The 57,671-nt window shown below is 41.9% G+C and carries 37 protein-coding genes (1 of these 37 running past the window's edge); all 37 read left to right on the top strand.

Translation table 11 applies throughout. The annotated features are described in order from the left end of the window. Window positions 1–376, top strand: partial view of a hypothetical protein gene (locus tag I2I33_RS17530; RefSeq protein WP_140402534.1) — the 3' end only. It extends 1,205 nt beyond the left edge of the window; 376 of the gene's 1,581 nt are visible here — the last part of the coding sequence; the start codon falls outside the window, past its left edge; the stop codon is at window positions 374–376. A gap of 62 nt (window positions 377–438) precedes the next feature. Beyond that, window positions 439–1,527, top strand: a complete 1,089-nt coding sequence (locus I2I33_RS17525) for a thioredoxin family protein (RefSeq protein ID WP_087419444.1) — start codon at window positions 439–441, stop codon at window positions 1,525–1,527. Window positions 1,528–1,542: 15 nt separating this feature from the next. Continuing rightward, window positions 1,543–2,451 (top strand): serine protease, encoded by a 909-nt coding sequence (locus tag I2I33_RS17520; RefSeq protein WP_087419445.1) that lies wholly within the window; start codon window positions 1,543–1,545, stop codon window positions 2,449–2,451. Window positions 2,452–2,470: 19 nt separating this feature from the next. Continuing rightward, the gene (locus I2I33_RS20370; protein ID WP_229128365.1) at window positions 2,471–4,282 is read left to right on the top strand and encodes a TlpA family protein disulfide reductase; all 1,812 of its coding nucleotides are present in this window, start codon (window positions 2,471–2,473) and stop codon (window positions 4,280–4,282) included. A 114-nt stretch (window positions 4,283–4,396) separates the two neighbouring features. Next, complete coding sequence (locus tag I2I33_RS17505) at window positions 4,397–5,014, top strand: class II aldolase/adducin family protein (protein ID WP_087419779.1); 618 nt, start codon at window positions 4,397–4,399, stop codon at window positions 5,012–5,014. A gap of 84 nt (window positions 5,015–5,098) precedes the next feature. Beyond that, window positions 5,099–5,665: an RNA polymerase sigma factor gene (locus I2I33_RS17500; RefSeq protein ID WP_087419446.1), complete on the top strand. Its 567-nt coding sequence runs from the start codon at window positions 5,099–5,101 to the stop codon at window positions 5,663–5,665. A gap of 58 nt (window positions 5,666–5,723) precedes the next feature. Beyond that, window positions 5,724–6,290 (top strand): RNA polymerase sigma-70 factor, encoded by a 567-nt coding sequence (locus I2I33_RS17495; protein ID WP_087419447.1) that lies wholly within the window; start codon window positions 5,724–5,726, stop codon window positions 6,288–6,290. Between the two features lie 83 nt (window positions 6,291–6,373). After that, on the top strand, window positions 6,374–7,516 hold the full coding sequence (locus I2I33_RS17490; RefSeq protein WP_087419448.1) for a FecR family protein: 1,143 nt from the start codon (window positions 6,374–6,376) through the stop codon (window positions 7,514–7,516). A gap of 149 nt (window positions 7,517–7,665) precedes the next feature. Then, window positions 7,666–11,247, top strand: coding sequence for a SusC/RagA family TonB-linked outer membrane protein (locus I2I33_RS17485; RefSeq protein ID WP_317193317.1), 3,582 nt, complete (start codon window positions 7,666–7,668; stop codon window positions 11,245–11,247). Between the two features lie 10 nt (window positions 11,248–11,257). Beyond that, window positions 11,258–12,841: a RagB/SusD family nutrient uptake outer membrane protein gene (locus I2I33_RS17480; protein ID WP_087419450.1), complete on the top strand. Its 1,584-nt coding sequence runs from the start codon at window positions 11,258–11,260 to the stop codon at window positions 12,839–12,841. 2 nt (window positions 12,842–12,843) lie between these two features. Continuing rightward, complete coding sequence (locus tag I2I33_RS17475) at window positions 12,844–13,740, top strand: hypothetical protein (protein ID WP_087419451.1); 897 nt, start codon at window positions 12,844–12,846, stop codon at window positions 13,738–13,740. A gap of 127 nt (window positions 13,741–13,867) precedes the next feature. Continuing rightward, entirely contained in the window at window positions 13,868–14,968 is a 1,101-nt protein-coding gene (locus I2I33_RS17470; protein WP_087419452.1) for a thioredoxin family protein, read from the top strand. 24 nt (window positions 14,969–14,992) lie between these two features. Beyond that, on the top strand, window positions 14,993–17,074 hold the full coding sequence (locus I2I33_RS17465) for a thioredoxin family protein (protein WP_087419453.1): 2,082 nt from the start codon (window positions 14,993–14,995) through the stop codon (window positions 17,072–17,074). Window positions 17,075–17,516: 442 nt separating this feature from the next. Then, a complete protein-coding gene (locus I2I33_RS17460; RefSeq protein ID WP_162613689.1) occupies window positions 17,517–18,686 on the top strand; it encodes a FecR family protein in 1,170 nt (389 codons plus the stop codon). A gap of 85 nt (window positions 18,687–18,771) precedes the next feature. After that, window positions 18,772–22,356, top strand: a complete 3,585-nt coding sequence (locus tag I2I33_RS17455) for a SusC/RagA family TonB-linked outer membrane protein (RefSeq protein ID WP_229128364.1) — start codon at window positions 18,772–18,774, stop codon at window positions 22,354–22,356. A gap of 27 nt (window positions 22,357–22,383) precedes the next feature. Further along, complete coding sequence (locus tag I2I33_RS17450) at window positions 22,384–23,823, top strand: RagB/SusD family nutrient uptake outer membrane protein (protein ID WP_162613690.1); 1,440 nt, start codon at window positions 22,384–22,386, stop codon at window positions 23,821–23,823. A gap of 28 nt (window positions 23,824–23,851) precedes the next feature. Next, a complete protein-coding gene (locus tag I2I33_RS17445; protein ID WP_140402535.1) occupies window positions 23,852–24,730 on the top strand; it encodes a hypothetical protein in 879 nt (292 codons plus the stop codon). A gap of 152 nt (window positions 24,731–24,882) precedes the next feature. Beyond that, window positions 24,883–25,821, top strand: a complete 939-nt coding sequence (locus I2I33_RS17440) for an ABC transporter ATP-binding protein (RefSeq protein ID WP_087419457.1) — start codon at window positions 24,883–24,885, stop codon at window positions 25,819–25,821. A gap of 29 nt (window positions 25,822–25,850) precedes the next feature. Then, the gene (locus tag I2I33_RS17435; RefSeq protein WP_087419458.1) at window positions 25,851–28,160 is read left to right on the top strand and encodes a Gldg family protein; all 2,310 of its coding nucleotides are present in this window, start codon (window positions 25,851–25,853) and stop codon (window positions 28,158–28,160) included. 172 nt (window positions 28,161–28,332) lie between these two features. Beyond that, entirely contained in the window at window positions 28,333–28,893 is a 561-nt protein-coding gene (locus tag I2I33_RS17430; protein WP_229128363.1) for an RNA polymerase sigma-70 factor, read from the top strand. Between the two features lie 96 nt (window positions 28,894–28,989). Beyond that, on the top strand, window positions 28,990–30,162 hold the full coding sequence (locus tag I2I33_RS17425; protein WP_087419460.1) for a FecR family protein: 1,173 nt from the start codon (window positions 28,990–28,992) through the stop codon (window positions 30,160–30,162). A gap of 165 nt (window positions 30,163–30,327) precedes the next feature. Next, a complete protein-coding gene (locus I2I33_RS17420; protein WP_229128362.1) occupies window positions 30,328–33,717 on the top strand; it encodes a SusC/RagA family TonB-linked outer membrane protein in 3,390 nt (1,129 codons plus the stop codon). 16 nt (window positions 33,718–33,733) lie between these two features. After that, a complete protein-coding gene (locus tag I2I33_RS17415) occupies window positions 33,734–35,275 on the top strand; it encodes a RagB/SusD family nutrient uptake outer membrane protein (protein WP_087419462.1) in 1,542 nt (513 codons plus the stop codon). A 13-nt stretch (window positions 35,276–35,288) separates the two neighbouring features. Continuing rightward, window positions 35,289–36,011, top strand: a complete 723-nt coding sequence (locus I2I33_RS17410) for a DUF4843 domain-containing protein (RefSeq protein WP_087419463.1) — start codon at window positions 35,289–35,291, stop codon at window positions 36,009–36,011. Window positions 36,012–36,029: 18 nt separating this feature from the next. Continuing rightward, window positions 36,030–37,637: a PKD-like family lipoprotein gene (locus I2I33_RS17405; protein WP_087419464.1), complete on the top strand. Its 1,608-nt coding sequence runs from the start codon at window positions 36,030–36,032 to the stop codon at window positions 37,635–37,637. Between the two features lie 138 nt (window positions 37,638–37,775). Beyond that, window positions 37,776–38,705 (top strand): ABC transporter ATP-binding protein, encoded by a 930-nt coding sequence (locus I2I33_RS17400; protein WP_087419465.1) that lies wholly within the window; start codon window positions 37,776–37,778, stop codon window positions 38,703–38,705. A gap of 7 nt (window positions 38,706–38,712) precedes the next feature. Further along, window positions 38,713–41,028 carry a Gldg family protein gene (locus I2I33_RS17395; RefSeq protein ID WP_087419781.1) on the top strand — a complete coding sequence of 772 codons (2,316 nt, stop codon included), beginning with the start codon at window positions 38,713–38,715 and terminating at the stop codon, window positions 41,026–41,028. Between the two features lie 37 nt (window positions 41,029–41,065). After that, window positions 41,066–41,992: an ABC transporter ATP-binding protein gene (locus tag I2I33_RS17390; RefSeq protein ID WP_087419466.1), complete on the top strand. Its 927-nt coding sequence runs from the start codon at window positions 41,066–41,068 to the stop codon at window positions 41,990–41,992. A 43-nt stretch (window positions 41,993–42,035) separates the two neighbouring features. After that, entirely contained in the window at window positions 42,036–44,333 is a 2,298-nt protein-coding gene (locus tag I2I33_RS17385; RefSeq protein ID WP_087419467.1) for a Gldg family protein, read from the top strand. Between the two features lie 353 nt (window positions 44,334–44,686). After that, window positions 44,687–46,387, top strand: a complete 1,701-nt coding sequence (locus I2I33_RS17380; protein WP_087419468.1) for a TldD/PmbA family protein — start codon at window positions 44,687–44,689, stop codon at window positions 46,385–46,387. Between the two features lie 87 nt (window positions 46,388–46,474). Then, complete coding sequence (locus I2I33_RS17375; protein WP_195666860.1) at window positions 46,475–48,124, top strand: metallopeptidase TldD-related protein; 1,650 nt, start codon at window positions 46,475–46,477, stop codon at window positions 48,122–48,124. Between the two features lie 145 nt (window positions 48,125–48,269). Beyond that, window positions 48,270–48,815, top strand: coding sequence for a sigma-70 family RNA polymerase sigma factor (locus I2I33_RS17370; RefSeq protein WP_087419469.1), 546 nt, complete (start codon window positions 48,270–48,272; stop codon window positions 48,813–48,815). 264 nt (window positions 48,816–49,079) lie between these two features. Then, the gene (locus I2I33_RS17365) at window positions 49,080–50,255 is read left to right on the top strand and encodes a FecR family protein (protein WP_087419470.1); all 1,176 of its coding nucleotides are present in this window, start codon (window positions 49,080–49,082) and stop codon (window positions 50,253–50,255) included. 167 nt (window positions 50,256–50,422) lie between these two features. Further along, window positions 50,423–53,689: a SusC/RagA family TonB-linked outer membrane protein gene (locus I2I33_RS17360; protein WP_229128361.1), complete on the top strand. Its 3,267-nt coding sequence runs from the start codon at window positions 50,423–50,425 to the stop codon at window positions 53,687–53,689. A 17-nt stretch (window positions 53,690–53,706) separates the two neighbouring features. Beyond that, window positions 53,707–55,167 (top strand): RagB/SusD family nutrient uptake outer membrane protein, encoded by a 1,461-nt coding sequence (locus tag I2I33_RS17355; RefSeq protein WP_087419472.1) that lies wholly within the window; start codon window positions 53,707–53,709, stop codon window positions 55,165–55,167. A 13-nt stretch (window positions 55,168–55,180) separates the two neighbouring features. Beyond that, window positions 55,181–55,987, top strand: coding sequence for a DUF4843 domain-containing protein (locus I2I33_RS17350; protein WP_087419473.1), 807 nt, complete (start codon window positions 55,181–55,183; stop codon window positions 55,985–55,987). Window positions 55,988–56,003: 16 nt separating this feature from the next. Continuing rightward, complete coding sequence (locus I2I33_RS17345; protein ID WP_162613691.1) at window positions 56,004–57,563, top strand: PKD-like family lipoprotein; 1,560 nt, start codon at window positions 56,004–56,006, stop codon at window positions 57,561–57,563. Window positions 57,564–57,671: the final 108 nt, after the last annotated feature.

Raw genomic sequence — 57,671 nt, 5'->3', positions numbered from 1 at the left:
GATGCATCAGACTAATAATTTGATTTATTTTATAAAAGATAATCAACTATCTTATTATGATATTGATAATGATGAGTTCGTGGAAAATATTCATACTTTTGAAGGAGAGGTAACTTATTGTAAGTATATAGGTAATGATTATGATTACAATACAGCTACGTGGTTAGGAGAGTTGTATGAAAATAGGTTTGAGAGGCTTGTTGTAGCAACATCTTCCGGAACGAATTATACTGTGCATGTTTTTGATTGGTCGATAAATGAAGGATTGACTCTTTTACCTAATGAGGAAGTGAAGGGGGAAGGAAAAGTACATTTTATGTTATGGTTCCCACGAAATACATCGAATTTCTTTAATAGTATTTATAGATATAGTTAATCATAATCGAGACGGTTCCCTTTGGTGCGTGCGGGAACCGTTTCATTAAAATTTCTACAGGGATGAATAAGGTATTGTATGTTTTTGTAGCATTTTTTATGCTGCAAGTGGGAGCTTTTGCTCAAACGAATTTCGAGGAATTGACGTTGGCTAAGGCGTTGGAGAAAGCAAAGGCTGAAAATAAATTAGTGTTTGTAGACACGTATACATCGTGGTGTATGCCGTGCAAGTACATGGCGAACACGATATTTCCGAAATCGGAGATGGGAGAGTATTTGAATCCCCGTTTTGTTTGCGTGAAGTTTAACACGGAAGAAGGGGAAGGTGCTGAAATTATGAAACGGTATGAGATTTCAGCTTTTCCGACATTTTTGATTTTGAATACAAAGGGGGAGGTACAGCATAGGATTGTAGGAGGGAGTGAGACTGCGGAGGATTTTATCAAACGGGTTGCCGAGGGATTAGATGAGGATAAGGCGATCGGGATTCTTGCGGCGAAATATGAAAAAGGTGATCGGGACGTGAAATTATTAGTGAGATATGCCCGTGCCTTGTTGGCCGTGGATGATCCTTTAACCGTACAAGTTGCGAACGAGTTAATATCTAAATTAAATGATTCGCAACGGGTAGATTCGGCTTACTGGTTTATCTACGAACATCCTGTTCTGACACAAGTCGGATCTCCTAATATGGAGTATTTACTGGCGAATGCTGAACGTTTTCAGAAAAGTATTGGGGCTGAGCGAGTGAACGAGAAAATTGCGACAGCTTTTGATCTTCAATTGACCAACATGATTACCGGTCGTGACCGCCAGAGTGGCATGGAGGCAATAGATAAGGTCGAGAAAGAGATGGAGAAATACGAGTTTCCGAGTAAATCTCGTTTAAAATTGTTTGTTGAGATTGCCCGTGCCCAAAAAAGTGGGGACGTGGAAAAGCTTTTGCAGGTTTGTGAGAAGAATATACCCCAGATTGAACACGAGCATTTATTGGCGATGTTCTTCCCGTTGTCTTTGACAATTAAGCGTAATGGGAATGAAGACCAACAACAAAGAATATTGAAATTAGCGAAAACTTTGCTGGCTGAGACCACAAATGATAAGTTTAAATTCTCGTTAGGGCAATTCATCCCTTATGCTTTAGAGAAGTAATTTTATAAATTTCATATGAGAAAATGTTGTTTTAAAGGATTGTGTGTCGGTTTACTTGCCGTTCTGCTCGGAACGGCAAGTTGCCGTGCGCAAGAAAAAGTTGTTTATCGGGATTATGACCGTTTAGGTTGGACAATTCTCGATTCATTGAAACGTCCGGGTGCAGCCTCTTTATTCAAGGGAATGAACACGTTAAAACTGGCTACTCGTATGCTGGAAGAGAATACGCCCGTGGATGTGGAACCTCGTCCTGCCGGGAAACGAGAATTAAAACCAAGGGCAATAATTGAACAGAGGCGGGAGAGCGTGTTAATGGTTTTTAAATATATGCGGGCAACAGTTCATCCGGAGTACATCATGCCTTGGGCAACGGCTGTCGTTCTATCAGAAGACGGGGTATGCGTGACAAACAGCCATGTGTTGTGGCAATTGATCGATACGTCGGCACGGTTGGATTTACGGGATAGTCTTCTTTTCGTGGCAACGGAGGCAGGAAAAATATATTCAATTTCTTCGGTACTCAGTTATAACCGGAGTGGTGATTTGGCTTTTTTTAAAATAGATACTCGGGGCGAACGTCTGGTTCCGATGCCACTCGGGGAGGACCTTGCTGTTGGATCAAATGTTCACGCTTTGACCCATCCGGCAGGCTACCCTTATGTTTACACAAGTGGGGTGGTATCTCGTACGTTTATCAAAGAATCCGGTAATCCTTTTGGTAACCGGGTGGAAATCACGGCTGATTTTGCCAAGGGGTCTAGTGGGGGGCCGATTATGGACGACCGGGGAAATATGGTTGCAATGGTGTCTTGTCTGCACCCGATATATTATGTCGATCAGCCTCCTTCTGATCGGCAAATGGGAATAAAGGAGTGTATACCGGTAAGTTCAATCGTACGATTGATGAGAAAATTGGAGAAATGACTATATATAATTTCAAAAAATGAGAATTCAAGAATTTTTATGGATAGTATGTTTCCTGCTGATGTCTTTATTTGTCCACGGGATTCCGGTGGATACGATGGAACTGAAAGTCGGGGATAGATGCCCTGCTTTTACTTTTGAAGATATGGAGGGACAGTCCAGATCTTTGGATGAATTTAAAGGGAAATATGTTTTTATTGACGTGTGGGCATCGTGGTGTTATCCTTGTCGAAAGGAATATCCTTACTTGCAAGAATTGGAAAAGAAATTTGAAGGACAAAATGTCGTGTTTGTGGGCATTTCCAGTGATCATGTCGTGTGGCGATGGAAAGGGGCCGTGGAAAACGGGAAAATGTCGGGAGAGCAGTGGTGGGTTGGAAATGATACTTCTTTCATAACGGCTTTTCGAGTAGACCGGATTCCTCGTTTTATCCTGTTGGATCGGAAAGGGCGGGTGTTGCGTTTAGAGATGACACGTCCTTCTGATCCTCGAACGGAAACAATGTTACGGCAATTGAAAGGAATAAAAAATGGCCCGTCTGCCCCACGAAAAGCAAAGAAGACGGTTGACTTGCGGGAGACCGCCTTCGAGTTTCAAATGCCGGAGAATGACACCCGGGAAGTCGCGTTGGAAACTTGCGATGGGGGGAGAATGAAATTGGAATTTGATGGTTCAAATAAGGCCGTTTGGAAAATGGCCCTGTCGGAAGGTGAATACGGGTGCCTTTGGGTAGGGGATAAGAAGTATACGGTATGGGTGGAACCCGGTAAATCTTGGCAAGCTAAATCTGTATTTAATGAATTGCATTTTGAAGGAGAGGGTGCGAGCATTAATAATTATTTGAATAGAAAACTTTATCGGGATATTCAATGGCGGGAATACGAACTGGAGGAAGAACCTTTCCGGGTTAGATTGCAAGAGATGACGGAAGAACGGGAGAATGCATTATTGGCAGCCGGGTTAGATGTGAATTTCACAAAACGAGAGAGAGAACGTATTCTCCATGAGCGAAATTACCAGTTGGCTTTTTGGGTAATTATGGGGCATGGTGGGAAACAGGTGTCGGAAAAATCCCGCTCGGAATTAAGGCGTGTGGTCGTTGAGAAAAAAGAAGCTTGGGGAATCTTCGAGTATCCGGAATCCATTAGAAGAGCTTTATTTGCTTTCCACAATCTGGATGGACAAACGGGGGATGCTTATATCTTGCTAATGGAGGTGTTGAAAGAGGCGGAAAAGTACAGGGATAAGCGGTTGGTGGAAAATTTAGTGGTGAAGAGTGTCATGGAATATGTGAGAATATACGGTATGGAGAATATGGAAGAGATGGATCGAATTTTTCGGAAGAGGGTTCATCGACCGGATTATATTGTAGCATATCAGCGAGTGTATGATGAGAATAAGGTTTTATTCAAGGGACAACCTGCTGTACCATTTACTTTTAAGGATATAACCGGAAAAGAGGTAAGTTTGTCGGATTTGAAAGGAAAATACGTGTATATTGATGTATGGGCCACGTGGTGTGGACCATGTAATGCGGAAATACCTCATTTGAAAAAGTTGGAAGAGGAATTTGAGGGGCGAAACATCTGTTTTGTCAGTATTTCTTGTGATGATAGTCGGAAAGCATGGGAAAAATTTGTTCAGGCGAAACAATTGGGAGGAATCCAGTTACACATGGGGGGAGATAAGAGTTTTATGGAGGCGATCCGTTGTAAGGGGATTCCTCGGTTCATGTTAATTGACCGGGATGGCAAATTTTTAAATGCAAATATGCCGAGACCTTCTGACCAGAAAACATGGGAGATCTTGAATGTTTTACCCGGATTGTAAAAATAGTAGCGTGTGCTTTGTGAACCCGGATTTCCTTGCGTGTAGGAATTCCGGGTTTTGTTTGCACGGGAACTCTTTTTCTTATACTTTTGAATAAAGTCTTATAACATGGTTATGATCACGAAGGAACAGATTGATATTTTTGTGGCTCAAGCCCATCGGTATGGGGATGCCAAATTGATGCTTTGCAGTAGTGGTAATTTATCTTGGCGAGTGGGAGACAAAATGCTGGTTTCCGGAACAGGTTCGTGGTTACCAGTTTTGCCTCCAGAGAAGGTCGCCGTGTGTGATATTATGTCAGGGCAAGTGGAAAACGGGGTGCGTCCTTCTATGGAAAGTGTTTTTCATTTGGGTATATTGCGGGAGCGTCCGGAAGTGAACGTGGTGTTACATTTCCAATCGGAATACGCCACTGTGGTGGCTTGTATGAAAAATAAGCCGTCAGATTTTAACGTGACCTTGGAAGTTCCTTATCATGTGGGCGAAGTCGCTGTTGTTCCTTATTATCGTCCCGGTTCTCTTGAATTGGCGAATGCCGTGATAGAGGCGATGAAGGGGCACGATGCTGTTTTGTTAAGTAATCACGGGCAAGTGGTATGCGGTCGTGACTTTGATGAAGTGCTTGAACGGGCTCTTTTCTTCGAGATGGCTTGTCGGATTATCGTCCAAAGCCGGATGGATTATACTGTGCTTGGTGCGAAAGATGTGGAAGATTTAAGGAAACATCTTTAGAGAAAGGTTGATGAATTTGTAGTTATAAAGTTTTATTTGCATCTTTGTATTGAGTGATGTTCAAAACGGGAGGTGCATAACTTTATGGATACAGACCGATTCATCGAAAGTGTTAACAAAAAGCGTGAAAGTGCATGGCGGGAAATGTACCGGAAATACTATCCTGCGATGTGTAATTATGCATCGAAAATTGTGAAAGATGATGCTTCCGCCGAAGATATTGTTCAAGATTGTTTTATTAAGATATGGGATTCCGGTACGCAATTTCCTGATGTGCCTTCGCTGGTCGGTTATCTGTACCGGACAATTTACACACGAGCATTGAATTCCATTCGGGATAAGGGAATTGCACAAGCTTTATATGAAAAATGGGGAGATGCCGTTTTAGATGGGCAAGATGATGAAGTGATTCTGGAACTTGCCGTTGAAGAGGATGTTGTGAATAAATTCTACGAGGCGATAGATAAATTGTCGGAACAGCAACGGCAAGTATTGTTTATGAGCATGGAGGGGGCCAAAGTGAAGGATATTGCGGAGCGACTTGGGATTAGCGAGAATTCCGTGAAAACCCAGAAAAAACGGGCCTATGCGTTTGTTCGCAATGAATTAGGAGAGAGTTTGGCGATGTTGATTTTCATTTTATTCTCGTGAGTGAACGTGATTATTCGATTTTCTTACATAAATTTGTCCATACAATTTAGATGTACTCATGGATGCAGAAGAGGATTTGATTTTAGCTCGTATAAAAAAACGCGATAAAGAGGCGTTTCGATACCTCTATGAGTATTATTTTGCCAAAATGGTTCTATTTGCCGAGAGTTATTTATATGATGAAGAAGAGGCAAGGGATTTAGTGCAGGATCTATTTTTCCACTTATGGAATCATGCCGGGACATTACAAGTGGCAACCTCCGTGAAAGCTTATTTGTTCACTTCGGTACGAAATCGTTGTTTGAATGCGATTCGGGATCGGAAGATCAGGGATGAGCATAATAATAAATTGTTTGAGGCTCAGCTTTTCTCCGGAACAGAGGATATGGTTATTGATGAGGAAGTGCATCGACGCCTTCAAGAAGCATTGGATTCGCTACCTGATAAATGCCGGGAGATTATTTTGTTAAAAGTGGTGGAGGGAAAGAAAAATAAAGAGATTGCCGAACAATTAAATATCGCCGAGACAACGGTGAAAACTCAGGTTCAGCGAGCGTATCGCATGTTGCGTGAGAGGTTGGTTCCCATTTTCCTACTTATTGAATATTTACAACAGGGTTTCTAAAGATTTTTAAAGAAAATCATATTTCTTGTACTCCGTTTTTCAAATGGATGTGTCTTATACATGAATGATTAATTGAAAGTATCATGACAGATGATAGAAGGCACATAAATTGGGATATGATCGTGAGGCATCTCATGGATGTTGCTACAGACGAAGAAAGGGAAGAGGTCGAGAGATGGCTGGCAGAAGATGAGGGTAACCGGGAATATTACCGTAAGGCAAAACGATATTTTGAGACCTATTACACGGGGGAAGAAACTCGTGTGGTGGATACCAGAGGGGCATGGGATGAATTTGTTGTTTATGCAGATAAATCCCGGAAAGCACATATCTGGAGAATGATTGTCAAATATGCGGCAATTCTGTTGTTGCCTCTATGCGTGGGACTTGGTTACTGGTTTCTGGGAAATGATACCCCCCAAACGACCTTCGTCTCGGGGGGCATATCCATTGAGCCGGGAACGACAAAGGCCGTGTTGGTCTTTAATTCCGGTCAACAGGTAAAATTAACGGATTCTATTGCCTTTGAACAAGCGATAGAAAAATTTAAACCTAGTGGTCAGGTTGAACAAGCGATAGAATATAACAAAATTATCGTACCTAGAGGTGGTGAGTATAATTTGGTGTTGGCGGATGGTACGAGTGTGATGATAAACTCCGATTCAAAATTAAGTGTTCCGGATCGTTTCGAGGGGAAAGAACGACGTGTCCGTTTGGAAGGAGAGGCATTGTTTCACGTGGCTCAAGATGTGGAACATCCTTTTATTGTTGAAACGGATGGCGGTGATGTTACGGTTTTGGGAACCGTATTTAATGTAAATGCTTATTCGGGTGAAGATTATGTACAAACCACCTTGGTTGAAGGGAGGGTCGCTTTTCAGGGAAAAGGGATGACTGATGCCAGGACAATAGCTCCTGGCGAACAGATTACCTATGATGTCCAGACAAATAGCGTGAACGTGGAAAAAGTGGATACTAGGGTATACACGGCGTGGACCGAAGGAAAGTGGATAATAGAGGGTGAGTGTTTGGAGGAAATCATGAAACAGTTGGCTCGATGGTATGATGTTACTGTATTTTATCAAAATGCGGAGGCTAAAGATCTTGTGTTCACCGGGGATTTGGAGAAGTATAGTAATTGTAATGTTATTCTGGATATTATATCTATGACTACGAATGTTGAATTTGAATTAAAGGATAGAGTGATTATTGTGAAAATGAAATAAGAAAAACCGGTAGGTGTTGGTACCACCTATCCGGTTGCTGTGTCAATTAAATTTAGTAATCTTTACATTAACAAGACAAATGTATGAAAAAAAAACGAGATGATGGCATCCCTGTTAGGGAGGCGTGTGTAAAAAAATGGTTTCTGGTTATGAGATTAATATGTGTTTTTACGCTGTTTCTATTGTTGAAGGTTTCCGGGAATGGATTCTCCCAAAAGAAGATAAACTTGGATCTTGAGCGGGTGAGCATGTTGGAGATTATTCAAGAATTGAGACAACAAACGGGTTACAAGTTTTTTTTCAATCACAATGAATTGAAAAAAGTGAAAGACGTGTCTGCGAAATTTGTTGATGAAGATTTGGAACGGGTGTTGGATGCGGTTTTGAGCAAGGTGAATTTATCTTATCGGATAGAGCAAGGAGTTATTATTATTGTTCCGGGAGCGGTGAAAGAGGGGGAAAAAGAGGTTCGCATTGTGGGGAGCGTGACGGATGAGAAAAAACATCCTTTGCCCGGGGTCACGGTTATCGTGAAAGGTTTAACCTTGGGAACGTCAACAGATGTAAAGGGAAGGTTTTCGTTGACACTGCCTAAGATGCAGAACGTGTCGTTACTTTTCTCATTTATAGGAATGGAAACGCAAGAGGTGCGGTACACCGGGCAGGATTCGATTCACGTGGTTCTGAAAGAGTCTGCAGAACAATTGGAAGAAGTGATCGTGAGAACCGGATATCAAAATATTGATAAGCGGAAATTGACAAGTGCCGTGCAAACAATTAAAATGGACGATATAAAAGTGTCGGGGGTAAACACGATTGACCAGATGTTGGAAGGACGTATACCCGGTATGATTTTTATGCAGAACTCCGGACAGGTTGGTGCCGCTCCGAAATTAAGAATACGAGGAACTTCAACCGTTTTGGGTAATCGTGAACCGCTATGGGTATTAGATGGGGTGGTTTTGACCGATCCGGTGAATGTTGACCCTGCCCAGATTAACGATTTAGACTTCGTGAACTTGCTGGGTAATGCGATTTCGGGTTTGAATCCGGATGACATCGAACAGATTGACGTGTTGAAAGATGCTTCTGCAACAGCTCTTTATGGGGCAAAAGCGGGTAATGGAGTTATCGTGATCACGACGAAAAAAGGGAAGGCCGGTCCGCCTAGTGTCACTTATTCTGGGACAGCTTCCTACACGAGAAGGCCTCGTTACAGCGATCGAGCCATTTACTTGATGAATTCGAAAGAGCGGGTGGATGTTTCCCGGGAGTTAGTAGAACGGGGAGTTTATTACAATAATGTTGATAGTTGGACCGGATACGAGGTAGCGATACAGGATTATTACAATGGGGCTATCGACTATAAAGAGTTCAATCGTTTGGTCGGATATTACGAAACATTGAACACGGACTGGTTTGATATTGTTTGTCAGGATGTGTTTTCACATAACCATACGTTGAGCTTGTCTGGAGGTTCTGCCAATATCCGCTATTATGCCTCTCTCGGAATGAGTGATGAGAAAGGTGCGATAAAAGGTGAGAGCAACAGGCGATATTCGACAACTTTGAATTTATCAGCGAATTATGAACGTTTTGCTGCACGTTTCCAGCTTCAGGGGAATGTATCGAATCGCGATTACAATCCCTCGGAATTAGGCGTGTTGGATTATGCCTATAATATGAACCGTGCCATTCCGGCTTTTAATCCTGATGGATCTCGTTACCTCTATCAACGGGCGTCAAGTGGTTCGATGCCGATGTATGCTTTTAACGTGTTGAACGAAATGGATAATTCCGGGGATGAAACCAACGGAAGCGCAATTAATATGCAGGCGCATGTTAGTTACAATGTCATAGATGATTTGAAATTGGAAGGGACGTTATCTTATGCGGTAAGCAACACGAATCAAGAGATTTATTTTACGGAAGATACCTATTACGTACATCAGTTGCGTGCTGATCAATCGGAGCGTAATGACTTGTGTCCTATCGGGGGAGAATTACGGGAGAGTAATGTGCGCAATACCAATTGGATGGCACGTGTGCAAGCAAATTATATGAAGAGTTTGGGAAGCGAGGGAAAGCACAATGTGAATGGTTCGGCGGGGTTGGAATTGAATTCTCAAAAATACGATGGTTTTAGTATTACACGTCGGGGGTATTATCGGGATCGAGGTAAATTGTTTACTTCTATTCCACAAAAATATACGGGATATTATGATCGGTTTATGGCAACGGCAAATGCGTTGGGGACTATAACGGAAAATTTGACTAATTCAGTGGCATGGTATGCGATGGCCGGGTACGATTATGACAATCGCTATATGTTGAATCTGCATATTCGAGGGGAGGCTTCCAACTTGTTCGGATCACGGGCGAATGATCGAATGATGCCGATTTGGGCTTTGTCCGGTCGTTGGAATGTAAAGCGGGATATTTTGGAATCTGTTGATTGGGTGGATGATTTGGCATTAAGGGGATCTTTTGGTTATCAGGGGAATATGCTGAGCAACCAGACTCCTAATATGATTATCACGCAAGGGGTTGATTACACCGGGAAATATGGTGAATTTAATTCGAAAGTTGCTCATTACCCGAATCCTGACTTAAGGTGGGAAAAGACGGCATCCACGAATGTGACCTTGGATTTCTCGTTTTTAAAGAATAAAATTAACGGCTCGTTTTCTTGGTATTATAAAAAGACTCGGGATGCATTTCTGACAAAGACTATTTCCGAGATTAACGGGATCAAGCAATATGTTGTTAATAGCGGGACACTTGTAAACAAGGGAATCGAGGTGAGTTTAAATTTCACACCGATCAATCGTGTCGGTCTTGATGGCGGGAAGAGAGGATTTGTTTGGCGGATTGACCCCCAATTGGGACAAGTGTTGAACGAGTTGGTGAACAGTGCGATAAATAACCGGAATAATGTTCTGCGGGATGAGATCGAATATGACGATATGTTGACCGGGGACGTGGAGATTGCCGGAGAACCTTTGAATACGTTTTATTCATACCGTTTTAAAGGATTGAGTCCCGTGGACGGTTCTCCCATTTTTTACGGGGCAGAGGATGAATTGCAAGAGGAGCTGGCCGAAAAATACAACGGAATGGAACGCGAAGATGTCTTTTTAGAAGTAATGGAAAGATCGGGACGGCGTGAACCTTATCTTCAAGGAGGAATTTCGAACTACTTAGGGTATCGTAATTTTAGTTTATCGTTTAATTTGACTTATAGTTTGGGTAATAAAATCCGGTTACTGAAATTGTGTACTGAATACGGAACAACCAATCCTAACCCGCATAGTAACTTGCGACGGGAATTTGTGAATCGTTGGAGAAAACCGGGTGATGAGGAACATACCAATATTCCTGGGTTGAATACCGTTGCAGGAACTCACTCCAACCCGTGGTGGACTAGTGGAACGAATGTGACACATCGAATTGCGAATAATATTTACGAGATGTATGACAATTCGGATATTCGGGTGGTGAGTGGAAATTATCTGCGGTTGTCTTCTCTCTCTTTCCGCTACAATGTTGATGAGCGATTCTGTAAGAAGTTAGGTCTCAAGTCGGCTTATATCAACCTGACCGGAACGAACCTGTTTACCATTGCCCATAAGAAGTTACGGGGACAAGATCCTACTCAGTCAGGTTCGTCACCGAATGTCAATCTTTCAGTACGTCCTACTTACTCATGTAATCTTAGTATCACTTTCTAAAATTTGAGCAATGAAAAAAAGAGTTTTAATCTATATTTTAAGTGTATTCTCCCTTGGTTGCGTTTCTTGCGGTGATTTTTTGGATGAGTATTCGCAGAATCAACGTTACGCCGAGACTGCACAGGATTTGGACGAGTTACTTAGAGGGGAGTGTTTTATGGCATTTCAGGGTAGTTACTCTTCAAATACCCAGGAGACGATGAGTTACAGTAGCGGGCTTACGATGAATTATCCCTGGCTGCATGTCATGGATGATGATGCAGAAGAATTTGTATCTGGAGGATTAACGTATACGGCCAATTACCCGCGTAACGTGCTTGGTTCTTTTTATCATTGGGGGGCCGATCCGTTTTTAACGTTGGAGAATGCTCAGTACAAGGATAATGATTGGGAAAAGTTTTATAAGCATATAGGAGTACTAAACTCAATCATTTATATGGCAGATGATTTCCGTTCGAAAGAGGAGGATATTGAGTTATTGAACAGGGTGGAAGGAGAAGCACGTTTTCTCCGGGCAGGTTACTACTTTTTATTGGTGAATATTTATGGTATGCCTTATTGCAAGGCTACTGCATCAAAAGATGCCGGAGTCCCTTTGAAAGTTACAGAGCATATAGAAGATAAATATTTTAACCGTAGCTCGGTAGAGGCGGTATATTTGCAAATTGTCGCAGACCTTCAAAGAGCTGCCGTTTGTTTGAAAGGGATCACCCCTTCTTCAACATTACGGGTAGGAGCAACTGCCGCTAATGCGTTGCTGTCTAGAGTGTATTTGTATATGGAAAACTATGAGGCTTGTATTGCGGCAGCCAATGAAGCCATGGCTGGGACTTACTCGGTGATGGATTTAAATAATTGGACAAGCGGGCAAAATGTGGTCTCTTGGACATCGCCCGAAACAATTTTTACTCAAGGGGGAAATTCTGTTATTTTGACATTCTTGAGTTATTCATCTGGTTGGAGTGGTTCTACTCCGATATCTCAAGCGCTTTCGTTTCAAGCGTCAGAGGATTTACTGCAATGTTATGCTGCAGGGGATTTGCGTAGAACTGCATTCTTTAAGAGTTCTTTACATGCAGCGATACCCGATAAATATAAGACTTGGATAGACTACAGTGATACGGATGAGGTCGGTATGGATTTTCTGATTCGTTTGCCTGAGGTAATTTTAAATAAGGCGGAGGCGTTGGCGATGTTAAATCGGGATGGGGAAGCGAAAACCGAGTTGGAAAAACTTCTTTCTAAACGATTTGCTGTTGCACCGTCGGTGACAGAAACGGGGGAGGCATTGATTGATTTTATCCGTGATGAACGCCGCCGGGAACTTTGTTTCGAGGGGCATCGCTGGTTTGATCTGCGCCGTTATGCTGTAAATAGCATTCGTCCTCTTCCGGAAAATTTCCGTATTCGTCATCAGAATAATGATTACGAGGCGAATTCAATGACTTGGTATGAAAACGGTTACTATGAATTAAATGCTTACACTCAGGATCATGCCGCTTGGATAGTGCCAATTCCAAATTATGCAATTGAATTTAATAGGGGAGAACTTCAGAATGAGATTCGTCCGAATAGAGAACTTATAAGAAATTGAGTATGAAAAAGAATAATTTCCTTTATATATTATTTTTGTCCTTCTTGTTCACGGCTTGTGATAAGGAAGATCATTTGACACCGTCGAATGTTGGTCGAGATTGGTTCACGATAGAGGATTCAAATGATCCGGTAGATCATGCGATTTATCAATTTTACACGGAGACAGGTATTCCCGTGTTTTATAATGATACGATTGGAGAAGAAACCCGTGTTGATCATTGGGGAAATTCTTATACACATTATGAAATCTTGCAATTTGGAAGTTCTTCTCTCGGGGGAACAGAAACACCAAATCCTTTCAGCTCTTATGAGTTGTGTCCGAAAGAGGACGTTGTCGACGGATTAGAATTTTTACGTGAGGAGATCGTGCCTGTTTTACCTGAGAGTATCAAGATTACTAGTTTCCTGTTGCTGAAATCTTTGACTCCTTATAATCCGGCAGTGGTGAGTAATGAAGCTTTTAAAGGGTTGAACACGGTACTTATTTCCCGTGTTTCCGAGTTAAAGAATATGAGTGATGCGGAACGCCTGAATATGAAGGGTACTGTTCTTAATGCCGTTCTTGCCACGCCTGTTTCCGGTTACACGGAAGAATTAACTGCGTTTTATCAGATGACCCGCAGTTGTTATACGGAGAATTTATATGGTTGTGCCGGTTGGTATTTTTACAATAGGTATGGATTCTCTGACCCGAGAGCCGTTGGCTTCTTGAAGGATCCGAATCCTTATGATTATGGTAATATGCCCACGGAAATTCAAGATGTGGGTATGTATATCAAGGCGATGTTTACTCACACGCCGGAAGAATTTGAAGCGTTGTACGGGACGTTTAGTGTCGTGATGACGAAATATGAAATTATGAAAACGGTATTGCGAGATATCGGGGTTTCTATATAGGCTATTAATTTATTTATAGAATATTACTACCCTATGGAAGAGTGTAAAACTCTCTTCCATAGAGGGACGTATCGCCTTATTGGCAGGAAATGGATGTTTTGTATTGTATAATTTAGAATGAACTGAAATGAAAAAATTGTTATTGATTTATGTCGGGATTTTTTGCTCTGTACTGGTTTTCGGACAGACAAATTTCCAGAAATTGACATTAGATGAGGCTTGTACGAAGGCAAAAGCGGAGAAAAAGCTGGTTTTCGTGGATCTTTACACCTCTTGGTGTGCCCCGTGTAAGATGATGGCAGACAAGGTGTTCCCGGATGTAAAACTAGGAGCGTTCATGAACGAACGTTTCGTGTGTGTGAAATATGACACGGGGGCCGATAAGGATGGTTCGGAATTGGCAAAGATGTTTAATGTTCAGGCCTATCCCACGTTTTTGATCTTGAACGTGGATAAGGGATTGGAAAACCAAATTGTTGGGGCAACCCTTGAACCGTTGGATTTCATGAACCAAGTCGAGGCGGCGCTGAAAGCTTCGCTTGCCAGTTTGGGCCAGCAATACGCGAACGGGAATAGAGACGTCTCGTTCCTTACCGATTATTTGAAAGCGTTGTTAACGGCCTCCATGAACGAGAAAGCTAAGGAAGTGTGTGTCTCTCTTTTCAAAGTATTGCCTGATACAGAAAAATCAAATCGGGAGTATTGGTTTATTTTTAAAGATCAGACTTTGTCTCCGATAGGTTCTCCGTTCATGGATTTCCTATTTTCCCATTTTGAGCAATTTACCCGGAGCATGGGAGAAGAAAAAGTGTTGAACCGGATCGCTGAAGCTTTTGAGATTAAATTACGTGATATTATTCGTGGACGTGAACCTATGGATGATTTGGATAAGGTTGCCAAACAGATGGCCCCGCATCATTTTAATTCACGAGAGCGAATGGATACGTATGTTGCTTTGGGGAAAGCTTTGCGTGAGGCCAGAAAGGATAATAGCGAAAAAGGGGTGGAGAAATTACTGGAATTATGCGAGAATGAATTTCCCAAGATTGACGGGGAACATCTGGTGTATTTTTATTTTCCCGTGACAATTTACATTGCCAATGTTGGGACGGAGGTGCAGTATAAACGGGTATGTAAGCTTCACGAGTACGTGTATGAACATACCGAGCATAATCCTTTGAGGATAGGCTTGGGAAATATGCTTTCTGGGACGAAGAAAAACAAATAAGATTAATTTTATAGAAAGAAGGAAATGAAAAAATTATTATCGGTGTTTGTGGGGCTATTGTGCTCCGTCGCTGTTTTTGCTCAAACAGATTTTCAAGAGTTGTCTTTAGAGGAAGCTTGCAAGAAGGCAAAAACGGAAAATAAACCTATATTCTTGGATTGTTACACCTCTTGGTGTGGCCCGTGTAAAATGATGGCAAATGAGGTCTTCACGCTGAAAGAGGCTGGTGATTATTTTAATAAGAATTTTGTCTGTGTGAAAACGGACATGGAAAAAGGAGGCGGACCGGCTATTGGTAAGCAATACGGGGTTGATGCGTATCCGACCTTTTTGGTTATCAATGCGGATGGTAAGTTAATGCATAAAGTGGTTGGAGCGATGCCTCTTGAAAAGTTAATAGAGAGTGTAGAGATTGGTTTAAAAGCCAGCAGTCTTGCTGAATACGAGGCGTTATACCAAGCAGGGAGGTTGGATTTGGCAGAGCAAATGGCGTACTGGAAATTGCTTTCTGTTTCAGGCGATGTTGTCAAGGCTCAAAGTGTAGGTGATAATCTTTGGGGAAAGCTTACGGAGAAAGATAAATTGAGTGCCGCTTATTGGCCTTTGTTACAATCAAGAGCAACCTCTTTGGAGAGTGAGGAACTGAAATTTGTTTGTGCCAACCGGGGGCATTTTGAAAAGGAGATAGGAAAAGAAGAGGTTGGAGATTTGATCTATAATTCTTTCATGTCGGAATTAAACTTGATGATCGTGTACCAATTGCCCGCAAAGAAGTATGATAAGATCCCGGGTATTCGAGATTTACTTGAGAATAACGATGTACCTCGTAAGGATGCACTTTTTAAAATGATAGACTTGGCGGAAGCCCGGAGAAAATATGATGCAACCGGCTTTATGAATGCTCTTGATACAAATTTGGAGGTATTGAATGATTCCGAAAAAAGTTGGGTATTTGAAGGTGCAAATCTGTTTATTTCGATGTTCAAAGATAAAGCACAACTGAAGAGATTGGGAGAAATCGCTATTCGTGAAAAAGAATTGATCAGAGACGAGGTTGCTAAAAACAAGGTTGCTAAAATAGCTTTTAATTTTAGACGTGCGGGAAATGATGGTGTGTACTGGGAGAATTTGAAGACATTAAGAGAGGTGCTGGCACAAGCTGAAGTGGAAGGCAAATATGTATTTTTGGATTGTCATAATAATGGGCAGACCACGAAGACAATCGATGATCAACTCTTTACGCGGAAAGAGGTGGAGGATTTACTGAATAAATTTTTTATAAATTACAGGGTGAATCTTGGGGAAGAAGAAGGGGCCAAGGTTATCAGAAGGTATGGTATAAATATTCCTAATGTAATGCTTGTACTTGATAAGGAAGGGAATGTTCGACACATGATATCTAATGTCATGGATGGTAATTTTATTGAACGAGTGAAAGAGACTTTCGATGATAATAAAGCTTTTGGTGTTCTTGAGGCTAGGTATGTTAGGGGAGATCGTTCTCCGGAGTTTATGGTCCAATATTTAACGGCATTGAGTAAGGTGACTAATAGTTCTAAGATGGCCCTTGTTGCCGTAGAGTTATTTGCCTCGTTAAATGACGAACAGAGAACCTCTCCTGAATTTTGGATGTTGTATAATCCTCAATTTTCTAGGATAAGTTCTGAAATGAAAAATTATTTATTTTCTCATCTTCAAGAATTCAGAGAGAAAATAGGTACAGAAAAGGTGGATCAAACTGTTGTCAATCAAATCTATTCTGATCTTTCCAGTGTTCTTTATACTCAGGAATCAAGATATACTGTTGATGATATTAATAATATCATACAATTTATTAAACGTCATGATATACAGGATTCGCAGCAATTGCTCTGTATTGCAAATATTACTAAGCTATTTAAGAGTAAGGTGCGTAGTGTTAAGGATTATAAGAAAGCATGCAAAGGGTTGAAACCGGAAAATATTCCGTTTGCTGATTTATACGCGAATATTCTTGCCGTGGAGCCGGAAAGAACGGATGAGTGGAACGCATGGGGAAAAGAGATTATAGCGTCTCTTACAGATCCCGGATATATACAATGGTATAAGCAATTTCTTCAACTCTAAAGAATGTGTGTAGTTGTATGTCAAGCGGATTTTATCGGGAGTTCTATAAAGAATTTTGTATTATAACATGATCACTACCTGATTACAACCAGAAGTAACATTCTCGTTAAACTATTAATATACTTTATGAACCTTATTATATATAAGGTTCATATAAGGTTCATATAAGGTTTCTATAAGGTATCTATAAGGTTCATGACGGTAGTGTTCAGGTAGTGATCATGTTATAATTATCTTTTCGGGATAGAATCGGCAATAACTTATGACTTATTATAGAATCAATTACGATTGATCCGGGTAAAAAATGGAATGTAAATATTTATTCTCATCCTAGAGAGCCTTTATAAAGGACAAACGGGATGGGAATAAATATTTATTTATTTTTTTCGAAAATATCTGTCACCCGTTTTTTCGGATCATGTGTTCTATTTATGAAAGACACATGGAAAAGATGAAAAAATGGAGTCAAATATATGAATGGTCCAAAAGAGTCAGGACTTATTTGGAGGAAGATTTTTCCTCTTCGTCTCTTGACGAGGAAGATATTATCGTTCGCCGTGTTACGGAACGATTGTCTGATCCGGATTATCTGCGGGGGAAAGGACAGGAACAAGGGCGTTTCGATGCGGAGACGGCTTTTAGGAAATTACGACGGAGAAATTCACGTCGGGTTATGATTCGAGTGGGAAGTGTTGCCGCTGTTTTGGTATTGATCGTGGGGATAGTTGTTTTATATAAGGGAAATTTTTCTCACGAGAAAAACGTGTCGGAATTGGCACAAGGGGTAATTCCAGCTCTTCTGCCGGGAACAAACAAGGCGATTTTGCATTTGGCGGATGGCCGGGAGCTCGTTTTGAATGATGCTTTACGGGCTAAAATTGAGACAAAAGAGGGCGTGGTGGAAGTGGATTCTATGGGGGTAGTTTATGGAATAAAAGTGGATTCCGTGGCAACGGAAAAGGTGCAGGAATATCACGTTATGACGATACCACGCGGGGGAGAATTTCATTTGACATTGGCCGATGGAACTCAGGTGTGGCTGAATTCAGAGACGGAATTACGTTTCCCGGTTCATTTTGCAGGGGGAGAGCGGAAAGTGTATTTGAAAGGGGAGGCATATTTTGATGTGACCGAGGATGCCGCTCGTCCTTTCGTGGTGGAGACTTCGATGGGTGATATCAAAGTGTTGGGGACAGCGTTTAACGTTTCGGTTTACGATGAACGGACAATGGCGGCGACGTTGGAAAAAGGGAGTATATGTTATTTGAAAGATTCCCGAAAGGGGGTGTTGATCAAACCGGGAGAACAGTTGGTTTGTACGGAAGGTTCCGATTTACCCGTGGTTCGAAAGGTGAATACCCGGTTGTACACGGCTTGGAAAGATAATCTTTTCTGTTTCGAGGAACAGTATTTGGATCAGATCATGTTGACGTTGGCCCGTTGGTACGATTTCCAAGTGAAATTTGAATCCGAGGAATTGAAAAAACTGGAGTTATCGGGAACATTGGATAAATATTCGGATATACAGCCTTTATTGCGGTTATTCGAATTGGGTACGGATGTGAAATTTGAAATTCAAAATAAAGTTATTTATGTGCGGAAAGTAAAATAAAAGGATTCGATTCGCCAGCGACCAAACTATAGAATCAAATCCTTTGTATTTAGAGTTTATAAACCCTTTAAACTGAAACAAAGTTATGAAAAAAAATCCACCTAACGTGTGGGTACGACCACATTGTGTCAAAAAAATGTTACAAGTCATGAAACTAGCTTTACTTTTTGTGGTGTTGTTTTTCACCTCAGCGAGTGCGTTTACCCAACGGGTGAGCCTTTCGGTGAAAGCGGAAACGACGTTGAACGAGGTGCTAAAACAAGTGAAGGATCAAACGGGTGTTCGAATTTTGTACGATGCCGGGAAGATGAAACGTGTATCATGTCGGGAGATGAAAATTGCCGATTTAGAGGTTGCGGAGGCATTGAGGCAAATTTTGAAAGATACCCGTTTTGAGTTTTTCGAGGAAGGTGGGGTGTTTATCGTGCGAGAGGCTTTGTCGCAACAGGCGAAAGTGATTCGCCTTGTGGGGATGGTGACGGACGAGAAGAAACAACCGTTACCGGGGGTGACTGTTCAGTTGAAAGGATTTTCAGTTGGAACAGCGACAAACGGGGCAGGGATGTACCAATTATCCATTCCGAATGCCCCGGAGAAGTTTTCTTTAGTTTTTTCTTTTGTCGGGATGGTTTCCCAAGAGATCGTTTACGCAGGGAAAGACACGATCGACGTGGTGATGAAGGAGGACGTGGAGACGTTGGACGACGTGGTTGTCACCGGTTACATGACCTTGGACAAGAGTAAGTACGTGGGAGCGATTAACAAGGTGTATGCGAGGGATATTATGATTCCGGGAGAGAGTACGATCGACCAGATGTTGCAGGGGGTAATCCCGGGAATGGCAGTGCGGATAACTTCCGGTATGGTCGGATCGACTCCTAAGATCAGAATCCGGGGAACATCGACGTTGTTAGGTAGTCAGGACCCGGTGTGGGTGGTGGATGGGGTTATCCAGCGGGACCCGCTTCCGATCAGTGAGACGGATGCCTCTCTTTCCAGTGATTTGGATAATCTGCGGGATATTGCCGCTAATGCGATTTCTTGGTTGAATCCCTCGGATATAGAGTCGTTGACCGTGTTGAAGGATGCGTCGGCAACTGCCATCTACGGTTCGAAGGCGGCGAACGGCGTGATCGTGATCAACACGAAAAAGGCGCAGTCAGGGTCCGCATCCCTTTCCTATTCGGGAAGTTTTAGTATTGGTCAGCGTCCCCGTTACGGTTTGTACAATCAAATGAATTCTAGGGAATTGATGGATTTTTCCAGAGAAATGTACGAAGACCGTGTGCGCTACCCCAGTGCTATATTACCTATCGGGTATGCCGGGTTGGTTCAGAAGCTGACGAACAAGGAGATTACTCACGAACAGTTGGAAACGGAGTATAACAAGATGGCAAACAATAACACGGATTGGTTTGATCTTTTGTTCCGTAATTCTTTTAATCACAAGCATAATTTGAGCATTACCGGGGGATCGGAGAAGATTGCCAGTCGTGCTTCTATCGGTATTACCGAGGAGAAAGGCGAGGCCAAGGGAAATGAAGGGAAGACGTTTACCGGTAGCTCGAACACGGTGTTGCAGTTGATCCCGAATTTGAGGATTAGCTTGAACCTGAACGGTAGTTACCGGGAGATGTTCGGTTTTGCTTACGGTGTGAGCCCGTTTAGTTACGCGTATAACACGGCACGGACGATCCCGTTACGTAATGAGGATGGTACGTTGTACTATCACGAAAAATGGGGTGGTTCGAGTACGGCTATTTCTGGGAAAAGCTGGTACGGGTATAATATTTTGAATGAGATAAATAACACGGGGAACGAGAATCGGTCGAAGATGGTGTCTTCAAGTCTTGATGTTTCGTGGAAGATTTTGCCTTATTTGGAGTATCAAGGGTTGGTTTCTTACACGGTGAATTCGTCGGAGGTGAAGTCGTATGCCACGGAGTATTCCAATTATATTACCTCTCTTCGAGGTTACGAGGTGGGAGAGGTGACAGCGAATAGTAAGGAAGAGAAGATGACGCAGTTGCCTTTTGGTGGGTTGTTGGTGACGGAAAATGCCACGACGAACACGTGGTCGGTCCGGAATAGTTTGGTGTTTAATAAATTGTTTAAGGATGTGCATAGCGTGACGTTACAGGTGGGATTTGAAGTTTCTTCCAACACGGCGACCGGTTCGAGAAATACACGTTACGGTTATTTGCGTTACCGGGGAGAGGCTTTTGCGTCTGTCCCGACGACCTATACCACGGTGTATAATGCCGTGGCACAACAGAATCCTCTTTTGAATACCATGAGGACCGCATCGTCCGTGACGAACCGGGAGAATAATTATGTCAGTGAGTTTCTGACGGCGGTGTATTCTTTTGATAACCGGTATGTCGTGAATTTTAATGCCCGTTTGGATGCCTCCAATCGTTTCGGTCAGGATAAGAACGATCGTTTCGAACCGACTTGGTCTATCGGGGCGAAGTGGAGAGTGGGTAGCGAGTCGTTTGCCCGGAACTGGAATTGGATGGAATCTTTGGATATATCCGGGTCTTACGGTTACCAGGGGAATTCGGTGGAGGAGGTATCTCCTTATTTGATTGCGAGTGACGGGGGATTAAGTCAATTTTATAACCAGTACACGCTGAATATAAAGTATTTGCCTTATGAAAAGCTAGGATGGGAAAAAACGAAATCTTGGAATGCCAGCGTGGATCTTTCTTTTTTGAAGGGGCGGATGAACGTGGTGTTCAATGCTTACGGGAAAAAGAGTGACGTTATTGCTTCCCGGCAGGTTCCGGGAGAGAACGGGATGTTGAATTCCAGAATTTTCGGAACGGAAATGGATAACAAGGGGTACGAGGTGACGGTTAATTTTATTCCAGTTCGCACACAAGATTGGACTTGGTCATTCTCCGTGAACACGGGAAAAGTGACGAATGAGATTTCGGATAATGAACGAGTGAACAAGTTGGAAGATTTCTTGGACGGTTCGGCAGTCTTGAATGGAAAGTCTTATAATTCATTCTATTCTTTCCGGTATAAGGAGTTGAGCCAGGAGAATGGTGAACCTTTGTTCTATAACATGGATATTGAGAAAACGAATGATTTCACGGAGTTTTTGGTGCGTAGCGGGAATTTTGATTCCGATTTCACGGGAGGTTTCAACACGCAGGTAAGATATAAACGCTTGTCGTTTACCATGCAGTTCGCAATGCAGTTCGGCGGGCAGGATCGCTTGCCAGAGTTGTATACCGGCACGTTGAAAGGTGTTCCGGGGCCGCAGGAGAATGTTTCGCGCCAGTTGAAGAAACGTTGGCGGAAGGCGGGAGATCAGACGAATATCCCGGCAGTACCGAATTATAACAGCGCGAGTTCGTTTGGCTATGTTACGTTGCCGGTGTTGTCGGGCACGAGTTCGATGACTCCTTATGCCATGTACAGCCAGTCGGATTTGCGGGTGGCCGACACGGATTTGATCCGTTGCCGTCAAATATCGCTTACGTATAGCGTGGGTGAAAGCATTTTAAAAGCTCTTCACTTGAAGTACGCGAGTATCAGTTGGAGCATGAGTAACCCGTTTATGATTGCTTTTGATAAGGCATGGAAGGGGTTGGACCCGGAGACGAAGGATTGGCCTGCACGGCGGACAACGTCTCTTTCTTTGAACGTGACCTTTTAACGAGTGAAACCGATAAACGATATGAAAATGAAAGAAAGAATTTTATTGATGATATGCGCGTTGGGAATCCTGACAGCGTCTTGTTCCGATTTCTTGGACTCCAAGTCGCAGGATGAGGTGATACCTAAAACGACGAAAGATTTTCGTGAATTGTTGTTGGGATCGGGTTATCCTTCTCCCATTAATTCCCATCCCTTGGCCCTGACCGGATATATGGATGATGATGTTGACACGGATTTGAGAAATAGTATGGCCGGTAGCGATTTGGTTAAAGGAGTTTTTCCGGTTTTCACGTGGCAGAGTGATGCGGAAAGGTACGAGGGTTCGATAATGAGCCCGGAACTGGCGTCAACGCCCTATTATTTGATGTACGAGCGGATCAAGGGGTGTAATGCCGTGTTGGATTATATCGACGAGGCTATCGGGACTCAACAGGAGATCAATCATATAAAGGCGGAGGCTTTGTCGGTGAGAGCGTTGTTTTATTTTTGGTTGGTGAATCTTTATGGCGAGCCTTATACGGAGAACCCTCGGGCGGCAGGTGTTCCCTTGAAACTTTCTTCATCGGTGGAGGAGGTCAGCGTGTCCCGTGCAACGGTGGAACGAGTGTACGAGCGGATTTTGGACGATTTGACGAAAGCGTCCGATTTGTTCGGGGCGGAGAGTCGTGTGACCACGGATTTCAGGATTAACCGACCGACGGTGGAGATACTTCTTTCGCGGGTGTATCTTTACACGGGAAAATGGAAAGAGGCGGTTGAAGCGGCCACGGAAGCAATCCGGATGGGTGGAAAATTGGCTGATTTGACGGCGATTGAGAAGAATGGTGCTTTTGCTTGTGTCAGGTATTCTTCACCGGAGGTAACTTGGATGTATGGTGGAGAGGGGATGGGTTTTTATGTCGAGAATGGCTTGAATATGGCAAAGGAGTTGGAGGAAGGTTATGGTGCTAGCGACCGACGGATGGACCTTTATTATTCGCATGATGAAAACCGGGGGCATTATTATCTTCAAAAGACGGGGACTTCTGCATCGGGGGACCTTGGGGATGCTCCCAAACAGGCGATACGTCTTTCGGAGGCTTACTTGAACCGGGCGGAGGCTTACGTGTTGTGGGATAACAAGGTGACGGAGGCATTGAAGGATTTGAACGAGTTGCGTCGGAATCGTATCGAGGGGTATTCGGATGTATCGATCAGTGATCCCGTATTGTTGTTGGAGGAGATTCGCAAGGAACGTCGTTTGGAATTGGCTAGAGAGGGCCATCGTTGGTTGGATTTGCGTCGTTACGGAATGCCTTCCATTAAGCATACGTGGTTACCGGGAGAAGGGCTGACTTTGCAGACTTTCGTGTTGAAGTCGAAGGATCCTATGTACACGTTGCCGTTGCCAGAGGCTGTATTGGGAGTCAATCCGGCTTTGAGTCAGAATGCTTCGGCCAATACCCCGGAGCGTAAAGCAGAATGATGTATAGGAACGATTAAAAGAATTCATGATGAAAAAAAGATATATAATAGGAATGTTTATCGGGAGTGTCCTCTTTTGTTCGTGTGCCAAGGACTCGGCATTGGGACCGGATGTTTCGCTTGAGCGGGATTACGTGTTACCTCAAGGAAAATCCCCGCAGGCAGATGGTCGGATTGTGGATTTGTACGAGAAGTATGGTTCTTATTTCTTGTATGATTTTACCCTGTTGGATTTGAATTGGAATCAAGTGGCTAATTCGACTAGTTATAAGTTGGCATTGGGTGATCCGGCTTATGCGGGGGATATGCTGGATTTGTTGGATGAGGTGTGGTTGCAGTTTTACCCGGAAGAGTTCCTGAAAAAGAATTTGCCGTACCGGGTTTTTATGGCAGACACGATTTATCAGGTGTTGAGCTATATGGATCGCCCGATGGAATGCGTGAAAACGGGTGATAATTCGTTGGCTTTCGGTTATATGAACGCAGACACGAAGAAGAAGACGGCTGCCGAGAAGTTGGCGTTGAAGAACACGGTGCAAACGCTGTTTTTTGATTTGTTGCAGGTGCGGAAGGTCATATCAATTCCGGAGGAGTTTTACAAGATCAGTGATTATTCGACGAAAGCGAGTGCTGATCCGAATGACGATGATTACGCTCGTAAGCGGGGATTCGTGGCGAATCCTCAATACGGGAATGAATGGTGTACTTACGTTAATTGGCAGACAAAGACGTTGTTACAGTCGGATGATTTGACGTATTTTTTGGCAAGTATTCTTTGCCGGACGTCCACCCAGTGGGCCAGTGATTTAACTTACCCGTTGGTGAAGGAGAAGTACGATATTTTGGTAAGCCATTTCAAGAAGGAATATAATATTGATTTGGTGAAGATAGGTAACAAGACTTACTAGTATCAAGAGTTTATAAAGTCCATAAAGTTTGTAAAGTTTATCAAGTGACGGGAACCCTGTAAACGAGGTTTTGGGAGCTTGTAAACTTTATAAACGGGGGACGTGTTGTCTTTACATTAAGGGAATAGATGTTTGAATTATAAAATTATTGTATGGAAAAATCAGTTGTAAGAGTAGAAAATCTGTCTCATCGTTACAATGTGCAGTGGGCTATTCGGGATATTAATTTCGAGATAGATCAGCGAGGGGTTGTGGGATTGCTGGGATCGAACGGGGCCGGGAAGTCCACTACGATGAATATTATTTGCGGGGTGTTGAAACAAACGCAGGGAGAAGTTTACATTGACGGTATCAATTTCCGGGAGAATCCGGTGGAGGCTAAAAGGAATATCGGTTTTTTGCCCCAGAAGCCTCCTTTATATATGGATTTTACCGTGGACGAGTATCTCACGTATTGTGCGGATTTGCGAATGGTGGATAAGATGGATGTGAAAAAGGCGGTTGACGAGGCGAAGGCTCGGTGTGGGATTACTCATTTCAGTAGTCGCTTGGTTCGGAATTTATCGGGTGGGTATCAACAGCGTGTGGGAATCGCACAGGCGATCGTGCATAACCCGAAGTTTGTAGTACTGGACGAGCCGACGAATGGGCTGGACCCGAACCAGATCGTGGAGGTGCGGCATCTGATTAAAGAAATTGCCGAGGAGCGTTCCGTACTTTTGTCCACACATATTCTCTCGGAGGTACAGGCTACTTGTGAGGAAATTAAGATGATTGAACAGGGGCAGCTGGTCTTTTCGGGGACGTTGGATCAGTTTGATAATTATATACAGCCGAACACGATTATGGTGACGTTGGCAAATCCCCCCGCAGAGGGAAGTCTTGTCTGGGAGGGAGTGAGTAACGTGGAGAGGGTTACGGATCACCGGTTCCGTTTGCGTTATGACGGATGCCGGGAGACGGCGAGAAGGGTGGCGGAGCAGAGCGTGAATCGGGGCTGGGGATTGGAAGAGTTGGTGGTGGAGAAGAGCTCCATGGACGAGGTGTTTGCTAAATTATCCGGTAAGGCGAATGGTGAAGGGAAAAGATAAGATGTTGGTCAAAAGAAATTAAATATATTATGAGAAGAATATTGAAAATAGCGAAAGCAGAGTTGTTTACTTTGTTTTATTCCCCGGTGGCTTGGCTGATCCTTGTGGCCTTTACCGTTCAAGTCGGGTTGAAGTTCACTGGGTTGATGGCGGATTTCGTTTACCGGGAAGATATTGGGTTCGGGAATGGATTTTTGACGGCGAATTTGCTGGGGGGTATGTTCGGGATGTATAACACGGTGCAGCAGTATTTATACCTTTATATGCCTCTATTGACCATGGGGTTGATGAGCCGGGAATTTAGTAGCGGGTCGATCAAGTTGCTGTATTCTTCGCCGGTAACGTCGTCCCAGATTGTCATGGGTAAGTTCTTGGCGATGATGGCTTACGGGTTGGTATTGTTGGGAACGTTAATCCTGTATATCGGTTACGCGGCTTGCGTGGTGGATAACTTTGCTTTTGCCGAGGCGTTGTCCGGTTTGCTGGGGTTGTATTTGTTGTTGTGTGCTTATGCGGCGATCGGGCTTTTTGTTTCGTGTCTGACTTCCTATCAGGTGGTTGCGGCTATTGGGACGTTGATTATTCTGGCCGTGCTGAATTACATGAATCAGGTGTGGCAGGATATAGCGTTTGTCAGGGACATCACGTATTGGTTGTGTCTTTCCGGGCGTACGAACGAGATGATCAGCGGTTTGTTGTGTAGTGAAGATATTTTGTATTTCGTGATCGTGATTTCCATGTTCTTGTTGTTGAGTATTTTGAAATTGCAGTCCACGAGGCAGCGGGTTTCTTTTTCCATGGTTTGGGGAAAGTATCTTGGCGTGGTGGTGGTTGCGATGTTGTTGGGATTCGTGACGTCTCGTCCCGTGATGATGTGCTATTATGATGCGACGGAGACGAAACGGAATACCTTGACACCTAACAGTCAGGAGGTCATGAGCAAGTTGGAAGGAGGAATGACGATTACCACGTATGTCAATTTCTTGGATCGGGATTATTACATCGGGATGCCCAATATGGTAAATTCGGATTTGGAGAGGTTTAAGCAGTATTTGCGGTTTAAGCCGGAGATCAAGATGAAGTACGTGTATTATTACGATTCGGTTTCTAATAATCCTTGGCTGGACGTACGATTCCCGAATACGACGACAAAGGAGAAGGCGGAGCAGTTGGCGGATATGCGTGATTTGAATTTCAAGATGTTCATGGCGCCCGAAGAGTTGAAGAAGCAAGTGGATTTGTCGGACGAGGGGAATCGTTTTGTGCGAATCGTAGAACGGGAGAATGGGCAAAAGGCTTTCCTGCGTCTGTTTGATGATATGATGAAGTTCCCGAGTGAGGCGGAGATGGCCGTGACGTTTAAACGGTTTACCATGAAATTACCGAAAGTCGGGTTCTTGGCCGGACATGGGGAACGTTCGATTGATTCGGACCGGGCGAAGGATTATCTTTTCTTTTCGCAATTGAAGAATTTCCGTTATTCTTTGATTAATCAAGGGTTTGACGTGGAGAATGTCTCTCTTGCCGGAAGTTCGGATATCCCGGATGATATTGAGATCGTGGTGATTGCCGATCTGACAAAGCCTTTGGAGCCGGGGGAACAGGAAAAGTTAGACAGGTATATCGCCCGCGGAGGGAACTTGGTGATTGCCGGAGAGGTGGGCAAACAGGATGTTATGAATCCTCTCGTGGAGCAGTTCGGGGTTCGTTTCTTGCCGGGAGTTTTGGTACAGGTGAAACAGGATATTCAACCGGATTTGATGATCGTGAATGCCACGCCGGAGGCGGGAGAGATGTCTTATTTCTTTCAGGATATGTTGATCGGCCGGAATGCGAAGATCGTGATGAACGGGGCCGCGGGATTGGCCTACACGGAAGATCGGGGATTTAAGGTGACGGAGATTTTGCGGACAGATACGACCGGATGCTGGAACGAGATGGAGACGAGGGATTTCGTGAATGATAGCGTGATTCTTAATGCGGCGGCTGGAGAGGTGGAGGCGATGTACCCGGTGGCTCTGGCTCTTTCCCGGAAGGTGGGAGATCGTGAGCAAAGGATTATGATTCTTGGGGATGCGGATTGTATCAGTAATGAAGAGTTTTCTATCCGGAGGAATTTGCGGGTGATGACGGCCAATTATACTTTGGTTACAGGTACGTTCTATTGGCTCTCTGATGAAGAGGCGCCTATTGATGTCCGTCGCCCTATGGGAACGGATAATAAGATACACTTGAGCCGGAAAGCGATGCCTTATTTGAAGACAGCGTGTATGGGAATTGTACCCGCTATATTGCTGATTTGGGGCGTGGTATTGTGGATGAGGAGAAAGCGAAAATAAGTAGTACGGAATTGTCAAGATGTTGTGTGAACCCCCAAAAATTTGATAAGAGCTTTTGGGGGTGTTTTGTGTTTCTTTGAATTTATGATATATTTTTTGTTTTTTTTTGAATGAAAAATCATAGCTTTGTCATAAAGTAATGTGGGCAAACAATTATTAGAGATACATGGGTATGCAACCAGAAGAGTTTATAGACCAGATAAATAGAAAGCAGATGCCGGCTTTCCGTGAGTTGTTTGGTTCATTCTATCGCTATCTGGTATTATATGCTATGCGTTATGTGAGACAGCAGGAAGTGTCGGAAGATATTGTGCAGGAGGTTTTTATTGCTATTTGGGAGAGTGATAAAAAGTATAATTCATATCATGGATTCCGGGCATTTTTGTATGATTCGGTCAAAAATCGTTGCTTGAATTATTTAAAGCACCAAGAGGTTGAACGGCGGCATGCAGAGATTTTATTGCAGGAGCAGGATGAAGAGGACGAAGATTATCGGTTAATGCGTGAGGAGATGTACCGGGCGTTGCATCAGGCCGTGGATGAATTGCCGGAGCGTTGTCGTCAGGTGTTCAAATTGCATTTGCAGGGCAAGAAAAATGAGGAAATTGCTCAAATGCTGGAACTTTCTGTGGAAACAGTGAAAACACAGAAAAAGAAGGCGATGTATTTTTTGCGTGAGCGATTAGGTAGGTTGTATTATTTGTTAATGATTCTGAATATTATTGATTTATAGTATTTTGTGTATTTTGTCTGATTTTTTTTGAAAAAAAAGATGAATTAGGATACCCCGTTTTTGTATCATGGTTGTATATGATGCAAAAATTATCAGATGGAGAATCAATATCCCGATAGAATTGTTCACTTGCTGCAACTATACTTGCTTGGAGATATTACCAAGGAGGAACGGCAGGAATTAGAGGTATGGTGTGAAGAGAAAGTACGGAATAGGCAATTGTTTGAACAAATTTGCCAAGAGGATTTGTTTTCAAAAGAACGATTTGTTTATGAAAAGATAGATGATACAAAGGCATTACGTACTTTTGAAAAACACGTAAGAAAAGTTTCTGCGAGAGGTATTGGCCGTTGGTGGAAATATGCGGCCGTGTTGCTATTTCCTATTTTAGTTGTCGGATCGTGGAAATTGATATATGAAGTAGAGCAAGTTCCTGTTGTAACCACTTCTGTTTCACAGATTCAACCGGGATGTTCACGGGCAGTACTTGTCTTGGATGACGGACGGAAAGTGTTCTTGAAGGAAGAGGAAGAGAGGGTGATTTCGGAAGATAAGGGGATAACGGTTACAGGGGAAAAAGATCGTTTAGTATATACTTCTTCCGAGGGAAAAAATGTAGACGAGCTCCGTTTCAATGAACTTGAGGTTCCTCGTGGTGGGGAGTATAAAGTAAGATTAGCAGATGGAACATTGGTGTATTTGAATTCGGCTACTCGAATGAAATATCCTGTTAAATTTGATGAAAAAGAACGTAAAGTGTATTTGTCGGGAGAGGCTTATTTTGAGGTTACCAAAGATCCCAAACGTCCATTTTTTGTAGAAATGGAAGGTGTGGAGGTTCGGGTGTATGGGACTTCTTTTAACATTAATACTCATCAGAAGGGGAATATTCAAACCGTATTGGTCAAGGGAAGTATTGGGGTCAAGGTTTTGGCATCAGGAATGGAGAGCGTGATTACACCCGGGCAGATGGCCGAGTTTAAGCAAGGAAATGCAAAGGTTGATGTGAAGGAAGTAAATGTAGCTGTTTACACGGATTGGAAGGATGGCATTTTCCGTTTTGAAAATCAGAGGTTGGAAGATATTCTTACTGTTTTGTCAAATTGGTATGATGTGGATGTTTTTTATCAAACTGTTTCTGTGAAAGAGCTACATTTTTCGGGGTATATGGAACGGTATAAAGATGTCAGTGTGATTTTGGAAGCGATTACCTTATCAACAGGGGTAACGTTTTCTGTTCAAGGAAAGACGATTATTGTATCAAAATAAAAACGGAAAGTATTTGGCGTACTTCCCGTTTGTAATTAAGTACAACAAAAACTATTTGGCGTAGTTTCTTGTTGAGGTATTAATAACTTTAAGTACAAATGTATGAAAAAAAACCGATTGTGCCATTCTTTTTTTAAAAGACCATGGCGTAAAATTTTAGTAATTATGAAATTGTTTTTTTTACTCACTTGTTGCTTTACACTTTCGTTGTCAGCCAATAGTTTGGCTCAACAGGAACGTGTGAGCTTGAAAATGAAGAACGTGGGTGTGGAAAAGTTGTTCGATGAAGTTCAACGTCAGACGAAACTTTATTTCTTGTTTAATATAGAACAAGTAAAGCAATTGGGAAAGATTTCTTTGGACGTGAACAATGAAACCGTGGAATCGGTGTTGATGTCTGTTTTCAAGAATTCAGATTTGACGTACGTTTTTAACGGGAATATGATTGTCGTACGACCTAGGGATACTCAAGAGAATAAGGAAATAAAGAAGATCGTTATAACGGGAAAGGTTTCTGACGAGAAAAAACAGCCTCTTCCCGGGGTAACGGTGCAGATGAAGGGCGTTGCTATCGGAACGGCAACGGACCACGACGGGAAATACTCGTTGACGATCCCGAATGCCCCGAAAAAGTTCACGTTGGTGTATTCTTTCGTGGGTATGGTTACTCAAGAAGTTATTTACGCCGGAAAGGACACGATTAACGTGGTGATGAAGGAGGACGTGGCGACGTTGGAGGATGTGGTGGTGACCGGTTATATGAATATTCGTAATTCAAGTTTTACGGGTAACGCAGTAACCGTGAAGAAGGAGGATTTGTTGAAAGTTTCGAAAACGAATGTTATTAAGGCGTTACAAGCGTTTGACCCTTCTTTCCGTATTAAGGAAAACAATCGTTGGGGATCAGACCCTAATGCCTTACCCGAGGTGTATATCCGGGGAGAATCCGGTTTGGGAGTGAGACAATTGGATGCTGATGCATTGTCGAAATCAAATTTGAAGGACAACCCGAATCTACCGACTTTTATTATGGATGGTTTCGAGGTGAGTGTTTCCAAATTGTATGATATGGATCCGAACCGGATCGAATCGATTACCATTTTGAAAGACGCAACGGCAACCGCTTTGTACGGTTCGCGTGCGGCTAACGGGGTGGTAGTGATTACCACGGTCCCCCCCAAGGCCGGTAAATTGAATATTGATTACAGCTTCGTGGGGGATATTACTTTCCCGGACCTGTCGGATTATCATCTGTTGGATGCCAAGGGAAAATTGGAAACGGAGCGTTTGGCGGGATGTTATGATTTGGCCGTAGCTGATGACGGTTATACGGATCAGTATACTTTGGATAAAGAGTATAATGAAAAATTGGCAAATGTTACCAAAGGTGTGGATACCTATTGGTTGTCCAAGCCGTTGCAGACGGTGTTCAATCATACTCATAGTTTGTACGTGGACGGAGGTAACGAGAGCGTGCGTTTTGGCATTGAATTGCAATATGCCAATCAAGATGGTGTGATGAAGGGGTCGTTGCGTGATCGTATGGGAGCTGGCGTTTCCTTGTCATATAATTACAAAACATTTTTGGTGAAAAATACGGTGACTTATCAACGTGTGCGTACGAAGGAGTCTCCATTCGGTAATTTTGCCGATTTCGCGAAACAATTGCCATACGATACCTATAAAGATGAGAATGGAGTGTATCATCCGACGATGAAATATTGGGGACGAGGTTCTGAAAGTAATCGCGTGAATCCGATGTACGAACCGAGTTTGCATAATTTTGATAAAGGTGCTTCAGAGGAGTTTATTAATAATTTGTCCATTAATTGGAATATTATTGACGGGTTGTTGTTGAAAGGGCAATTGAGTTTGACGAAGACGATGAATCATTCGAAACGTTTTTATGACCCGTTGTCGAAACAACGAGCTAATTTAAATCAATTGACTTTAGATGATAAGAATAGTAGTAATAATTTGAGTTTAGGTACATTGTATTTGAATAATGACGATAGTTTTAGTTTGGATATGAATGCCACCTTGTCTTATAATAAGGCTTTGAACGGTCACATGATCAATGCGTTAGCCGGTGTTTCCGTGAAAGAAGATAAATCCAAGGCGAATAATGCTACCTATATCGGCTTCCCTTCCGGAACTTTATCATCTCCGCAATACGCTAAAGAGATGCTTCAAAAGACCGGTTTCAGTGAAAGTACGAAACGTTTGGTGGGATTCTTGCTTTCTGTGAACTATTCATATCAAGACATCTATCTTTTGGATGCTTCTGTTCGATTTGACGGTTCTTCTACCTTCGGATCGGATCAACGTTTTGCTCCTTTCTGGTCATTCGGATTGGGAGTTAATTTACACAAGTACGACTTCATCCAATCGTTGGGATTTGTCAATCAGTTGAAAGTGCGTGCTTCTTACGGGCAGATTGGTAAGGCGAATTTCCCCGCGTATGCGGCTCGCTCCACGTATGATATCGTGACCGATGAGTGGTATAAAACCGGTATCAGTACTCGTTTGAAAGCCTTGGGTAATAAGAATTTGACTTGGGAAACGACGAACACGTTCGATATCGGGGCGGAATTGTCATTGTTCAATGATTTGTTGTACGTGAAAGGGGCTTATTATGACAAACGCACGATCGATTTGGTGAATGATGTGACGGTACCGACTTCCACGGGATTTAGTTCTTATCGCGATAACGTGGGTGAAATTTCAAACAAGGGATATGAATTTGATGTACGCGTGGCTGCTTGCCAAACGAAAGATTGGTCTGTGATCTTTAACTTTAATTTGGCTCACAATAAAAATCGGATAGAGAAAATTTCTGAAAGCCTGCGTGCTTATAATGAACGAGTGCAAAAGATGTTTGAGGAAAATTTGATGTATAATGATCCGGATAGAGCTTTGCAAACTCAACCTTTCTTGCAATACGTGGAAGGAGGTTCGATGAATTCTATTTTTTGTGTCCGTTCGTTGGGTATTAATCCTGCCGATGGTCAAGAGGTATTCGTGAGTCGTAATGGACAATTGACAAAGGTATGGAATGCTTCCGATCAAGTTGCAGTGGGTACAACAGAACCCAAAGCTCAAGGTACTTTCGGTTTCAATGTAGCTTATAAACAATTCAGTTTGTACACGAGTTTTATGTACGAGGGTGGAGGACAGCGTTATAACCAGACTTTGGTAGACAAGGTGGAAAACGTGAATGTCTACACGGACAACGTGGATGAGCGTGTATTGACCAATCGATGGACGAAACCGGGGGATAAGGCTAAATATAAAAGTTTGGTGGTAGGACGAGATGGGGTAGAAGATACGAAACCGACTTCTCGTTTCGTGCAAGACTATAATATGTTGTCGTGGAATTCGTTTGAGTTGGGATATGATTTGCCTTCCGGTATTACAAGTAAGTTAAATTTAGGAATGTTGCGTTTTAGCTTTAGTATGAATGATATTTTGCATCTTTCCACGGTGAAACAAGAGAGAGGAACCAGTTATCCTTTCGCTCGTACCGTGACGTTCTCGATAAAAGCTTCATTATAATGAAAAAATTAGAGATATGAAAAAAGTAAATATATTAATCTTGTTGATAGGAGGAGTGTTATTATCAGCATGTACCAGTTGGTTGGATGTTACTCCGGAGGATACGGTCGAAGAGGAGGACTTGTTTAAGGAATCTACCGGATTTCACAATGCTTTAAATGGAGTGTATCAGCAAATGGCGAGCACTTCTTTGTATGGTCGGGAATTGACTTACGGGTTGCTTGATGCCATGGGACAGGTGTATCAGCTTTATGGCGAAAATTATCATTATGGTGCCGGAATTAAGAGTTATCACTACTATTACCAGGGAACCCGGTTTGCTTATGATGCCAATGACGATATAAAGCGTGCTATTGAAAGTATTTGGTCGAAGGGTTATAACACGATAGCCAATTGTAACAACATTATTCGTAATATTGATGCTTTAAAAACGGGAGATTTTCGTGGGGGAGAGGCAGAACGGCAAATGATCAAGGGAGAGGCTTTGGCGGCTCGAGCTTGGATGCATTTTGATTTATTACGTTTATTTGCCCCGGCATTGGTGGCTAACCCTGCCGGAATTTATATTCCTTACGTGACGGATTTCCCTTATTATGGAGGACAGAGTGCATTGAGCGTATTGGAGACATTGGAAAAAATAGAAGCCGATCTTTTGTTAGCGAAAGATATGATCATGGCTTATGATACTTTAAATGATGCTAATCGGCGAATATTAGGAGACCAGTATCGTTTTAGGATACATTCATTCGTTTCTAACACGGATGATGATTCTGATATTATTCCTTTGCCGTTCTATCAGTATCGCGGTTATCGGATTAACGCGATGGCGGTGACCGGTATGTTAGCTCGTTTGTACAGCTATTGGGGGGGAGAGAAGTTAGTGGAAGCGGCTAAAAATGCGCAGGAAGTGATAGATTTTGAATGGACAGATGGAAAGAAAGCTCTTTTTTATACGGAAAATGGTTGGGATAATCGCTTGGATTATGATCGGAAATGTTCGCAGGATTTAATTTTCTGTTTGTCATATCCTTTACTGCAAGAAGGTTATAATGAGTATGCCCTGTCAACAGGTAATGCTTGTTTGGCACTGGCGAAATATGATGAGGTTTGGAATTACGACCTTGCCGATGGCGGTGATTTCCGTTTAAAATTCATTAAAACGATAGATGATTGGTATACTGATCATATGCCCTTGAAGAATATTCGTCCGAATTCGGATAAAGACTTGGTTTCTGTCATTGAGGATATGGTCCCGATGATGCGTTTGAGTGAAATGCATTTTATCTTGGCCGAGTATTATGCTTCGATCGGTGATTTCGGGCAAGCAGCGAATTACTTGAAGGAAGTGCGTGTAGGAAGAAATTGTTTGGGAGATGTGGATTTGGGAATTGTTGACATGGAAACTTTTAAGGCTCGACTTTTAGGAGAGGTTAGACGTGAATTTTTCCAAGAGGGACAGACGTTCTTTTATTACAAGAAGTATGGAGAAAATTTAAGAAAAGGGATGATACCCGAATCTTTTGTTTTGCCGAAACCGGATAGTGAAAATATTAATTAAAGAGGAGGTGACTATGAAAAAACATATTATAGGAACATTGTTGTTGGGGGGATGGAGTCTGATGATGCTGACTCTACTGCAAAGTTGCGATAAACAGGAGGTATTTTCTTACGAGTCGGAGCATGCATTGTTTTTTGAGCGCTGGAAACAGGTGAGTTTGTCGGAGAGATATCGTTTGGATACGGTGAATTATTCCTTTTCTCACTATGTGGGGGTAGAGGATATAGAGCATCAGTTTAAAATAAATTTGATTGGTAATTTGTTGGAAGAAGATGCGGAATATAAAGTAATTGTGGTTGATTCGTTGACCACGGCCACGGAAAACCAATATACGATCAAGAATCCCATTTTCCGAAAAGGACGTTCTTCCGATTCGTTGTCTGTGGTAGTGCATAAAACTCCGGCATTGAAGGACAAATCAGTGCATCTGACCTTGCGTTTGGTGGAAAATGAAAACTTCGGATTAGGATATATGGGCTATACGGATGTACGTATTCGTTTTAATGATATGCCAACGCAACCGACTTGGTGGACGAAAGAGGTGGAATTGGCATTTCTAGGTCCCTATTCTTATGAAAAGTTGGAAACGATTGTCGCGGCGAACGAAGGATTTACAACATTTGAAGGTTTGTCGCTTACTGAAAAACGTAAAATAGCTTTGAATACCAAGGAGTATATTAGTGAGCATGGAATCACGGAAAAGAACGGTGATCCCATGGAGATTCCTGTCTATTAACGTGTAATTTGATTAATTATGAAAAATATATATTGTATTTTATTGTTTACAGCTTTCATCCTGAATGCGTGTTATGATGATAAAGGAAATTACAATTATAAGGATATCAACGAAATCGAGATATCGTTTGAAGATAATGCTTCTTATACAAAAACATTTGGAGAAGTATTGGAGTTGACCCCGATTTTGAATTTTGATTTGAGTCAAGAAGGTGATCGATACACTTACTTGTGGAAGTTGAATGATGAAACAAGGGAGGGGTGGGATCAGCCAACGTTAAAATGGGAAATTGATGAGGTCGTAGACCGTGGAAAAATTTCTTTGGAAATAACAGACCATAAATATGGAGTTTCTTATTTGGGATATGCAACTTTGTCTGTGGTCGGAATTTATGAAAATGCTCGCTCTTGGATGATTTTGTCGGAAGTAGGAGGAAAATCGCAATTGTCTTACTTTAATATGTTGGAGTATGATTCTGAGGTTGATACCATTATTTCATCAAGAATTACTTTGGATGTTTATGGGATGAGTAATGATGGAGCTGAATTAGGATCAGGGCCGATCGCCTTGCAAGAGCATTTTAGAGAAGGTGTTGATTGGAATGAAAATATTGTTGGCAATGTTTGTGTTTTTCAAGAGAGTGGTGCGGTGGATCTAAGTGGCGTGGATTTTACAAAGGAAATTGATATGGCTGAGGCTTTTGACGGAGGTACATATCCGGCAGGAGTTATTCTTGGACCCGGGACTTTCATGGATTGGGTAGATATTGTGACAGATCAAGAAGGACGATTGTATTCCCGATTAAAATCGGTGAGTACCGTCTATAATACGGACTATTTTTTGCATACACCATTATCTTGTACGGGGGAAACGGAGCCATTGAGAAATTGCACGGTGATTCCCGGATATTACAGATCGAATCGTACGGGGTATAACTTCGTCTATGATGGAGAGAATAAGCGATTGCTTTATGTGACGAATGGAGGAACTAATTGGGAATCCGATTTACAAGGAGCCGGTAGAGTGACTGCCTTACCGGCTTGTGGAGAGAATGATGATATCGATAAAATCATTCCTTTGAACGATATGAAAGGGTATGAATTGCTGAAAGCAACTATGTTTGGATTTGGATACCCGAATTATGGTGTCGCTTTGTTATTAAAAGAGGAGGCAACGGGAAAAATATTTTTGCAACGTGTTAAAATTACGGGAAGTAATGCTAAGCCTAGAATTTTGGAAATTTTTAAAGATGAGGTGATAGGTCTGCCTGGAATTCCAACGGTTTCCGCATTACCATTAAATGGACCGGAGTATATGTTTTTTGCTGTTGATAAGAATGTTTATTGCTTGGATTTGAATAATATAACGAAACCGGTAACCCTTTATAAGAGTTTTGATGCCAATGTTGTGGCCATGAATGCCGAATCGGAAACATACTCGTGTGCTCACATGGCGGTCGGGTTGGAAAATGGAGAGTTTTATATATTAATGATTTACGGTGCTAAGAATCTTAGTGAAGAGGAAAAAGTGATCTATCCGAAACATGGGGCGGCTTATCCTGCAGAGGAACGCATGGGACGAATCGTGGATATTAAATATAAACAGTTGGATCATTGGAACTATTGATCGTTTCTAAATGACTGGTTTGACGTTTTTTGCAAACCTTGCAGGCATACCGAATGCCTGCAAGGAATAGTAATCCGTGTGTTGAAACTGTCGTTTGGACGAGAATCGAGAGTAAGTGAATCACAAATGAAAAATTATATGGGAAGTTCGATTGTATCAGTAAAAAATCTGTCACATCGCTACAGTGTGCAGTGGGCGATAAAAGATATTAGTTTTGATATTACTAAGAAAGGGGTCATGGGCTTGCTGGGATCTAATGGAGCCGGTAAGTCAACCACGATGAATATTATTTGCGGGGTATTGAATCAGACGGAGGGGGAAGTGTTTATTAATGGCATCAATTTGCGAGAGAATCCGGTGGAGGCGAAGCGGTACATCGGATTCTTACCTCAGCAACCGCCCTTGTACACGGATTTGACCGTGGAGGAGTATTTGCGGAATGCCGCACATTTGCGGTTGATGGAAAAGTCAGAAGTAAATAAAGCCGTGGACGTGGCTTTGGCACGTTGTTCTATTTCTCATTTTCGGAATCGGTTGATTAAAAATTTATCTGGGGGGTACCAACAACGGGTCGGGATTGCACAGGCTATCGTGCATAACCCTAGTTTCGTGGTGTTGGATGAACCGACGAATGGTTTGGATCCCAATCAGATTGTGGATATTCGGAATTTGATTCGAGAGATTGCGGAGGAACATTCCGTGTTGTTGTCCACTCATATTTTGTCGGAAGTACAGGCGATCTGTAATGACATCAAGATGATTGATAACGGGCATTTGGTGTTCTCCGGTTCGATGGAAGATTTTGATAATTATATAGCTCCGGATAGTTTTATTATCGAGTTGAATAATAGTCCGGGTAAGGAGGTGCTTGCCGGGTTGACTTCTAATAAGGGGATCGAGGAGTTGTCCGAAAATCGTTTTAGAATATTCTTCAGCGGGGATAATAGTATCACGGAGCAATATATAGAAAGAAGTGTGACAGAGAATTGGGATTTGAAAGAACTTTTGGTTGAGAGATGTAGTTTGGATCGGATTTTCGCACAATTATCCGGTAAAATAAAAGAATAGTGTGGATATGAGACTAAATAAGAATATAAGACAAACATTGAGAATAGCTAAAATAGAACTTAGTTCTATGTTTTATTCTCCAGTAGCATGGTTGATTTTGGTTATTTTTGCCTTGTTGATCGGATATGATTATGCAAATGTTTTTGATGGTCAACTACATTCGCAGTCTTTAGGTAATAATTTGTGGAATGTGTCGTCGGCGATTTATAATAGTTGGATGACGGGAATTTTGAAACCGATATTGAGGAATCTTTACTTGTACATTCCTTTGATCACGATGGGACTGATGAGTCGGGAATATCAATCGGGATCTGTAAAGTTGTTGTATTCTTCGCCGATCAAGAATTCTTCGATTATACTCGGCAAGTATCTCGCCATGATGTGTTACGGTGCGGCTTTAATGTCTATTATCGGGTTGAATGTGCTTTTTTCTTGGTTGACCGTGGAGAACTTCCAAATATCCATGTTGCTGGTAGGAATGTTGGGTATTTATTTGTTGATATTGGCTTATTCCGCAATAGGTCTGTTCATGTCGACGCTTACGGCTTATCAAGTCGTTGCTGCCATCGGAACGCTGGCCGTTTTGGCGGTATTGAATTTTATTGGGGATGTCGGTCAGGGGATTGACTTTGTACGGGATATTACTTTCTGGTTATCTATTTACGGACGTTCGACTTCTTTTATTGATGGGTTATTGCCTAGCGCAGATGTCATGTATTTCTTGATTGTCATTGGTTTGTTCCTAGCTCTTTCAATTTTTAAGTTAAACACGGAGAAGAAAATCATGTCTATGCGGACGAAGGTGTTGAAATATAGCATGATTGTTGTGTCTGCTTTATTATTGGGGTATTTGACCTCTCTTCCACAGATGAAGTTGTATTATGACGGAACTTACACGAAGACGAATACTTTAGCCCCGGAGAGTCAGAAGGTGATTCAGAATTTGAAGGGACCGCTCACGATAACGACGTATGTGAATATTTTGGCCCCGGATTATTTTTCTGGCCTGCCTTTTAACCGGAATTATGATCTGGCACGTTTCGAACGTTATATGCGTTTCAAGCCGGAGATTAAGATGAAATACGTGTATTACTATCATAATGCGAATAATGCGGAACTGGATGCTCGTTATCCGGATTTGAATGACGAGGAGAGAGCTAGAGCTCTTTGTGATATTAGTCACTTAAATTTTAAGATGTTTAAATCTCCGGAAGAGATTGATAAGATGATTGATCTGAGCGGAGAAGGGTATCAATTTGTCCGGATTGTAGAGCAAGAAAATGGGCGTAAGGAGGTTTTACGATTGTTTAATGACAATGAACGTCACCCAAGAGAGGGCGAGATTACGGCGACATTGAAACGTTTTGTAGCGAAGGCTCCCATGGTGGCATTTTCTACGGGATATGGATCACGTAGTATTAATAATTACGGAGGACGGGGTTATTATTTGTTTGCCCGAGATTTGTGGTTCCGACATTCGTTGTTGAATCAAGGGTTCGATACACGAGAAATTAATTTGGACGAGGAGAAACTGACGGATGATATTTCCGTGCTTGTGATTTCAGATTTGAAGGAGGCTCTTTCGGAGAAGGCCTTGGCAAATGTGAAAGATTTTGTGGATCACGGTGGTAATATGGTTATTTTAGGAGAGTATGAGAGAAGTGAGAATATGAATTCTTTGGGTGCTTTGTTCGGTGTTCATTTCTCAGATGGGGTTTTGGCTCATCCGAATAAGTTGGGATCTCCCGTGGTCCTGTGCGCATCGTACACGGATGAGGCTGTCGAAAAACATTCGGCTTTTAATCGTATGCAAGCTTGGGGATACGGTGTGTCTGTACCTACTGCTGTTGCGTTGGACTATTCGCAAGTAAAGGATTTTGAGGTGTATCCCGTGTTGGTGACCGGTGATAGTGCCTGGATCGAGCATGAAACGAAAGATATGGTTGACGGAGAGTTTGTTTGTAATCCTGCTGCGGGAGAGGAAGAAGGAAACTATGCAGTCTTGATTAATTTAAGTCGTAAGATCGGTGATAAAGAGCAGCGAATTATTATTTCCGGTGATAGTGATTTTATCACGAATGAAGAGTTTGGACTTACACGTCCGGGAATGGAAGTGAATAATTTTGAAGTTATTACGGGTTCATTCCGTTGGCTCTCGTATGATGCTTATCCTATTTATACTGATCGGATCGGGGCCATAGATAACGGGATCAATTTGTCCGGAGGTTGGCGAGTTTGGATCAAGTTGTTCTTTATGATTCTTTTCCCGGCATTTCTTGTAGGGACGGGAGTCATGATTATATATCGCAGACAACGTAAATAGGGTGATTTGGTATGTTGTTACATTAAAATTTAAAAGTATGTCAAATAAAATAGTGGAAGTTCGGCATCTGTCTCATAGATATAGTGTGGATTGGGCTATTCGTGATATAAATTTCGAGATAAAGGAGAAAGGCGTGTTCGGTTTACTTGGTTCGAATGGGGCCGGTAAGTCTACGACGATGAATATTATCTGTAACGTGTTGACCCAGACGGAAGGAGATGTCTTTATTAATGGAATAAACTTGCGGAAGAATCCAATAGAGGCAAAGAAGTATATCGGTTTTTTACCCCAGAAGGCCCCTCTTCACACGGAGATGACGGTAGACGAGTATTTATATCATTGTGCAGATATTCGGTTGATGCCTAAGAAGGAGATCCCTGCGGCTATTGATCGTGCAAAAGAGAAGTGTGGAATCACGCATTTCAGTAAGCGTCAGATATGTAATCTTTCCGGGGGATACCAACAACGGGTGGGTATAGCACAGGCTATTATACATGATCCTTTATTTGTTATTCTTGATGAACCGACGAATGGACTTGACCCGAATCAGATTACAGAGGTCCGGCATTTGATCAAGGGTATTGCAGAAGATAGAGCCGTGTTGATTTCCACTCATATTTTGCCGGAGGTGCAGGCTGTTTGTGATTATATCATGATGATCGAGCATGGACAGAAAGTTTTCGAGGGAACGATAAACGCTTTTAATACCTATATGTCACCGAGTGCCTTGATGACAATTATGCACAATGCACCGACGACGGAGGAATTGTTGAAGATTGAGGGTATTGTTCGGGTGGAACGGTTGACGAAAACCCGTATCCGGTTGCATTTTAAAGGGGATAATGCCATTGTGGGACGTGTGGTGAAACAAGCTGTTGAGAATCAGTGGCACTTGAGGGAAATCTCTTTGGAGAAGGAATCCTTGGATAAGGTATTTGCAAAACTGTCTGGCAAAGAGGTGTGACGGGAGTTGATATGATTATGCGTTATTTAAAAAGATTACAAGAATGAGAACAATTATACGGATTACAAAATCAGAACTTCGGGTGCTGTTTTTCTCTCCTATTGCATGGCTTATACTGATCGTTTTTAGTTTTCAAGTGGGTATGGCTTATTGTGATGTACTTGCACAGCAACTTCAATCTATGGAATTAGGTTACCGGACACCTGCGGTTACATCTTCTTTGTTTGCCGGTTACACGGGAATATTTTCAGGGTTATTGGATAATTTATATCTTTACATTCCTTTGTTTACCATGGGATTGATGAGCCGGGAATTGAGTAGTGGATCTATTAAATTACTCTATTCGTCACCCGTGTCCAATCTTCAAATTATATTGGGTAAATATTTAGCAGTTGTCGTTTACGCTTTGTTGCTGTGTGCGATACTGCTGGGGCCGGTGATAAGTACCTGTTTTTCGATTAAGGCTCCGGATGTACCCATGATGTTTACGGGTATTTTAGGGGTGTTTTTGACGATATTGGCGTATGGTGCTATCGGCTTGTTCATGTCTACCATAACGAAATATCAGGTGGTGGCTGTTGTCGGAACACTGGCAATTCTCGCAATATTGAATTTTATCGGGGGTGTCGGACAGGAGTACGATTTCGTGCGCGATATTACTTATTGGCTTTCTATCTCGGGGAGGGCAAAGGTGTTTACCAATGGAATGATTAGTACGAAAGATTCGCTCTATTTTGTTTTGGTGATTTTTATGTTCTTGGGACTTTCCGTGATTAAACTTCAAGGTGAACGGTTGAGGTTGTCTAAATGGAATACATCATTGAAATATGGTATAGTGTTGTTGATCGTGTTGTCATTGGGTTATATCTCGTCATTACCGGGCTTTATTGCCTACTATGATTCCACGGCAACTAAGGCGAACACGCTTACAGAAGAGAGCCAGGAGATTCTTAAAAAGTTGAAGGGTGATTTGAAGATTACGACTTACGTTAATTATTTGGATGAGACCTATGATCGGGGGGCTCCGCGGAATAGGATTTATGATCTTGCAGAGTTTGAACAGTACCTGCGTTTCAAACCAGAGATAGAACTTGAATACGTCTATTATTATGGTAAAGGTTATCTTCCTTACGCCAAAGCTGCCTATGATACGATGACATTGGAACAGGTCGTGGAGGATAAATGTAAATATTCAGGACGAGATCCTAAGAGTTTCTTGTCGTTGGACGAGGTTTTAAAGATGGATGATATATCCGGAGAGAATGGTCGTTTTGTTCGAGTGATAACAGCTGCTAATGGGAAAAAGGCTTTCTTGCGTATTTACAAGGATAATCATGTTTATCCATACGAGTCGCAGATTTCTACGGCGTTGAAAACGTTGCTTCAAGAGGCTCCGATGGTGGGTTTCGTTACCGGGCACAAGGAAAGGAGTGGGATGGATATGGGAGAGAAAGGGTATGGAACTTTTGCCTCCAATAAAACTTTCCGTTATTCGTTAGAGAATAGTGGATACGGTGTTCGAGAAATATCCTTGGAGCATCCTGTGGCAGAAGATATTAATATTATCGTGCTGGCTGACATGAGAAGTGATTTCACGGAGGAAGAATTCCGGAATTTTGATGCCTATCTGGAGCGTGGAGGAAACTTGTTTATCTTGGGTGAACCCAAGCGTCAGCAGTTTATGAATCCGGTGATCGAGAGATTGGGGTTACGTTTCGCTGATGGAATTATTGTGTCACCTTCAGAGGTGAACTTGGATGATCTTGTTGCGGCAAATATAAAAGAGGGTGCTGCAAAAGTATCTGAGAATTATATACGGTATTTTAGAAGTGGGTATTCGATCATGACTCCTTCTGCTTGTGCGGTAGAAGTTATCGATTCGGCTAAGGGATTTGAAATCACAGAGGTGTTAGCTAGTGCCGGTAAGGGTTCGTGGGTTGAAAAAGAAACAACGGATTTTATTAATGAAAAATCAGTGTTGAATCCGGCTGTGGGAGAAGTGGAGAAATCTAACTCTATTATGTTGTATTTGACTCGTCCCGTGAATAATAAAGAGCAACGTATCTTTGTTATAGGAGATGCGGATTGTATCAGTACGTTGGAATTGTCTCAGAATAGACCTGGGTTTAGAAGTTCGAATTTTACGTTGATCACGGAGACTTTCCGTAATTTGTCTTATGGCGAGTTTCCTGTAGAGGCAAGTCGGGTGAACCCTCCGGATGATCGGGTATTAGTTACACGGAACGTGATATTTGGCATCAGGGTGGTGTTGATGTGGATTATTCCGCTGTTATTTGTGACCGGTTGTATAACATTACTGATTAGGAGAAAGAGAAGGTAGTTTTATATTTATTAGTAAGTGTGCTTTTTGAAAAATGGTCTGTTGATTTTTCGACAGACCATTTTCTATTATTCGTAATTTATTTTACATCTAAAATTAAGATCTCGTGTGATGAATTAAGAAAACTTTTGTTGATGAATGATCTCGTTTTAACATTTGGAAAAAATGTTTTTGGGAAAAATTAAGTGGAAATGTTAAAAATGAAAGTGTCAAGTTTGGGTTAAAAAGATGAAGAATTAACAAAGAATTAATGTAGATTCATTTTGAATAACAAAATGAGAACTATAATTTTGTTGATGGAAATAGTGCGTGATCTTCAGAGATCAAAAATTAAATGATTAAAACAATTAGAGATGAAAAAATTAGGATTGATTATTGTTAGTTGTATCTTCTCGCTGTTATCGGTGCATACAACGTATGCGCAGGAACAGGATAAGTTGTTACAACTATTGAAACAAGAGTTGGCAGCTGATATGCAAGAGCTGCAGAAACAGGAGAATCCTCCCTATCACATGAACTTTAGGGTGATGGATGATCGAACGGTGAATATTTCGAGTTCTTTCGGGGCCACGATGATGTCAGTGGAACAACATTCTCGTTCAATGGTTCCACAAATTCGGGTGGGAGATACTATTTTAGATAATTTTAAATATAATGCAATGGGTGCCCCGGCAGATCAACGTGGTAATGTACGGGTGGCTTATTTGGGATTGGATGATGAAAAAGGTGCTGATGCAACTCGTCAGGCAATCTGGGCTGAAGTAATGAAACGTTATGATTTTGCCGTGGAGGCTTACCAGAGAGCGAAAACTCAAAGTCAGGTGAGTGTTGCTGATGAGGATAAAGCTCCTTCATTCTCTGCTGCTCCGGTGGAGAAATATTACGAGGCACCTCTTCCTGCTGAGAAGTTGACGGTTGACCAAGCTGCTTGGGAAAAGCGTTTGAATGAAGTTTCTGCGGTGTTTAAAGCATATCCGTTATTACAATCGGGTGATGTTAGTTTGACGTTCCGAGTGCTTCGGAATTATTTTGTAAATACGGAAGGAACTGAAGTTGTGCAGAATAGAACGTATGCACGAATCATGATCAGTGCTTCCATGAAGGCAGAAGACGGTATGGAGTTACCGTTGAATATGTCATACTTTGCATACGATCCGAAGGACCTTCCGTCTAATGACCGGATGATTGCTGACGCTAAGGATATGGTAAAAAGATTGACCGTGTTGCGTGATGCTCCGGTTGTTGATCCTTACACGGGACCCGCTATTTTGTCCGGTCCGGCTAGTGGGGTGTTCTTCCACGAGATTTTCGGTCATCGTATTGAAGGTCACCGTTTGAAAGGTGGTGGTGAAACTTTTAAGAAGAAAGTAGGAGAGTTGGTTTTGCCTGCAGACTTCCAAGTATATTGCGATCCGACTTTACGTAGTTACGCTGGGGAAGAGTTGAATGGTTTTTATTTGTATGATGATCAGGGAGTGAAAGCTCGCCGGGTTGATGTCGTGAAAGACGGTATTTTGAGAGAGTTCTTGATGAGCCGTGTGCCGCTGGATGGATTCCCGCATAGTAATGGGCATGGACGTACTGCCGGAGGTGGTGATCCTGTATCCCGTCAATCTAATTTGGTGGTGGAGACAACAGCACCTCACACGGAGGCTGAATTGCGTTCCATGTTGATTGAAGAGGCTAAAAAACAAGGAAAAGAATACGGGTACTATTTTAAAGAAGTAACCAGTGGTTTCACGTTGACCGGGGAAGGTGGTAGTTTGAATTCATTTAACGTGACTCCCTTGGAAGTGTATCGAATCTATGTAGACGGACGTCCGGACGAGTTGGTTCGCGGGGTGGATTTGATTGGAACCCCGTTATCCATGTTCTCTAATATTGTATGTGGAGGTGATGCTCCCAGCGTGTTCACGGGAGAGTGTGGTGCGGAATCCGGTTGGGTGCCTGTAACGGCTAGTTCCCCAATGATTCTGGTAAATAAGATCGAGACTCAACGTAGACAGAAGTCAAGAGATTTACCCCCGATCTTACCGGCTCCGCAGAACAAATGAAATGGAGAATTGAAAACTGAAAATGAATAGATCGAAATCATTGAGACTTGGAGTTCTTCGGTCGTAAATTTTAAATCTAGAATGAAAATGAAATATATATTATCGATTATATTGTTTTTCCTGTTGGCAGGGGCATTATCCGCACAGAATGAGCAGGATCAGGTGATCTTTAAGGCTATGCAGGATGAGATGCAACGTAGTAAGGAGCAATTGATGTTGCCGGGTATGCAGAAACCATATTACTTGTCTTACACTTTGGGGCGTACACACCAGTTTGAGGTCGTGGGTGCGTTAGGTGGTGTTACTAATTTTTACGAGTCCCCTTGGAGTGCCGTTGGTGGGGTGCAGATGTTTTTGGGAGATTACGATCATAATAATGATATTAATTATGTATGTGCTTCTGTTCAGGCCGGGATGCCGGAACAGGCTGATTATGATGTAATCCGGAGAAATTTCTGGCTAGGATCAGATGCCATGTATAAATGGTCATTGCAGGCAGGAGCGATGAAGGACGCTTATTTGAAGGCGAACCCGAAGACTGCCGAAGAAGCTGCCGTGAAGGATCAACAGAAGGTGGATGCTGTTACTCGAATCGAGGAACCGAAAAATGCTTACACGATTGATAGAGTAAAATTAGAGAATATTGTAGAAGAATTATCTGCTATTTTCAAGGACTATAAGGATATTTATGATTCATCCGTGGCTATTACCGGTCAGGAAATGGAAGTGTACAAGTCTACCACGGATGGGGTCGTGTTGAAAGAACCGTTGCGTTATGCAAGCTTGGTTGCCTCTGCTTACGTGATGACGGAAGATGGCGTTCGGATTGATGATGCATATTCCGTGCTTGTTGCTCGTCCGGATGATTTGCCTTCTTTGGATGAATTAAAGAAAGGGGTTAAGGCTTTTGCCGATAACTTGATCAAGTTGAAGAATGCGCCTGCAATTACAGAATATTATGCAGGTCCGGTGTTGCTTGAGGATGGTGCTTGTTCATCTGTTTTTATAAGTAACTTCTTGAAACGCGGAGCTCTCTTCGCTTATCGTAAACCCGATACTGACCGGGCTCAACCGGTGAAAACATTGGATGCTCGTTTGGGAATGAAAATTGTGGACAATCGAGTGTCAATCAAGAATTATAGCTCTTTGGATAAGTATAATGGAGTCCCTTTGTTAGGGGCTTATAATATTGATGCTGAAGGTATCGTGCCTGCCAAAGAGATGACTTTGGTTGAAAATGGTATTTTCAAAAGTATGTTGAATGGGTGTACCCCGACTTTGTACGCTCCCCAATCAACGGGTAGTTCTCGTTTCTTGTTGTCCAGTAGAAATGGAATGTTTTCCACGGCTCCGGGTACCATTCATATTGAAGTGGAGAAAGGAACGAAACCGGAAAAGATGAAGAGCGCATTGATTAAAGCTGCTAAAGAAGAAGGTTTGAAATATGCTTATATCGTGCGGAGTTTAGCGGGTAAAGCTTCTCGTATCTATCGGGTAGATTTGGATGGTAAGGAAACTCAAGTCCGTTTCGGTGATGTGAGTGGATTGACATTGATAAACCTGAAACGTATGTTGAATATTTCCAGCAAGGAAAATGTAAGTAACTACATTTTAAATGGTCAATTATTGTCTTCTTTAATTTATCCGTCTTCAATCTTGGTTGAGAACATCGAGATTAATAAATCAGACGTGAAGAAAGACAAAGAGCAAGTATTGACTTTCCCGTTGCAACGGTAAGATTATTTTTAGATATTAGAACACAGGGGCCCTTGATTCAGAGATGGATCAAGGGTTTTTCTTTATTTCGTCTATTTTAGAGAATACATTTTAGTTTGTTTGGAATAAATTTGTATTTTTGCCCTAGGCGTGTTGTTACTAAGAGATGGCGGAACTAAGGAATATAGCGGATAAAAGAGTTGGATTCGAACAAATTTACAGAGACTATTCGAAACCCATGTTTTTGTATGCTCTTAGTTTCCTAACTTCAGAAGAGGAGGCGGAAGATGTGATACAGGAAGTTTTTGTTAATTTTTGGAAAGATGAAACTTACCGAAAGGTAAAAGGTGAGGTAACAAAGACCTATTTATTCCGCTCGGTTAAAAATAATTGTTTGAATCGGCTGAAAAAGAAAGATGTGCTACGAGACCGTTTAGATTTGTTGCGGGAGGACATTGTAGAAGAAGAAATAATGAAGTGGAATGATGAGTTGATTCAAGAGGTAGAGTCTGAAATAGATCGGATGCCGGAACAGACTAAGCTAATAATTCGAGGCGTGTTTTTTCGTGAAATGAAGTATCAGGAGGTGGCAGATGAGTTGGGAATATCAATAAACACAGTAAAAACGTTGTTGAAAAACGGCATGAAGTATCTGAGGGAACGTTTTGGTGAACGAATGGATATATTTCTTGTTATTGTCTTGATTAGATAATTTGTAGAATCTTATATTTAAGGTCCTTCTAATTCCTAAAATTGCTTTATTTGATATGACATTCAATATTTTAAAACAATCTTGCACTTGTTATTTATTGTTGCAAATTTATTTTAAATGGATGTTATGCTTGGGGAATATAGTACAAATTGGCTTTGTCTGATATACGCTATGCAAAACAGGGTACAATTATTTTTTCAAAAAAATATATTTTGATTCACCCGATTTTCATTTTTGTTGTCTGTATGGGAAATATAACAAATCATGGAAGCGTGGAATAAAATAGATGAATGGGTGGATCGATGTATTCGAGGAACTCTTTCCCTTGAGGATCGGGCTGCACTGATGAAATGGCTGGAAACCTCACCGGAAAACGCCGAGCAGTTTCGAAAGATATTTCAAGCGAAAATTCGGGTATCGGTTGCGGGAAAATGGCGTCAATTAGACCAGATGCAGGAACGGGTATGGGAGCATATAATTCCGGTTCTTGAGGATCGTAAAAGACAATGGTATTCATGGGGAATGCGTGTTGCAGCTATAATTGTTATGATGATAGGTGTACTTTTTGTGTGGCATGCTTGGCAAGTCCCTTTGGAAAAATTTGTTCCGGTTGCGGAATTATTACAAGTAGAATCCGGTTCGCCAAAGGCCATTCTGGTAACGAGTATGGGGGAAAAGATCGAATTGAAAGAGGGTGAAACTCGTCAAGTAGCGGAAATCTTTGGTGTCGGGGTAATTCAGGATTCAACGGGTGGTGTGCGGTTTGAAGATAAAGGTGATGTCGAAGAAGAAATTGGTAAGAGTACGCTTGTTGTGCCTGAGAAAGGCGAGTATTTTGTCGTGCTAGGTGACGGGACGAAAGTATGGATAAATTCGGATTCTAGGTTAGAGTTCCCGAATCGTTTCAGCGGGAAAATCCGGGAAGTGGATTTGAAGGGTGAAGCTTATTTTGAAGTGATGCCTGATCCTGAGAAACCGTTCTATGTGCGAGTGGGTGAAAGTCGAGTGCGTGTGTTAGGCACAGCTTTTAACGTGATGGCTTATCAAGAAGAGCGACAGACAGAAGTTGCTTTGTTACAAGGGAAGGTGAGTTTTAATGTAGCGGATAAGACCTACATGCTTGTTCCCGGAGAGATTGTAACCTTAGATCGAGAAAGTGGGCAAGCTATTGTTCGGAAAGGTGACGTGGAAGCTATTGTGGATTGGAAAGCGGGACGATTTAATTTTGAAGATATGCCTTTGGAGAAATTAACCCAGAGGCTAGCTCGTTGGTATGGTGTGTCGTTTGTTTTTGAAGATGATATGGTCAAGGAATTACGTTTTTCCGGGGCGGTAACAAAGTATAGGACATTGGATTATGTTTTGGATATGATCTCTAAAACGACTGATGTTGAGTTTGGGCTACAACAAGGAAAGGTGGTTGCTTCTTTGAAAAAATAGAGTTTAATGTAATGACAGGCTAAAAAAAATACCGAATAGTGCGTCACCACTATTCGGTACAGGAGATTGTTAAATTATAAATAACTTAATTCTACAAAAGTATGAAAAAAAAGCGAAAGAGACGGCTCATTATACGAAATCTTGAGTCTTGTAAATTTTTAAAAATTATGAAGTTAAGTGTAATTTTATTGCTGCTCTGTATGCATGTAGCTGTTGCAAATGTTGAGGCGCAAGTGGAGATTACTATTAAGGCGAAGAGGGTGACGTTCTTGGAGTTGTTTAACCAGATTAAACAGCAAACGGGGCTTACGGTGGTTTATAGTAATAACGAGTTGGATAAACACAAAGTCGTGGAGGCCGGTTTTATGAAGTCAGATCTGGGGACCGTGTTGGATAAAATTTTAAAAGGGACTCGGTTAACTTACGAGATTGTGGATGAATTTATTGTCTTGAAAGTGGCTCCAGATGAAAAAAAGAGCGCATTGAATATTGTCGGTCAGGTGACCGATAGGGACAAGGTCCCTCTTCCTGGGGTAACGATAATTGTAAAGGGATCGACTTTAGGAACGGCGACGGACCAACAGGGACGATATCGGTTAAGCATACCGGAGGTTAAAAATCTGTCATTATTGTTTTCTTTTATCGGAATGAAAACCCATGAGGTGGTGTATGCGGGAAAGGATACGATAAACGTGGTTATGGAAGAGGAAGTTGCGGCCATGGATGAGGTGGTTGTGACGGGTATTTATGAAAGGAAAAGAAGTGATTTCACGGGATCAGCTTCTACTTTTACGGCAGAAAAGTTGAAAGAAGTGGGAAATCAAAATATTCTGCAAAGTTTGAAAAGTCTCGATCCGGCATTTGCGATTGTCGAAAGTAATGAATGGGGATCGGATCCTAATAGGTTGCCCAATATTGAGATACGGGGTAAAACCAGTATTATCGGGATGCAAGAGACCTTGGAGGCAGATCCAAATCAACCTTTGTTTATCTTGGATGGATTTGAGACAACGCTCCAAACTATCGTAGATCTGGATATGGATCGTGTGGCATCCATTACAATATTGAAAGATGCGGCTTCTACGGCAATCTACGGCTCCAAGGCTGCAAACGGTGTGGTGGTTGTCGAAACAAAGACTCCGGCACAAGGACAGTTGAGAGTTACTTATACGGGGAATTTCAATTTTCAATTACCTGATTTGTCTAGCTACAACCTGATGAATGCTCGGGAGAAAGTTGACTTTGAAGAATATGCCGGCAGGTATATGGTGAGCATTTGGGCGGGGAATTTTAAACAAGCTGAAAAACTTTTGGAATTGCATAATGGTCATTTGAAGTCGGTTGCAAAGGGGGTTGATACTTATTGGTTGTCCGAACCGTTAAGAGTTGGTTTCAACCACCGGCATAGTCTTTATGCCGAGGGGGGCGACGAGCACATGCGTTATGGATTCGGGTTGAGTTATAATGGGGTGACTGGTGTGATGAAAGATTCCAAGAAAAATCTGTTCAGTGGTAATCTGGATTTGTTGTATCGTAAAGGTAAATTGCAATTCAGTAATAAACTAACAATTAATCTTTCCAATTCGGGTGATCCCGTTGTTGCGTTTTCTACTTATGCAGCAGCTAACCCGTATTATGAAAAGAAGGTGAACGGGCAGGTAGAGAAATGGTTGGAGTACGTGGAGGATTATATAGAGGCTCCTAATCCTCTTTGGAATGCAAGTCTGAACAGTAGAACGTTAGATAGATCTTTAGGTATTACGGATTACTTTGCCGTTGAATATAATCCATTTCAATCCTTGAAGTTGAGGGGACGGATAGGGCTAACTAGAACCACGTCAGAGGCGGATGATTTCGTTTCTCCGGAGGATACTCGATTTGAAGATACCGAAGAACTGAAGAAGGGATCGTTAGTTTATTCTAATACTAAAAGTTATAGCTATGATGGAGAATTTTCAGCAATCTATGGTGTGATATTTGCAGAGAAACATCGTGTAAACTTGGTTGCCGGAGCTAATTTCTCCAATACAGAGTCTGAAAGTAATGGTTATTCTGTCATCGGTTTCCCGAAAGGAAATTATGATACTCCCGCATTTGCGAACAGCTATCCGGAAAATGGACGGGCTTCTTATAGTGATAGTAAATCGAGGGCGATGAGTGTTTATTTGAATGGAGGGTATGCTTTCAATAGCCGCTATCTGATGGATGTGACTTATCGGGTGAGTGGTTCTTCCGTGTTTGGGAGTAATCGTAGGTACACTAATACATGGTCGTTTGGTTTAGCTTGGAATCTGCATAATGAATCTTTTTTTGCCAAATACTCTGATTTGTTTCAAATGCTTAAAATCCGAGCTTCTATTGGTAATCCTGGTAATCAGAGTTTCACATCTTATCAGAGTATGACAACTTATAAATTCAATAACCGTCAACGGAATTATTTTGATCAGGCGGTAAGTCTTTACGCATTAGGAAATCCTGATTTGAAGTGGCAAATCACGATTGATAAAAATATCGGTTTGGATGTAACATTGTTACAGAATAGAGTGTCGCTAACCTTAGATTATTATGATAAGAATACGGATCCGGTTTTGGCATCTATTGGGGTGCCGGCCTCCATTGGAGTAGCTTCGGTGCTGACGAATATCGGAGAACAAAGTTCAAATGGTTTAAATGGTTCCTTAATCGTATCTCCGATTTATCGTCCGGGAGAAAGAATTGTCTGGTCATTGAGATATAGTTTTAGAACACAAAAATCTAGGTATGATAAGATTGGCCATTCTTTGGATCGTTTCAATGAAGAAGGCCAGAATGTTAACTTAAAGCGATATTATGACGGAGCCAGTCCCGACGATTTGTGGGCGGTAAGGTCTGCTGGTATTGACCCTGCTACGGGGCGGGAGATTTTTATCAAGAAAGATGGTTCGTACACGTATGATTTTAGTTATTCCGATGAGGTGAAAGTAGGTGTGGATCGACCAAAGGTAGAAGGAACTTTCGGGACCTCATTAACTTACAAGGGGGTCAGTGTCAATTTTGATTTTAGATATCGTTACGGTGGTCAGATGTTCAATAGTGCTTTGTTTAATAAAGTTGAAAATATCACTTCTTCTGGCCTGAATAACAATCAAGACAAGAGGGCTTATTATGACCGTTGGAAAAAACCTGGTGATCATGCCAAGTACAAAGCGATTAATCTGAATGGTTCAACTCAGATGTCCTCTCGTTTTGTTGAGGATGATAATACTTTGGCTTTGGAATCATTCCGGGTAGGTTACGAGTTTGATCAATCTGTGATAGCGAAGTTCGGGTTAAAGGCTTTGCGTCTGAATGCTTACATGAACGACGTGTTTAAAATTTCTTCTATCAAGACGGAACGAGGAACAGAATATCCATTCGCCAGATCCTTCTCTTTATCTATATCAGCATCATTTTAACATTAATCAGAGTCACAATGAAATGTATTTTTAAGCAAATAAGTAATATTCTGATAAGCCTTCTGTTATTCACTGCTTGTGATAGCTGGCTGGACGTGCAACCGTCTGATCGTATTGCGGAAGATCGGGTGTTTTCCGAGGTTAGCGGGTTTTGGGGAGCATTGAATGGGGTTTATACCGAAATGCTTAGTCCCAATCTTTACGGGGGATTTTTAAGTTATCAGGGAGTAGAGATTATGGCTCAACGCTATAACATCACAACGGTTCAGACATCATTTATTAATTTTTTGCAGCATGCTTACACGAGCGAAAATGTAAAACTTGCCCTGCAAAATTATTGGGATGAAGCTTATAAACAGATCCTTGACTGTAATAATATACTGAAAAATGCGGAGAAATATCACGGAGATGTATTGAATGACAAGCAATATAATTTAGTTAAGGCGGAAGCTTTAGCTTTACGGGGCTTTTTGCATTTCGATTTATTAAGGATGTTTGGGCCAGTGCCCGCTAATTTGAATGCTGCGGCAATTCCTTACAATGAATCGACTTCTATGACTGCATCTGCTATTCTGACTGGCAATGAAGTTATAGAGAAAGTGCTGATTGATTTGGATGAGGCCGAAAAAATTTTGCAGGAATGGGATCCCGTGGTTAGCGAGGGGCTATTGATGTCTGTTAATGAAAATGATCGGGATAATGATGGAAACACGTATCGTTTCCGAGGATTGAGATTGAATTACTATGCTGTGGTTGCCTTGAAGGCAAGGGTATATTTGTGGAAAGGTAATACGGTAGAGGCTTTGAGATATGCAAGAATGATTATAGATAATCCTGATGCGGAAACTTTATATCCATCGGTTACGCGAGCCCAAGCTACTGATGCTTCTAATCCTGACAGGTCGTTTTCGTCGGAAGTTTTGTTCTCGTTGTTGAATGAAAAGAAGGAAACGATATATGATTCTTATTTTAATTCTTCCAATGCGAATGTTTCTACTAAGTTGATACCGGCCGCTCAAAGAGTAATGAATTTGTTTGGGGATGATCTTTTGAGCGATTACCGCATGAGCTGGTGGGAAACATCCAATAGTCCGGGTGAAACGGATTTGTTAATGAATGTTCGGTTTCGGAAGATCGAGAACACGGATTTGGTCTACGGCAAATTGATGCCTCTGATTCGTGTTAGTGAAATGTATCTTATTGCTGCAGAGTGTGCTACGATTGAAAAAGATAAATATGATTATTTGAATACTCACAGGTTTCGAAGAGGTAATCCTAACCGGATTGAAACAAATTTTGATGATGAATTGACAAAAGAATATGCGAAAGAATTCTTGTGTGAAGGTCAATTGTGGTTCTATTATAAGCGGATGAATACATCGAAAATCCAGTCGGGGGCCACAAATTCTTACATTACGATGGATAATGCTAGGTATGTTCCTGGTTTGCCGGACAGTGAAATAAAAAATAGGAATTAGAAATTAGAGTGTTATGAAAAAGATATTATTCATTGTTATAGCAAGTTATTTCTTGCTTTTATTGGGTTGCGGGGAAAACGACTCCTTGTATTATAGCGGTGAGCCGGATGGTACTTCAGGAATTTATTTTTCATATTCTAGCGGTACGACTACATCGGGAAATGGTGTAACAACTTATAAATATCGGGATACGACACTCGAACAGTCTCTCGCTAATGTAGTCGATTCCATATTGCAGGTGAGGGTGCCCGTACGATTGTTTGGTGAAGTTTCGGATAGGGATCGTGCTTATGTTGTTAAAGTTGTCGGGGGGACAGCTCGGGAGGGAGAGGATTATACAATGCCGGATAATTTTGTTTTGGAGGGGGGAACGGCTGTTTCTTATGTTACTGTTAATCTGAAAAAGACCGATAAATTGTTGGATGGTGCTGTGCGTTATCTTACTTTAGGATTGGAAGAAAATGATAATTTTAAATTGTATATCAAGAGTCTTATGGTAGGTACGGATACGATAACGACCCAATTTTTAACCATCCCTTTTTCAATGATTTATCAAGAACCTTGGACTTGGAGGTCCTTTGCCTTGGACAAACTGGGAGAGTATTCCCACGCAAAGTTGATGTGTATCTTGTCTGTTATGGGATGGACGTATTCTGAATTTAATCAAAAGAATTTATATACTGTATCCCCGGCTATCGCTATGTTCATGCAGATCGAGTTGCAGAAGAGGGCTAATGAAGGTAATCCAGTGCTTGAGGCTGATGGTTCGTTCATGCAGTTGGCCGGTAGTTATTTAGTTGATTATAGTGCTTATGAATAAATTAATAGGATTCATTATGAAATGGTATATTGTTTTAGTTTTATGGTTTGCCTGTGGGTTTATATCTTGTTATGATGACAAGGGTAACTATGATTACCGGGAGGTTGACGAATTGACCATAACAGGAATCCCGGAAGATGCGATCTCGGCCTTATATAAAGCCGAAAATCTGGTTTTGTCCCCGACGGTGACATCTAAATTCGAGGGGGAGATTTCTGCCGACGATCCTAATTATGAGTTCGCTTATTATTATGATAAAAACTCAAGTGAGGAATACTTGATCGCTAGTTTGTTGGATTCTAGTAAGGTAAAGGATTTGAATATTCCGGCTGAAATTACTCCGGGGACCTATACTGCATGGTTTAAGGTGAAAGATTTGAGAACCAATGTCGTAACCTCGGCTGAATTCAAGATGGAAATTATAACTTCGACAACGAAAGGTTGGTTAGTTTTGTGTGAGGAAGGTGTCGATCGTAAAGTTCGGGTAGATATGATTGGTGAAGTGGGAAGTCAGATTGTCACATCAAAGGATGTGTTGGATTTTCTACCGGAATCGCATGGGGCTTTCCAATTATATATGGAAAGTAATATGGTGTACACGGGAAATAATCCTTATTTGAATATATATACGGAAGAGGGTAGTTTTCGAGTTTATTCTAAGGGGGGGGATTTTATCCGAACGAGTTATGGAGATCCTAGAAGTGATGAGTTTATACGAGTTATTAGTGATATTATTGCAGTAGAGGATGCAAATTATAGTAATTTAGTGATAACGACTGATGGTGATGTTTATCAAAGGAGAGGGAGCAACAGTGTGTATGATGTGAAAATTAATGTTGACGTGCCTCTGACTGAGCCTACTTACAAAATGGCTCCTTTTGTCGGGGTTTGCTGGGGTACAAATGCTTATAATGGCGTCTTGTATGATCAAACGAATAAGAAGTTCAAGTATTTTTTGTCGTATGCTTACGGTATGGTAAACGGAGAAAAATATCTCTTTGATCCGACAGAGCCAGCCCCGAATATGAAATACTTTGATTGGAAAACTGGTAAGGATATGGTTTACATGTCTGGAACGGCACAAGGTAATAGAGTATATGCTTTGATGAAAGATGTGTCTGGTAAATATAGTATATATGGGATAACGACAGGTCAATACAGGGCATCTGTTACTCAATATGTTGCGAGAGATAATATTGAAGCTCCCGGTTTATCTTCTGCAACTTGTTATGCATTTCATCCGACCTTACCGTTTTTATTTTACGATAGCGGTAATGAAGTTTATTTATATGATATGTCGACTCAATCTGCCCAGCGTGTGGTTACTTTGGGGGTGAGAGAAAAAATTTCAATGTTAAAGTTTAACAAGTTGCGGGGAGGAGGACATAATGACACTTCAGTAGCACAATTGCAATACAAACTGGCGGTAGGATCTATTGCCGCCGATGCGGAAGTCGGAAACGAAGGTATTTTGAGATTTTATGATGTACCTGAATTTGCTGATGTTTTGACTCAATACGGTGTAACTTATACCGGGTTTGGTGTAATTAAAGATATTGCATATAAAGAAAGGTAAAAATGTGTGATCGGGAAGTGATTGGAATTTGAGTAATGTGGCCAAAAATAGTTGGTAACATTTTTCCAATTAAAGCTTATCTTTGAATAGTAAAGTCGAAGAGGAAAC

Source organism: Butyricimonas sp. BSD2780061689_150309_C8 (genome assembly GCF_015560935.1).
Lineage (GTDB): Bacteria > Bacteroidota > Bacteroidia > Bacteroidales > Marinifilaceae > Butyricimonas > Butyricimonas paravirosa.
The sequence above is the reverse complement of the archived record's forward strand: the minus strand, read 5'-3'. Positions and strand labels throughout refer to the sequence as shown.

Bases quoted from the DNA above. Each gene is read 5' to 3' on its own strand.
- I2I33_RS17435 (WP_087419458.1), top strand. From the start codon at position 25,851: ATGAGAAGAATATTGAAAATAGCGAAAGCAGAGTTGTTTACTTTGTTT.
- I2I33_RS17410 (WP_087419463.1), top strand. From the start codon at position 35,289: ATGAAAAAACATATTATAGGAACATTGTTGTTGGGGGGATGGAGTCTG.
- I2I33_RS17495 (WP_087419447.1), top strand. From the start codon at position 5,724: ATGGATGCAGAAGAGGATTTGATTTTAGCTCGTATAAAAAAACGCGAT.
- I2I33_RS17520 (WP_087419445.1), top strand. From the start codon at position 1,543: ATGAGAAAATGTTGTTTTAAAGGATTGTGTGTCGGTTTACTTGCCGTT.
- I2I33_RS17470 (WP_087419452.1), top strand. From the start codon at position 13,868: ATGAAAAAATTGTTATTGATTTATGTCGGGATTTTTTGCTCTGTACTG.
- I2I33_RS17360 (WP_229128361.1), top strand. From the start codon at position 50,423: ATGAAGTTAAGTGTAATTTTATTGCTGCTCTGTATGCATGTAGCTGTT.
- I2I33_RS17365 (WP_087419470.1), top strand. From the start codon at position 49,080: ATGGAAGCGTGGAATAAAATAGATGAATGGGTGGATCGATGTATTCGA.
- I2I33_RS17350 (WP_087419473.1), top strand. From the start codon at position 55,181: ATGAAAAAGATATTATTCATTGTTATAGCAAGTTATTTCTTGCTTTTA.
- I2I33_RS17405 (WP_087419464.1), top strand. From the start codon at position 36,030: ATGAAAAATATATATTGTATTTTATTGTTTACAGCTTTCATCCTGAAT.
- I2I33_RS17425 (WP_087419460.1), top strand. From the start codon at position 28,990: ATGGAGAATCAATATCCCGATAGAATTGTTCACTTGCTGCAACTATAC.
- I2I33_RS20370 (WP_229128365.1), top strand. From the start codon at position 2,471: ATGAGAATTCAAGAATTTTTATGGATAGTATGTTTCCTGCTGATGTCT.
- I2I33_RS17460 (WP_162613689.1), top strand. From the start codon at position 17,517: ATGGAAAAGATGAAAAAATGGAGTCAAATATATGAATGGTCCAAAAGA.
- I2I33_RS17415 (WP_087419462.1), top strand. From the start codon at position 33,734: ATGAAAAAAGTAAATATATTAATCTTGTTGATAGGAGGAGTGTTATTA.
- I2I33_RS17440 (WP_087419457.1), top strand. From the start codon at position 24,883: ATGGAAAAATCAGTTGTAAGAGTAGAAAATCTGTCTCATCGTTACAAT.
- I2I33_RS17450 (WP_162613690.1), top strand. From the start codon at position 22,384: ATGAAAGAAAGAATTTTATTGATGATATGCGCGTTGGGAATCCTGACA.
- I2I33_RS17370 (WP_087419469.1), top strand. From the start codon at position 48,270: ATGGCGGAACTAAGGAATATAGCGGATAAAAGAGTTGGATTCGAACAA.
- I2I33_RS17420 (WP_229128362.1), top strand. From the start codon at position 30,328: ATGAAATTGTTTTTTTTACTCACTTGTTGCTTTACACTTTCGTTGTCA.
- I2I33_RS17375 (WP_195666860.1), top strand. From the start codon at position 46,475: ATGAAATATATATTATCGATTATATTGTTTTTCCTGTTGGCAGGGGCA.
- I2I33_RS17455 (WP_229128364.1), top strand. From the start codon at position 18,772: ATGAAAAAAAATCCACCTAACGTGTGGGTACGACCACATTGTGTCAAA.
- I2I33_RS17500 (WP_087419446.1), top strand. From the start codon at position 5,099: ATGGATACAGACCGATTCATCGAAAGTGTTAACAAAAAGCGTGAAAGT.
- I2I33_RS17395 (WP_087419781.1), top strand. From the start codon at position 38,713: ATGAGACTAAATAAGAATATAAGACAAACATTGAGAATAGCTAAAATA.
- I2I33_RS17430 (WP_229128363.1), top strand. From the start codon at position 28,333: ATGCAACCAGAAGAGTTTATAGACCAGATAAATAGAAAGCAGATGCCG.
- I2I33_RS17465 (WP_087419453.1), top strand. From the start codon at position 14,993: ATGAAAAAATTATTATCGGTGTTTGTGGGGCTATTGTGCTCCGTCGCT.
- I2I33_RS17505 (WP_087419779.1), top strand. From the start codon at position 4,397: ATGATCACGAAGGAACAGATTGATATTTTTGTGGCTCAAGCCCATCGG.
- I2I33_RS17485 (WP_317193317.1), top strand. From the start codon at position 7,666: ATGAGATTAATATGTGTTTTTACGCTGTTTCTATTGTTGAAGGTTTCC.
- I2I33_RS17525 (WP_087419444.1), top strand. From the start codon at position 439: ATGAATAAGGTATTGTATGTTTTTGTAGCATTTTTTATGCTGCAAGTG.
- I2I33_RS17355 (WP_087419472.1), top strand. From the start codon at position 53,707: ATGAAATGTATTTTTAAGCAAATAAGTAATATTCTGATAAGCCTTCTG.
- I2I33_RS17385 (WP_087419467.1), top strand. From the start codon at position 42,036: ATGAGAACAATTATACGGATTACAAAATCAGAACTTCGGGTGCTGTTT.
- I2I33_RS17345 (WP_162613691.1), top strand. From the start codon at position 56,004: ATGAAATGGTATATTGTTTTAGTTTTATGGTTTGCCTGTGGGTTTATA.
- I2I33_RS17390 (WP_087419466.1), top strand. From the start codon at position 41,066: ATGTCAAATAAAATAGTGGAAGTTCGGCATCTGTCTCATAGATATAGT.
- I2I33_RS17475 (WP_087419451.1), top strand. From the start codon at position 12,844: ATGAAAAAGAATAATTTCCTTTATATATTATTTTTGTCCTTCTTGTTC.
- I2I33_RS17400 (WP_087419465.1), top strand. From the start codon at position 37,776: ATGGGAAGTTCGATTGTATCAGTAAAAAATCTGTCACATCGCTACAGT.
- I2I33_RS17480 (WP_087419450.1), top strand. From the start codon at position 11,258: ATGAAAAAAAGAGTTTTAATCTATATTTTAAGTGTATTCTCCCTTGGT.
- I2I33_RS17445 (WP_140402535.1), top strand. From the start codon at position 23,852: ATGAAAAAAAGATATATAATAGGAATGTTTATCGGGAGTGTCCTCTTT.
- I2I33_RS17490 (WP_087419448.1), top strand. From the start codon at position 6,374: ATGACAGATGATAGAAGGCACATAAATTGGGATATGATCGTGAGGCAT.
- I2I33_RS17380 (WP_087419468.1), top strand. From the start codon at position 44,687: ATGAAAAAATTAGGATTGATTATTGTTAGTTGTATCTTCTCGCTGTTA.